This is a genomic window from Thermomonas sp. (assembly GCF_019104945.1).
Taxonomy (GTDB): domain Bacteria; phylum Pseudomonadota; class Gammaproteobacteria; order Xanthomonadales; family Xanthomonadaceae; genus Thermomonas.
Genome location: NZ_JAHRWW010000010.1, coordinates 1 through 57,671 on the forward strand (window position 1 = coordinate 1; position 57,671 = coordinate 57,671).

The window sequence follows — 57,671 nt, forward strand, 5'->3', positions numbered from 1 at the left end:
GTCGATGCCGCCACGGCCGCGGCCCTGATCCGGCACGATGACACCGTGGCGATGAGCGGCTTCACCGGCTCCGGCTATCCCAAAGCGGTGCCGCAGGCGCTGGCGGCGCAGATCGAACAGGCGCACGCACGCGGCGAGGCCTTCCAGATCAAGCTGCTGACCGGTGCCTCCACCGCCCCCGAGCTGGACGGCGCGCTGGCGCAGGCCGACGCGCTGGCGATGCGGATGCCGTTCCAGAGCGACCCGAATGCGCGCAAGCGGATCAATGCCGGCCATCTGGATTATCTGGACATCCACCTCTCGCACGTGGCCCAGCATGTCTGGTTTGGTTTCTACAACCAGATCGACACCGCGGTGGTCGAGGTCTCGGCCATTCTCGAAGACGGCAGCCTGGTGCCCACCACCTCGATCGGCAACAACAAGACCTGGCTCGACCTTGCTAAGAAGGTCATCATCGAAGTGAACCAATGGCAGTCGCCGGACATGCTGGGCATGCACGACATTTATTACGGCACCGCGCTGCCGCCGCAGCGCCTGCCGATCCCGATGACCCGTGGCGATGAGCGCATCGGCCAGACCACCCTGCGCTGCGACCCCGACAAGATCGCCGCGGTGGTGCTCACCGACGCGCCAGACCGCAACAGCCCGTTCAACCCGCCGGATGCCGATAGCACGCGGATTGCGGAACTCTTGATCGAGTTCCTGCAGCACGAAGTCGCGCGCGGCCGCCTGCCAGCCAGCCTGCTGCCGCTGCAGTCGGGCGTGGGCAATATTCCCAATGCGGTGCTGGCCGGGCTTGGCCGCAGCGGCTTCAAGGATCTGGAGGCCTATACCGAAGTCATCCAGGACGGCATGCTCGACCTGCTCAAGTCCGGCGTGCTGCGCTATGCCTCGTGCACCGGCTTTGCGCTCAGCCCGGCAGCGAACGAGGAGTTTCGCCAACACCTAGACTTCTACCGCGAGCGCATCGTGCTGCGTCCGCAGGAGATCTCCAACCATCCGGAGCTGGTGCGGCGGCTGGGCTGTATCGGCATGAACGGGATGATCGAAGCCGATCTGTACGGCAATATCAATTCCACCCATGTGATGGGCTCAAGCATTATGAATGGCATCGGCGGCAGCGGCGACTTCGCCCGCAACGGCTTCCTGTCGATCTTCCTCAGCCCGTCCACCGCCAAGGGCGGCAGCATCTCGGCGATCGTGCCGATGGTCAGCCACGTCGACCATACCGAACACGACGTGGCGGTGATCGTCACCGAGCAGGGCCTGGCCGACCTGCGCGGGCTGTCGCCCAAGCAGCGCGCGCGGCAGGTGATCGCCCGCTGCGCGCACCCGGACTACCGCGATGCGCTGCAGGAGTATTTCAAGCGCGCCTGCCGCGACAGCTACGGCAAGCACACCCCGCACCTGCTCACCGAAGCGCTGGCCTGGCACCAGCGCTGGCTGGACACCGGGACGATGCGGGGCAGTTAATTTAGAAGTTGTTGTCGCCGTCGAGCAGGCGGCCGATGCCGCCCAGCATCGAGCCTTCGCCGCGGTTCTGGCCGCCCCCCTGCGGCGCCGCCGCCAGCATGCGTCCAGCCAGACGCGAGAACGGCAGCGATTGCAGCCACACCTTACCCGGCCCGGTGAGTGTGGCTAGGAACACGCCTTCGCCACCAAAGAACATGCTCTTGAGACCCGACACGGCGCGCACATCCATGCTCACGCTGGCGTGATAGCCCACCACGCAGCCGGTATCCACATCAATCCGCTCGCCTGCCGCGAGTTCACGTTCCACCACGCAGCCACCGGCGTGGATGAAGACCCAGCCGTCGCCCTCGAGCTTCTGCATGATGAAGCCCTCGCCGCCGAACAAGCCGGTGAGAATCTTGCGCTGGAAGGCAATGCCCAGCGACACCCCACGCGCACCAGCAAGGAAGCTGTCTTTCTGGCAGATGATCTGGCCGCCGTGTTCATCCAGCTTCATTGCCAGCACCGTCCCCGGATACGGTGCCGCAAAGGCCACCTTGGCCTTGCCACTGCCGCCGTGGGTGAACACCGTGGTGAACAGACTCTCGCCGGTAATCAAGCGTTTGCCCGCACCCAGCAGCTTGCCCATCAGCCCGCCGCCCGCGCCATCTTTAGAGCCGTCGCCAAACACGGTATCCATCTGCACCGCGGCGTCTTTGAACATCAGCGCACCCGCTTCGGCAATCGCGCTTTCGCCCGGATCCAGCTCGATTTCGACGAACTGCATTTCTTGGCCCACGATACGGAAGTCGATTTCATCGGCACGACCTTTGCCCGCATTGCGCGGCGGCGGCGGCGGATTACCAGCCACCGGCTCACTTGGCGAATCGCCCGTCAGTTCAGAAATATTTCGCACCGGCAGCCAATCGCCCATGCCTTCCTTCCACGCCAGCAACGCAGAATTTTTCGCCGCTTCAAGACGCGCCGCACCTGCGTCCATCGGCCCTAAACGCGTATTGGTTGCAGAATTGTGCAAATACCACTGGCTCATGGCGAACTCCTTTCATGCGTCATTGACGGGGGAGGCAAGCATATGCGAATGATGGCCAGCCGCAAGATGTTTGGTTTTAATTTCTCACACAGCCAAATCGAGTGGAAGATCAGAAATATCTTTAAGCCGTTTGCCGTTCACCATCACCGCAAGCATGTCGGCGGCATCACTCATCCCTAACGTTTCTACCGCTTTCTGTAGCTCGTATAAAGCAAAGTGGTAGACGCAGTCGATGTCCCCCGTCCCTAGAGCAATGGAAGCCAAACGGCTCGGTGTTGGTTCTGCTGTTACAACCGCGATATGTGGCAAACGCCCTTTCCGATTGCGCACCAAATTGAGCGCTTCTGAGCGTGCGTTTTGAGCGCGATCGCTTCGGATCGTCCACTTACATGAAATGCTCGCATGCAGCAGTGGCAGCCCACCATTTTGTTTTCGCAAGCTAGCTTGCATAGCCACGTCATTATCAATCAGCCATAAAGCAGCATTGATTTCGTCGTCACTTTCGGGCTCACGTGCAACCACGATATCAGGTGTGATTGTGTAGTCGCTGCCCAGCGCCGCAGCAAGCTCAGCATCACCTTTAGCCGCACGATCCAAGGCCACCAAATGCGCGTACTGCTCGTAACGTGCGATCTCAAGCCTGTTTCTTCCAGTCACTTGATGCACATCCCACTTACCGGGGCGAAGATGCCCAAGCTTGAGAAATGTTTCTCGCACAAAATCAGCGCAGATACTTTCGAACTGATTGCCCGATGTCTGTCCCGCGATCCGTTCACCTACCGTTTCTGCTTTGAGTTGCTCTGCAATTTCTTTTGCAATCGCCTTGCTCGCCGTATTGCTACCATCGGCGTTACTTACAACACCGGTGCTACTGACCGTCAAGGTTGAATCCAATAACGATGTATGGAACGCCCTGCGTGCTGCTAAGAATGCTGAAGAGTTGATCATCAGGCCGCCTTGAAAATACGTTTTGTTGATAACGCAGCAAAGATCTGTCGAGCTACAGCTGCAGCAACCGGCGGTGGGAATGCGTTACCAATCTGGCGATAGACAGCTGTTTTTCGACCTGAAAATTGCCATGCATCAGGAAAACCCTGAATCCGTGCTGTCATGCGCGGCGTTAGGCGCGGCATACCAACAAAATCCCGCGGTGGTGCTTCATCCCACAGGCCCATCCCATCTACTCCTAACGCTGCCCATGCTCGCTTGGCACGCGTTGGCCCCAAATCCGGGCCACCATGTTTTTTTGAGCCCCCGACAAGGGTAGGTGCAATCGCATTGGCCCCCTCGCGCCAGCGATCCACCCCCCTCCAATCATTGACTTTCATCAAATCATGCAACAGATCCCCTACAGTGAGTGGCTCTGTCTTAAGTGCCTCCGGCCACGAAAAACCCGCAGCTAGCTCTTTGCGAATCCCCACAAACACTACCCGCGGACGCAGCTGGGAAACACCATAATCTGAGGCATTAAGCAGCTTCCATCCCGGTACATAGCCCATCTTTTTGAGTTGCTTCTCAACCTTGTTTCGATAGTCATCAAATACCGCATCCAGCAAGCCCCGCACATTTTCCAGCATGACGGCTTGAGGGCGGCACTCATCTACAAGACGAATTGCTTCCGGGAACAAATCACGCTCATCATTTTCTCCAAGCTGTTTGCCAGCCTTGGAAAAGGGTGGACATGGAACGCCTCCGGCCACGAGATCAATGCCTTTATATGGCCGTCCGTTGAAATGACGTAAATCACCCTCCACCACGTTCCACGCCGGGCGATTGAGGCGCAATGTGGCACACGCCGCAGCCTCTAGTTCTACCAATACAGCGTGATTGAAGCCCGCCATTTCCAAGCCAAGCCCTTGCCCACCGGCGCCAGCACACATTTCAAGCGAACTCAACATGGACAAAATTCCACACAATGGTTTTTGGATTGCATAATCAACTAATAACGCACCTACATCTCGTGCCGATATTCTAGTGTTTCCGTTCGGCCGAAGTGCATCTCCGCAGCCAACCGCCACGCCACCCCCGACACACGGCTAGCGTGGCGCATCAGCGCGGTGGTGAGAACATCGGCATTGGCGGCCAGATGCAGGCCACGGCGGGCGCGGGTGATGCCGGTGTAGAGCAATTCTCGCGACAGCACGCGGGCGTCTTGCTGCGGAAGCTGCAGATAGACTTCATCGAACTCGCTGCCCTGCGCTTTGTGCACAGTCATTGCAAATGCGGATTCATGCGCGGGCAATGCCGCCGGATGAAAGCGGCGCACGCCGTCTTCGCCACCACTAAACCAAACGCAGGGCGCGCCCGTGGCATCGGGTAGGCAGATGCCCACATCACCATTGAACAGGCCGTGGCGATAGCTGTTTTCAACAACCAAGAGCAGCCGCCCGGGGAACCATGCAGGCGCGCTGCCAAGACGCGCACCGGATAGCTTCGCTTCGATGCGTGCATTGAGATTGCGGCTACCCTGCGGGCCTTCACGCAACGCGGTAAGCAGGCGCATCCGGTTGGTTTCGCGCAGGGCTGTCCGCGGATCATCGAACGTGGCCAGCGCACGCCAATGCTCCAATAATTGCGGATACGCCAACAGCGGATCATTGGCTTCTTCGTGGAAATATACGCCCGCTAACTCATCACTGCGTAGCAGTGCCAACGCGGTAGCGCTATCACCCTGACGCACTGCTTCCGCTAGCGGTGCCAGCTGCAGTGACTCTCCCTGCCGCCAACTGTGCTGCAGCTGCACGCGATGGCCATGCAGCGGGCATGTATCGTTGCTTTCTGCGGCAAGAATGGCCGCCAGCACATCACCCGCCTCCACCGAAGGCAATTGATCGGCATCGCCAAGCAGTATCAGCTGACATCCTTCCGCCACCGCTTCGGTGAGCTTGCTCATTAATGGAAGATCGACCATCGAAGCCTCATCTACCACGATGATGTCGAACGGCAGCGGATTGCTGGCGTGATGGCGAAACTGCGGCGTATCGGGGATGACGCCCAGCAGCCGGTGCAAGGTGCTAGCGCGCTCCGGAAGCTGAGCCAATACGCTGCTATCAACCCCTTGTTCTGCCATCTGCAAAGCCGCACGCTGCAGGCTTTCTGCCATACGATCGGCAGCGCGGCCGGTGGGTGCGGCCAGTGCGATGCGCAGTGGCGCCGCTTTCGCGTGCACCGCTTGTGCGATGCGCAGCACGAGGAGCTTGGCAATCGTGGTGGTCTTGCCGGTACCGGGGCCGCCGGTAAGCAATAACAGCGTTTTGCGCAGTGCGAGCTCGGCCGCACAGGCCTGCAGATCACCGTGTTGCGCATTAGGAAAGAGCTGTGCAAATAGCCCTGCAACGGCCCCAGCCTCTTGCTCGGGCAGCGCTGAGGCCAACTGACGCAACCTCTGTGCGAGACGGTATTCGTATTCCCGATAGCGGCGCAGATAGAGCAGGCCTTTTTCCAACACCAATGGCGCGGGCAGGCTTGTGCTGTTTTCTAAGGGTGTGACGACAAGTGGCGAACTGGCCAGTTCCTGTGCCCAAGCCTGCGCGCCCGGCCAAGCGAGCGCCGCCTCAACCAGCATTTGCGGCTGCGCCAGATCAAAACCGGCGTGGCCTTGTGAAACCGCTAGTGAGGCCAGTGCCGCCGCTGCGAGCACGGCATCGGAGGCAGTGTCGTCAAGCCGTTTCAAGCTTTGCGTGAGCGCCACGTCGAGTGGGCGCAATGCGCCCTGTTGTTGCAAGCCGCGCAACAGGCTCATAGAGGTGCTCCTTCGCCTGTGCCAAACAGTGCATCAAGTGCATGAATAAGATCTGGCGCAAAGCACTGCGCGTGAATGCCGTGGCTGTTACCCGCGCCCGCGTCGATGCCGCGGCAGAACAGGTAGCGAATGCCGCCGAAGTCACGCGCGTAGTCATAGCCTTCGCCCAGCCGGAAGCACAGCCAGCGGTGCAAGGCGAGGGTGTAGATCAGTGCCTGCAGGTCATATTCACTATGCGCCATTGCGGCCTGCATCGCAGCGGCGTCATAGGCGGGGAGGCGGTTGGATTTGTAGTCGAGCACGTACCACTTACCGGCGTGGAAATAGGTGAGATCGATAAGCCCTGTCATTAGCCCTTCTAGCTGCGTGCGCAGGCCAAAGCGATCGCGTTCGCTCACTATGCCGTGGGCATGCAGCAGCTGCAGCAAGGCCTCTACGCGTGTGGGCTGCAGTGTGAATTGAAACTCGATTTCAGCACGATATTCGCCCGGCTCCAGATCACACAGACGCGTACCTTCCGGCAGTGCTGCAGTAAGGGTATGCCCTATCAGTTGCGTACATAGCGCCACGCCATCATCAATAAGTTCACTGGCATAGCCTTCGCTACGCAGTGCAGCGGTAATGACCTCGCGCTGCGCAAGCGATGGCGCATCGCCTGTATGCCATGCCTGCCAGCTGGCAAAATCCGTATTTTCGAAAGCCGCATGCAGTGCTACACCAAAGCGATTACCAGAAAAGCGTGGATCGGTCGCTGTTTCAACCTCTTGCGTGCCTTCTGTTTCGTCTCGCCCACCACTGGCCGGAACCGTAGCGACGCTACGCGATAGCGCTACGCCTCCGGTGTCGGAGCTGGCTAATTGGCTGAAGCTATATACCCACCAATCGCTACGCGGCTGGTGCGCACTATGCCGCGCAGGTGGTGGTTCGGCTTCGGCCTCCGGCGGCAGCCATGCGGCGCCGTTCTCCACAGCAGCGGTGTCGATTACGATGGCTTCGTTTTGCGCCCACCCTTTTTGCGTGCCTAATAGCCGCGCCAACGCCGTTCTTGAGTACCCGCTGAAATCACCATAAGCCAGCCACAACGCATGCCGCGCGCGGGTGAGACCCACATAAAGTAGGCGCGCATCTTCGGCCTGCTGTTGCAAAACCCATGCATCTTTAGCGGTTTCCCACTGCGCCTCAGGAATCTCAATCTTCCAATGCAGGCGACGCCCACGCGCGTGATCGTGTACTTCACAGTTCCGTTTTGGGGTAGGTGCTTTGCCACTGATCCCCACAAACGGCAAATAGACCAGTGGATATTCCAAACCTTTGCTTTTATGCAATGTCACGATTTGCACGCGATGCGCATCCGACTCTAGGCGCAGGAGTTGGGCCTCATCATCACGGTCTGCGCTGCTAATGGCTTGCTCTAACCAATCCACCAGCCCGTGTAAGCCCAGCGCGATGGACTGCGCTTCCTGCAGCGCTTCCGCCAGCTGCAGATAGTTGGAAAGGCGTCGCTCACCGTCTTGCAGGCCAAGCAGTCGCTCGCCTTGCTGCGCGCACAGCGCACCGATTAAAGCCAGTGGCCCTCCGCGCTGCAGACGCTCGCGCCAATGCATCAGCTGTTGCTGCCATGCATGCAGTGCGGCGCCTTCGGTATCGAGCGCGGCGATCGCCTGTGCATCTAGCCCCAGCAAGACACTGGCCAGCGCGCCGCGCAGGCGCATATCGTCGCCCACATTCAGCACGGCCTGTAGGAGCTGGTGCAGCTCACGCGCCTCCTGCGTTGCAAACAAACTTTGCTTGCCCGCCGCCACCGCCGCAATACCGCGTTGCGCAAGTGCTTGCTGAATCAGCAGGGCTTCGCTATGTGTGCGCACCAGCACTGCGATATCCCCAGGTCGGACAGGCCTACCTTCGATTAACGCCCGTTGTTCGCGCGCATCACGTAACACCGCATGGATCGCCTCTGCACAGGCGGCAGTGGCTTGCATGCGCGAGTCTGCTGCGTTGTAGCTTGTTGGCGCGCCATGTTTATCAACCTCCCCTGTAACCGCCTTCCACAGGGTCATCGCCGCGGCCGGTTCGCCGTTGCGCAAATAAGATGCGTCGCCACGTTTGCCGCCTGACTCTACTTCAATAAAGTTGATATCGGCATCAACAAAGGGGTTCTCTGCATGTTGATACAGCGCTGCGATCGCCTTCAGTACAGCAGGGCGCGAACGAAAGTTTTGCCGCAGCTCGGGTGCTTTATCCGCCTTTTTGGCCGCCGCAAGATAGGTCTGCACATCACCGCCGCGGAAGCTATAAATCGCTTGCTTGGGGTCACCGATAAGGAACAGTGCGGGCGCGCCGCTCGCACGGCCAAAGACGCGTTCAAAAATATCCCACTGCCGCGCATCGGTGTCTTGGAACTCATCCACCAGCGCAATGGCATATTGCTCGCGCAGGCTTCGCATCAGCGCCTCTGCTTCCGCACCACGCGTGTTGGAAAGCGCTACGGCCACCCCATCAATTAGGTCATCAAAGGTAAAGACCGTTTGCTGCTGTTTAAGCTGCGTTAGTCGCGTTCGTACCGCGTCGCGCAGGGTGTGCAGAAGGTTGGCCTGCCGCTGCGCTTGCGCAGCATCCAAGACGCTCCATGCGTGCAGATAGTTTTCTATTTCATGGGTGATGGGCGACGTTGGTACGTTGTTCTTGAACTTTGAATTCGTTCCTTTCTCCAGCGCCACTGCCGTGAGTTTGACGAGCTTTTCATGTGTGGATGTGCTGGCGGTTTCACCCTGTTGCGCAAATGCCTCTAGCCAACCGCGTAGGTCTTCTAACCAATCAAGCCTGTAGCTATTACCGTTGAGACGTTTACTCTCAACCGCTGCTTTTAGCTCGCTAAAAAACACCTCTCCATGTGCAGACCACTGCGCCTTGAGTTCTTTGGCTGCTTTTTGCAGAGCACGCTGCGCGCTTTCGCATGCCGTCTCTGCCGCTGGCGGCAACAGTGGCACCGGTGAGCAAAGCAGCCGCAGGTCTTTTGCGAGCGCATCGGGTGCATTCCACAGTTTGAGTAAATCGTCGGCTGACTCCTCGTGTTGTGCATAGGTGCGCCACAGATCTGCGGCCAGTTGTGCGTAGAGTGCGTGGGTATTGGTGAGCAGTTCGTTCGCTTCAAACCCGGCGCCGGCTTCTAGTGCGTGTTCGCGCAGAACGCGCGTGCAGAAACCGTGGATGGTGAAGATCGCGGCAAGATCGGTTTCTAGTACCGCCTGCCGCAGCCTGCGCTGCAGAGCGTCTTTGGTTTCTGTTCCTGTTTCGAGATAGGTGTCAATCACTTCCCGACACAGGCTAAGCTCGGCCGAATCATCCTCATGCGCTTTTGCCCCCATAACCGCACAAGCGAGCTGTAGGCGCTCACGAATACGCTTACGCAATTCTTGTGTCGCCGCGTCGGTAAAGGTAACGGTAAGTATTTGACCAATGCGCAGCTGCCGTTCCACCACCAGCCGTAGCACCAGCGTGGCAAGGGTGAAGGTTTTGCCGGTGCCTGCACTGGCTTCAATTAGTTGTACGCCATTAAGCGGCACATCAAGAAACGGTGGACGCTCACTCATGCGGCGTCCTCCGTGTCTTCGCGTTCTGGCAAGCTACTCGCATCGATATCAATCGCAGCGGGCTTCGCGTCTTTTACCGCGCCAAAAATCACCCCGCTAACACGCGCAAACTCGGAGGTGATTGCTACGTCGCTAAAGATATCGAGCCCGCGCAGTGCTAGCTGCAGGGCTTCGTTCTTGCCTTCCGCAAAACTCCACTCATTTCCTCGCCATTTCTTGGCGGCGGCGCTCAATCCCTTTTTAATGTCATCGCGTTGGTGGTACAACAACCAGCCGCTGTACGGTGCAAACGGCAACGGCTGCTGCAGGCCCTCTTTGCGTAGGGCAAGCAGCGCACGCAGAGCCTCTATCGCCTGTGCTTTTTCGACATAAGGCCGCGGGTGCGGGCCTGCACCCTGTTCTTTGTGGTCATGAAATTCAAAAAACGGCAGCGCGCACTCTGCGGCGCTGGCAAGCAGCCAGTCCAGCCCGTTGCGCAGTACCGATGGCCCGTTCGGCTCGCCGCAGCGCAGGCGGGCGATCCCTTGCGGATACACCTCTTTCAGCACGCCGCGCAGCTGCAGTCCGTCGATCTCTAGCTCAAGCGCCAGCGTGTCCGCCTGTGCCGCACCGCACCATGTGGCAAATGCCTTGGCATAAGGCGTGACCTTGTCAATTTCCTGCTCCAGCGCGCGCAGCCCCACCGGGCCGGAAGGCAGCATGGCGCGCGCGCGTAGTTGGCGCAGCAGCTGGTGCTGGTCTTCCCCTGCCACAAGGGCATTCAGCACATGCTTCTGCAGATCATGGTGGTCTAAACCACTACCCGTGCCTGCAAGAAGTTCGATGTCTTCACCCTCTGCGTTAATGTCACTCAACCTCAGCCCTAGGCGCTGGCGCAAAAATGCTTCGCTTGGTGATTTAAAGAAGCGCTGCAGCGTGTCGAGCGTTAGCGTGGGCTCTTCCGTTGGTGGCTGTGTAGGTAATGTGGTGTGCAGCGGCATCCACGGCGCGAGCCGTTGGCGTGCTTCTGCTTGTTGCCGCGCTGCGGCCTGCCACGCGGCGCGATAGCTGAAACGGCGTGGGTCTTGGCCATCGCCAAACATGGTTTTAGAAAACGGTTGCAGCGGGTGGGTAAGCACCATGTCTTGCGCCACGCTGCATTGATGGTAGGTATCCACGCTGGCTAATAGCTCCGACACCAAGGCCGACGGCTCGCGCACGCTGCCATCGCGCGGGTGTGCGCCTAGCCAGCTGAGATAGAACACGTCATGCGCGGATGACAGCAACTGCAGGAATAAAAAACGATCGTCGTCACGGGTGCTGCGGTCACCGATGCGGCGCTGCGTCGTGCCTAATTCTGCGGTGAGACGATTCAGCCCGGCGGCGGGGTCGCGGCGCGGAAACTCGCCATCATTCATTCCCAACAGACAAATGACGCGGAACGGCAGCAGCCGCATCGGCACCATGCGGGCAAAACTGACACCGCCGGTGAGCAGCGGCGCACGGGTGTCGGCTTCACCCAGCACGCTGGAAAAGTGCGTGCGTATAACGTCGATCGGCAACGACACGGCGACCCCCGCCTGCGCGGCCTGCTGCGCAAAATCGTCGATCAGTGTGCGCAGCCGCTCCAGCGCCCGCTGCGCAGCGGCATTACTTGGTGACTGCGGCAGCAGTGCATCGAGCAGACCAAGCAGGCGCTCGCGCCAGCGCACTGGGGTAAGTGTTTCGCGTAGTAGCTGCTCGTGGCGGGCAAGTTCGCGCAGCAAAGACAGCAGACGGTCGAGCGCGTTCAACGCGCTGCCTTCCAGCTGCGGCCAAGGCGCAACCACCGTGCCGCTTCCCATCTCAAGCGCCTCTTCGCTGCCGCTGGCCATTCCCAGCAGCAGCCGATCCAGCGCAAATTGCCAAGTAAACGCTGCATCCGCTGGCGCACCACTGCGCGCTCGGTGCGCGGCGTCCAGCCCCCAGCGAGCGCCTGCCGCATGCAGCCATGTGTGCAGCCGGGTGAAGTCGGCTTCTTCTAGGCCTGCGGCTTCGGCCAAGGCCGGGCTGGCCAGCAGGTCGAGTATTTCATTTAACCCAAAGCGCGCCACTGGTAGCGCCAGCAGGCGCAGAAACACCGCTGCTAATGGCTCGTCGTGCAATGGGCTGGCGTCGGCCAAGGCATAGGGGATGCGCATTTCCCCTTCGCTGCCACCGAATACGGCATCCAAATACGGCGCGTATTGGTCGATGTCAGGGGCCAGCACCGCGATCTCGCGTGGCTGCAGCGGTGGGTCAAAGCGCCGCCCTTCCTCCGACTGTGGATCGAGCATGGCGCGCAGGCGGTCGTGCAGCACCTGCAGTTCGCGCAGGCGGGTATGGCAGGCGTGGAACTGCAGGCTGGGATCGGTTTTGTCCACCTCCGCTCGGTGCTGTGTCGGGCTTGGGCGGCGATGAAACAGGTCGGACTGCAGCTGACGCAGCAGGCTACCCGCGAAACCATCCTGCGTTTCGGCGGGATCCGCGAAACTCTCGATTTCGCCGGATGGATGCACGACCTCATAACCGCCAAGCAGCGCCATGAAGTCCTTTCCTGCCGCGCCCCAGTCACGCAGCAGTGGGTTTTCTTCCTCCGCATCGGCGCGGCGCGTCTGTAGGTCACCCCAATAGCTGCGTGCGGGCGAGGGTAGGTAAAAATGCAGGGTGCCCACCCGCGCTTGGGTTGCCAGCACGCGCAGCACGTCGGGTGATATATTGAGTGTGGCGAATACAAAAAGCCGTTTGGGCAGCCCCTGCGGCAGTGCATCGCCCTTGGCATAGCGCGCAAGGTAGTCGCCAATGCGCTTGGCTCGATGCGAGGTGCCTGCACTGACGGCGCGCCACAAGATCGCCTGCGGGTCTTCCGGATCGGCACCGCCATCCCAGCGCAGCAGCCAGTCGCGCCGCCACGCCGAATACTTATTGAAGATATTGGCCAGCTCACCGGCCAGCGCCCAGCGCCGCACGGGGTCGCCGCCTTCAAGATAATGGGCCATCGCCGCCAGCGCCGGTTGGGCCAGCAGCGCGGTATCGCCCAAGGCTTCATAAAGCCGCCAGTGCAGCCCTTCCACCGCAAGATCATCGGCACTTTTGCCCAAATTGGCCTCAAGCGCTTGGGTGACGAATTCACCTGGGGTGAGAAATTTCAGGTTCGCCGCAACCCCGTATTTTTTCGCCAACGTCGCCTGCAGCCAGCGCCGCATCGCCACCTGCGGGATCAAAATGGTGTCCGGCTCCAGTAGTGGGCGGCCCTCAACGGGCTGGCGCAGCGCCTCAGCCAACAGCTCAGCCAGCAGATCGAGGGCGTTGGATTGGTAGAGGCGAAAGTCGGAGTGCGTGCTCATGTCCGCGTGATTGTGCCGCATGCGCGTCGCACAGGGTGAGACGCAGCATTCCACCGCACACGGTGCGCGCGTCTGCATTTTTTCTGCAGATGCGGGATAATTACTGCACCCGCGAGTTTATTCACTTCGCTGCGGTTCAGCCGGTTTTACGCATGCTTAACCTGCCTGACACTTCGTAACGCCCTATTTAAAGACTCTTGTCGATTTCCCTATGACCGCTCCTCACGCCGCCGCTGTGTGTATGTCGTCTGTCCGCATTGTTCGCAGCGGGCGCACGATTTTGCATAATTTGGATCTCACGATCCCACAAGGCAGCATGACCGCCGTGCTGGGGCCGTCGGGTACGGGTAAATCCACCCTGCTGGCCGCTATTACCGGCGAGCTGGTGCCTGCGTCTGGGCGCGTGGATGTGTTTGGGCAAACCGTGCCCACCAGCACACGCGGCCTGCTGGAGATGCGCAAGAAGCTCGGCGTGCTACTGCAGGGCAATGGCCTGCTTACCGACCTGACCGTAGCCGAAAATGTGGCGCTACCGCTGCACGCGCATTCCAAACTCAGCGCCGCCGACATTCAGGCGCGTGTACAGGCCAAATTGGCGGCGGTGGGGCTATCCGATGCGGCCGATCTGTATCCCCGCCAGCTCTCCGGCGGCATGGCCAGACGCGCAGCATTGGCGCGCGCCATTGCACTGGACCCGCCGCTGCTGCTGTGCGATGAGCCGCTCACCGGTCTTGATCCCATTGCATCGGGCGTCATCATGCGCCTGCTGCGTGAGCTGAATCAGTCGCTGGGGCTTACCTGCATCGTGGTAAGCCACCATGTGCGCGAAACCCTGCCGGTCTGCGACCAGGTGGTGGTGATCGCACAGGGCGGCATTGCGTTTGAAGGCGCGCCCACGCAGTTAGAAGCAAGCGAAGACCCACTGCTGCGCCAGTTCTTGCGCGGCGAGCCAGACGGCCCATTAGGGTTTGAAGGCCAACACGCTGCACGGAGCGCCGCATAATGCCTATCGCCGCCAATCTTCAAGCGCTGGGACGCGCCGGGCTGTTTGCCCTTTCGGTGCTGCGCTCATCCAAACCGACACTCGATTTCTTCGCCGAACTCACCAAAGAAATTTATAAAATCGGCGCGCGTTCGCTGCCGATTATCGTGGTGGGCGGTGCGTTTGTTGGCCTAGTGCTCACCTTGCAGGGCTACCGCACACTGACCACGTTCGGCGCCTCCGACGCGCTTTCCACCCTGCTTGGGTTATCGCTCTATCGCGAACTTGGCCCAGTGCTCACCGCACTCCTCTTTATTGGCCGCGCCGGTAGCTCGATCTCGGCCGAACTGGGGCTGATGCGCGCCACCGATCAGATCAAAGCGCTCGAACTGATGGCGATCGACCCCATCGCCAAGGCCGTTGCACCACGGTTTTGGGCGGCCATTGTGTGCGTACCCCTGCTCACCGGCTTCTTCTGCTCGCTGGCGATTTCAGCCAGTTGGTTTGAAGCCGTCAAAGTGCTGGGTATTGATAACGGCACGTTCTGGTCGGCCCTGCAAAACAGTGTGGATGCATGGGACGACTTCGGCGTTGCGCTTTTGAAGTCGGCGGTATTTGGCGGCACTGCGGCGCTGATCGCGGCCTATGCCGGGTTCAATGCCGAACCCACCATCGAAGGCACCTCCGTGGCCACCACCCGTGCGGTGGTGAATGCCTCACTGCTGGTGCTTATGCTGAATTTTGTGATGTCGGCTCTGCTGTTTAATTAAAGGAATTTTGCAATGGCCATTCGTGGACCCCGACTTGAATTTGCAGTGGGCGCGTTCCTGCTGCTGGCACTGGCTTCGCTGCTGGTGCTTGCGTTCGCCTCGACCAACCGCCAGTTTGGTAATGGTGGCGCAACCTATCCGCTGAAAGCCAAGTTCACGTCCTTGGGCCAGCTGCGGCTGCAGGCACCGGTGCGTATTGGTGGCGTGGCCGTCGGCCGCGTGGCCGGCATCGAACTCGATCCCAAAACATTTGATGCCGCCGTCACCCTTGATATCGACAAGCGCTACCAGCTACCCGCCGATACCAGCGCCGGAATTTTCACCAGCGGTTTGCTGGGCGAAAGCTACATTGGCCTGCAGCCCGGTGGTGACCCGGAGAACTTGAAACCCGGTGAAGAAATTGCGTTTACCCAGCCCGCCGTTGACCTGATTCAACTGGCTGGCAAATACATGTTCGGTGGCGGCACCGGCGATGCCGCCGCTTCCCCCAATCACGACTCGGCCCACCAAGAAGGTACGCCATGAAATCCCTCGCACTCTCCCTTGCGCTGGCGTTGTCTGCGCCGCTCCTGTTGACCGCTCCCGCACCGGCTGCTGCGCAGCAGGCGGCAGCCAAGCCCGGCCAGCAAGTGCTGACCAACGGCAACCGTATTTTGAGCACGCTGCAGCAGCGCCGCGCTGAGTTCCGTAAAGATCCCGCCGCACTGCGTGCGTATATCAATACCGAGCTGCGCAACAATTTCGACAGCCTCTACGCCGCGCGTTTGGTGCTTGGCGTACACGCACGCGGTGCTAGCGATGCCGACGTCAAGCTCTTTGCTGACGCCCTGATCGACAACCTGATGCAACGCTACAGCACCGCGCTGCTCGATTTCGACGGCAAACCGCAGCTGCGCTTGAAGTCGGAAATGCCGCTGCCGGGCAACCGTGGCTTCAAGGTGTCCACAGAGATCCAACGCAGCACCGGCGCACCTGTTCCGGTGGATTATCTGGTGCGCAATAACGGCGGCTGGAAAATCTTCGACGTGATGATCGAAGGCGTATCGTATGTGCAAACCTTCCGCAATCAATTCGACACGCCTCTGCGGCAGAAGTCGATCGCCCAAGTGGCGGCCGACCTGCGGAACGGCACGCAGCCCTCTGCCACCAGCAGTAAGCGCTAATTTTTTCATCTGAGACAACCGCAGAGCGCCCCATGAACCGCCTCCTTACCGCACTGCTTCTGAGCGCACTTTTGCTCAGCGTGGGCTGCGCCAGCGTGCCGCAGCAAAAGGCCGCAGCCGTGGCGCCTGCCGTTGTTGAAGCCGCCGCACCTTCCCCGCAGGTTGAAACGGAACCTGGTGCCGAACCTACGCCTGCGGCTAACGATCAGGCGCAAGCGCAAGACGAAAGTGCCATCGATGATTTCGATGCGATCTACGGCAGTAGCGGCCATGCCAGCGCCAACCAAAATGGTGATGCGTTTGCGGCACAAGATCCGTGGGAGCCGATGAACCGCAAGATCCACGCGTTCAATAACGGCATTGATCGCGCCATCGCACGCCCGGTGGCGCGTGCCTATGTCGCCGTGGTGCCCAAGCCGCTGCGACAAGGGGTAAGCAACTTTTTCGACAACCTCATCACGCCCTTGGCGTCTGCGAACCTGTTGCTACAAGGACGCCCCGGCGAGTCTGTTGAAACGCTGGGCCGTTTTTTAGTCAACTCAACGATTGGGCTTGCCGGGTTGTTTGACCCGGCCACCAAGCAGCTCAAAATGCACCGCCATAGCGCCGACCTTGGCCGCACGTTTGCCCGCTTTGGCTGGAGGCAGTCGCGCTATTTGGAACTGCCGTTCCTTGGCCCGCGTACGCTACGCGATACGCTTGGCCTAGTGGGTGATACCGCTTTCTCTCCGCTGACCTATGTCCACGATAAGCAAACCAAAACCGCGCTGTGGGGGCTGAAGATGGTGGATATGCGCGCCAGCGTGTTGCCGCTGGAGTCGATGCGTGAATCGGCCCCCGATGACTACACGATGGTGCGTGATGCGTGGCTGGCACGCCGCCATTACTTAATTGAAACCGATAGCAAGCGCGACACCGGCGGCGAAGTGCTGCCAGATTATTTGCTGGAAGAGGACGTTGAGCCAGAAAAACCAGCCCCTTCTTCAGAACCCGCCACACAGCCTTCGCCGTAACTTAGGTAGCGTCACTCCGCCGCGCTAGGTGCACTTAGCCTCTCGGCAGATTCATTGCCGGGCAGCGTTTCGACGTCGCGTAGGCTGCGTTCGATCGCACGGGTGCGCACGCCGGTCTGTTCGATCTGCTTGCTGGCTTGGTCGAGCTTGTCTTTGACCTTATCCAGCACATCGCCAAACTTACCAAACTCGGTTTTGGCTTTTTCCAGAATGCGCCAGACTTCGGCCGAGCGTTTTTCAATGGCCACCGTGCGAAACCCAACCTGCAGGCTCGTCAGCAGTGCAAGCAGGGTCGTGGGCCCAGCCACCGTAATGCGCTGCTCGCGCTGCAGTGCTTCAAATAAACCGGGGCGGCGCAGTACTTCCGCGTAGAGCCCTTCTGTGGGAAGGAATAATACGGCGAACTCGGTGGTATGCGGCGGAGCCACGTATTTGCTGCGAATGCGCTTGGCCTCATCGCGTACGCGGCGCTCCAACGCATCACCCGCAGCACGGGCTTCGTCGGCATCGGCGCGTTCTTGCGCATCGAGCAGACGTTCGTAATCTTCACGCGGGAATTTAGCGTCAATCGGCAGCCATACCACGCCATCATCGCTACTGCCGGGGAAGCGCACCGCATATTCCACGCGCTCATTGCTGCCGGGTAATGTCGCCACGTTGCTGGCGTATTGGTCGGGGGCAAATACTTGTTCCAGCAGCCCAGCCAGCTGCACTTCACCAAAAATACCACGCGACTTCACATTGGTGAGCAGCCGCTGCAGGCCGCCGACGTCGGTGGCTAGTTTGTTCATATCACCCAGCCCTTGGTGCACCTGCGCCAACATCTGGGTGACATTCCCGAAGCTTTCGGTAAGCCGGGTTTCTAATGTGGCGTGCAACTTCTCATCGACCGTGGCGCGCATCTGCTCGAGTTTTTGCGCGTTATCATCTTGCAGCGCTTTAAGCTGCTGTTCTAGCGTGTTGCGCATCTCACCAATACGCGCTTCATTGCGCTGGGTGAGTTCACGCAGCTGCGCGCCCAATGCGTCGGTTTGGCGCTGCTGCTGCTCGGCTTGTTCAAGGCGCGCTTTGCGCGCGTCTTCGCTCAATGCTTCGCGCAGTTCGTCTAGGCGCGAGTCGGTGCGTGTTGCGACGGCCTGCAGCTGCGTGCCAAAACTATCGATTCGCTGGCCTTGCTGCAAGGCGAAACTATCCAATTGACCGCGTAGCTCTTCACGGCCACCACGCTGCTCTTCGCGCAGCACGCTGCTCATACGCTCTTCGGGGCGGCGCAGCAGCAGCGCGGCGAGTACCGCGAGCACGGCCGCAAGCAATACAACAAGTAAAAGTGTTTGAAGGTCCATCGCACCAGTGTAGCGAACCGCGTCGCAAATACTGCGACTGGCTTAGCCCACCGATACTCCAAATAGCCAGCCTATCAGCGCCGTAGCCGCCTGCGCCATGCTGCCCCAGAGCAGCACACGCCACGCGCCCCTGAAGCCGCCACCGCCCGCCACGCGCTCGGCCGCATAGCCCAGCACCACCAAAAGTAGCGTGGTCACGAGCACCATTGCCATAGCCAACCCAGGCCCAGTCCAAAGCCAGCCGAGTAATACGGGGGGAAGCGCGCCTAAGGTAAAGGCCGTGGCCGACGCCAGCGCCGCTTGCACGGGGCGCGCACGCTGCAACTCACTGATGCCAACTTCATCGCGCAGATGCGCGCCGAGGTCGTCGTGGGCGGTGAGCTGCAGCGCCACTTCGCGTGCCAGCTCTGGGGTTAGACCGCGCTGCACGTAAATTTGGGTAAGCTCCTGCAGCTCAAGCTCCGGGTGATCGCGCAGCGCGCGCGTTTCAATCCGAATATCCGCATGTTCGGCGTCGGCCTGCGAGCTGACAGATACATATTCTCCCGCCGCCATTGAAAGTGCGCCCGCCGCCAACCCGGCCAGCCCGGTGAGTAGCACCGTTGCAGGTGCGGCCTGTGCGGTGGCCATGCCCAGCATAAGGCTGCCGGTTGAAATTAGGCCGTCGTTGGCTCCCAACACGGCCGCGCGCAGCCAGCCGCTGTTCTGGCTGCGGTGGGGTTCATGGTGATGGTGGTGATAATTAAGTTCCATAGTTGCCGCGCATTGTAGGCGAGCGCTCGCCTGCCTGCCTTGATCTTAGGCAGGCACCCCTGGCAACCATTTGCTTAATCGTCGTGCCAGATATCGTGCGCGTCCACCAACACGCGTAGCCGCGCTTCTTCGGCATCGGCACGCGCCGCAGCTTCTTCACCCGCGATCTGGCTGTGCTGGCGCTGCACCAAGAGCCATTCGGCCAGCGCCGTTTCGCCCAGTTCCCAGCCGCGTTTAATGCGCCGCGTGGCCGCTTCGCTTGCCGCTAAAGCCTCGCGCTGAGCCTGCCACTGCGCGGCTAAACGGGTCGCACGGGTCACCGTCAGTACCGCTTCGTGGCTAATGTCGCGGCGCATGACGGCCGCATCCCCGTGCAAGGCCGCAGCATTCGCGCTTTCTGCGGCCGCGAGCGCACTGCGATGGCGGCCGCCCAGTGGAATACTCAGAACAAGCCCCGTCACCTGCTCGGCACCGCTGCGCTCATTTAGTCTGCGCAGCCCCAGTGTTGGGTCGGCGATGCGATCTGCGCGTGCACGCGCCGCGCGCGCATCGGCCGCACGTGCATCGGCTTCCAACGCGCCAATATCATGGCTGCGCGCAATAATCCGAGCAATCCATTCATTGGCGCCACCTACCAAAATCTGCGGCTCATCGATATCCGGTGCGCGTTCTGGAATCGGCAGGCTGGGGAAGTCGCTGCGCATCGCCAGCCGCGCACTTTCCAGCGCCGCCTGCGCCGCAAGCTGGGCTGCACGTGCTTGCGCGCGCTCTACTTCCAGTAACTCTAGGTCTTTTTGTGAGGCGTCGCCTAACCCAACGCGCCGCGCGAGGTCGCGCTGCGCCGCATCCATCAAGGCTTGCTGGGCTCCTGTGCGTTGCGTCGCTTCTGCGGCGCGCAGCCATGCCATCCAGTCATCCAACAGCAGGCGTGCCGCTTGGTGGCGGGAATCGTCAAGGCGTAAATCGGCTGAATCAATTTCCGCAGCGCCTATGTCGCGGTCGAGTTTTGCTTTACCCGGTAGACGAAATGCGCGGCTCAGGGTGTATTCCGATTCGGAAAAACGCTGCCGCCCACCCATTTCATCGCTGCTGCGGCGCTGGCTGACGATATCGAGCTGAAATTCGTGTTCGCCAACACGCAGCGCGCGCGCCTTGGCTTCGGCAGCATCTGACCGCGCACGTGCTGCCACCACGTTGGGTTGGGCATCGATTGCCGCATGCACCGCCTCATGCGGCGGTAGCCAGTGCTGCGCCTGCGCGCCTGCACTTAGTAGAAGTAGGGCCAGCACAGGTTTCGCTGTTGGCTGCCAGTACTTGCTGCGGTGCTTCATACCGCCTCCTTGGTATCGATGCCATAGCGTTGAAACAAGATCGGCAGCAGCAGCAGGGTCAACGCGGTGGAGGTGATCAACCCACCAATCACCACGATGGCTAATGGCCGCTGGATTTCAGAGCCGGGGCCGCTGGCGAGCAGCAGTGGCACCAATCCAAATGCAGTAATGCTGGCGGTCATCAACACCGGCCGCACGCGCTGCAGGGCGCCGCGTCGCACAACCTCTTGAATAGATAAACCCGAATCGTGTAATTGATTGAAGCAGGTCACCAGTACCAATCCATTCAGCACCGCGATACCCAATAGGGCGATAAAGCCTACCGATGCCGGTACTGATAAATATTGGCCAGAGGCCCATAGCGCCAAGATGCCGCCCACCAGTGCAAACGGGATATTGGCCAGAATCAGCACGGCCTGCCGCAGTGAACCAAACGTCATGAACAGCACCAAGAAGATCGCGGCCAACGCCAGCGGAATGACGAGGCTCAAGCGCTGGGCGGCGCGCTGCTGGTTTTCAAACTCACCGCCCCATTGCATGGAATATCCCTGCGGTAGCTTCACCTTCCGCGCAACGGCCGCTTTGGCTTCGTCAACAAAGCCCACTAAATCACGGCCATCCACATTGGACTGCACCTTGGCGTAGCGCGAGCCTTGCTCGCGTTCCACACTCACCGGCCCGGTGCTGGCCTTCAGCGTGGCAATCGCTGCAAGCGGCACTTCTCCGCCATCGGGCAGGGCGATATGGAGCTGCTTGAAGCGCAGCTCCGACATACGAATATCATCACCGCCGCGCACCAAAATCGGTGTGCGCCGATTGGCTTCTAGCACGATCCCGGCGGGCATACCATCGATCTGCGCGCGCAGCTCGTCTTGCACATCGGCCACTGCCAGCCCGTTGCGCCCTGCGGCAATTGGATCAATGACCACCTGTAAATAATCCACACCTTCTGTGGCCTGGGTAATTACGTCCTGCGCCCCGCGAACTTTTTCTATCACCGCAGCGGTCTGCTGGGCGATCTCACCAAGCACGTTTAAGTCGGGGCCGAAAATCTTGATGGCAAGATCCCCTCGGCTGCCGGTGAGCATTTCTGAAATACGCATTTCAATAGGCTGGGTGAGGCCTGCATCGATGCCGGGAAACTCTTCCAGCACTTTGCGCAGCTCATTTGCCAGCCATTCCTTATCGGGGTTTCGCCACTGCGCTTTTGGCTTCAGCTCTAAGATCATGTCGGTTTCATTGAGCCCCATTGGGTCTAACCCCAACTCATCCGAGCCCACGCGCGACACGATATGCTCCACTTCCGGCAGCTTGTCTTTAATCGCTTTTTCAACCGCCAAATCAAGCTCCACCGAACGCTGCAGCGAGATCGCCGGCGCTTTGGCAAGCTGCACCACAAGATCGCCCTCATCCATCGTGGGCATAAAGCTTTTACCAATCCCAACATAGGCCAAGGCGCCCAGCACCAACATCACGGCGGCGGGTATGAGTGCTTTTTTAGGCGCAGCTAAAACAGCGTCCAACAGCGGGCGGTACACGCGCTCCACCTGACGCATCAGCCAAGGCTCGCGGTGCGCATGCTCCTTGAGTAGCAGCGAGGCCAGCACCGGAACGAAGGTCAGCGAAAGCAGCAGCGACGCGGCCAGTGCAAACACAATCGTGAGCGCCACTGGGGTAAATAACTTCCCTTCTAAACCTTCCAGCGTCAGCAGCGGTAAGAAGGTGAGGGCGATAATCAGCATGCCAGAGGCCACCGGTACGGCCACCTCACGCGTGGCAGCAAGCACGCGCTGTACACGCGGGAAATGGGCGCCGCTGGCACCTGGCTCAAGCCGCGTCACTGTGTTTTCTACCACCACGACAGCAGCATCAACCAACATCCCAACCGCAATCGCTAGCCCACCTAAGCTCATTAGGTTTGCGCTTTGTCCGGTTAGGCGCATGCAGAAGAACGTCAGCAGGGCAGAAATGGGCAGCATCAGCGATACCACCAGCGCGGCGCGAAGTTCACCGAGGAACAGCAACAGAAGAATGACCACAAGCAGTGTGGTTTCTAGCAGCGCGTTTTGCACGGTGGCCACGGCGCGCTCGATCAAGCTGCTGCGGTTATAAAACGGAACAATGCGCACGCCGGGTGGAAGACTATTTTTTAGTTCTGCGAGTTTGGCTTCCGCGGCATGCACCAACTTAGACGCATCGGCACCGCGCAGCGCTACGACAATCCCCTGTACCGCTTCTTCGTTTCCATCGCGGGTGACCGCGCCATAGCGTGTGAGTGCCTGCACGCGCACCGTGGCGATGTCTTTGACGCGTAGCGGCGACATGCCCGCTTTCACCACAACATTACCGATATCGTGCTCGTTCTGCAGCGCACCTTCCACGCGCACAACCAGTGCGTTTTCACCCGCGCTAATGCGGCCCGCACCATCGTTGCGATTATTGCGCTCGATCGCTTGCACTACGTCATCAAAATGCAGGCTGTTGGCAATCAATCGCGCGCGATCTGGGGCCACAACAAAGCTCTTTACTTCGCCACCAAGTGCGTTGACTTCGGCCACACCTGGCAGCGTGCGCAGCGCCGGGCGTATCGTCCAATCCAGCAAGCTGCGTTTTTCCTGCAGGCTAAGGCCGTTGCCTTCTACGGTGAACATCAGCACATCGGAAAGCGGCGTTGCAATTGGCGCAAGGCCACCATCCACGCCGCTTGGCAGATCACTCGCGACGCCCGCATAGCGTTCGGCCACCTGCTGCCGCGCCCAGTACATATCGGTGCCGTCTTTGAAATCCAGTGTGACATCGGCAATCGCATATTTTGCGGTTGAGCGCAGCATGGTGGCATTGGGCACGCCCAACAGCTCCATTTCCAGTGGCGCAACGACGCGACTTTCTACTTCTTCCGGCGTCATACCCGGCGCTTTCAAAATCATCTTCACTTGGGTGGGTGAGATGTCGGGGTAGGCGTCAATCGGCAACTGAAGATAGGCACGCACACCAGCGCCCGCCAGCACAAGTGTGGCCAGCAAAACCAGCAGCCGTTGCCGCAGGGCGAATGTAATCAAGGCGTTGAGCATGGCTTACTCCACCGGCGCCATGGTTTTCAGCAGATTGCCGCCACTCGCCGCCACCTGTGCTCCGGCCTTCAGCCCATCGCCTTGCACAATAGAAACGCGGCCGTCACCGCCTAATACTGTTACCTTCACACCGCGCCATAAATTTCCTTCGCGTACATACAGCAGGTGCTGCTCACCGTGCTGCATCACCGCCGACGCCGGTACTTGCAGCGCGCCATTTGGTGCTGCCAAATGCAGGCTCACTTCTAGCTGCTGGCCGGGCAGCAAGCCCGCATCCGGTGCTACCTGCGCACGCACACGCAGCCCCTGCGCGCCTGTGTCGGCATCGCCGCCAACGGCCACAGCCTTAGCCTGCACGCCACCGGGTAACTGTACCGTCAGCCCCGGTGTTACCGCTTCGCGCAAAGAAAGCGGTACGTTGAATTCAACGTCTAGCTCATCACCTTCTAGCAGAGTGAAGGCCGAAGCCAATGCGTCCAACGACTGCCCAGGCTTTACTGCACGATGCAGCACGCGGCCCGTCTGTGGTGCGAGCAGCTCAAACTCTCCCGGGACACCCCCGCGTGCGGGGCGCAGTTGCGCGAGCTGCGCACTGGCCTGAGCCACACTGGCACGGGCTATCGCCGCACGTGCCGCACTTTCTTGGCTACGCGACTGCGCGATCAGCCCTTCTTTGAGTAGCTGCGCATCACGGCTGGCTTGCTGCTGGGCCAGCCCTGCTTCGGCATTGGCGCGTGCCAGTTCCGCCTGCACGGCGACCGCTTCGCGGCTTTGTACACGCAGCATCGGCTGGCCTTTGCTCACGCTCTGGCCTTCATCCACCAAGACTTTAGTGACGACACCCGCATACGGCAGGGTCACCTCGGTGCTGGCTGATAGCGGCACCGTCATCAGTGCCGGCAGCCCCGTGATCGGCACAGCGTCTGCAGGTTTGGCCGCAATGGTGGTGATACCAAGGTTTTGAATCTGCGTTTGACTTAAGGTGATACGCCCCTGTGCATCGGCCTGCGGTGGCGCCTCTTCGGCCGCTTCTTGCGCCCCACCGCCACACCCTTGAAGGAGTAAACACGCGAGTAAAGCAACCAGATATAGAGAACGCATGGACGGCATCGTGTCGATAAGATGTGGTTAGTGTCCCGGCTGAAACTTTGGTAACGCTTAGGATGCGTGCGCTATACCCGCGGCAAGACGCCCAACCGCGCCTGCAGTTCACCTGCATTCAGTTCAAAGTCCACACGCAGCCCCAAGGCCTGTGCCATCGCATTGACCAAGGCCAGACCCAGCCCCGCGTGTTGCGGGCTGCCGTCGCGCTGACCGCGCCAATGGCGCTCGCCGAAGCGGGCAAGGTCGTCTTGCGAAAGTTGGCTCGCCTGATTACGCACCTCGAATACCCAGCCAGCTTCCACTTCTACTAGCCGCACACTTACTGGTGTTTGCGCATCGGCGTATTCCACCGCGTTTTGCAGCAGGTTGGCGGTAATGCGCTCTAACATCCCTGCATCGCAAATGGCCCAGGCCTCGGCTGGTAGTTGCAGCTGCAGGTGCGATAGGCCAAGCGCTACGGCCTGCTGTTTTAGCAGCGCCACAAGGTCTAAGGGATCGGCCTGCGGCAATTCCTGCCCCGACTCAAATCGCGCCAGCGCCAACAGTGCTTCAATACTGCGCTGCATACGCGCACCCGCTTGCTGCGCCTGCTGCAGGCCGTGGCGCAGCGCTTCGGTATCCCCCTGTGCCAAGGCACGCTCGCTGGCCGCATTGATTTCTGCCACCGGCGTGCGCAACTCGTGCGCGACACTGCGCGAGAACTGACGCTCGCGTTCGGCCATCGCCCAGAGCTTGCGCAGCGCGTCATAAGCGGCATTGACGAAGGGATGCAGCTCGCTGGGCGTGCTGGGCAATACGCCTTTTTCGGGCGGGTGATCGTGCGGCAAACGCTTGGCCTCGCGGCTCAAATACGCAAACGCCTGACGCAGCAGCAGCATGCACAGCAGCACGGCCGCCGCAATCGCCAGCACCAGCCCCAGCAGCAGCACCTGGTGCATTTCTTGTTCGGTAAGGTCCCAGCTTTCACGCTCGGTTGCCACGATGAGTTGCCCACCCGCAAATGCGCCCTGCGTGAGGCGCACGCGCTGGTAACGCCCGCTATGTCCATCAGGAAGACGGGTATTCCCAATGTCTGCATCACGAACCTGCGGCGGTAGGCGCAGCGGCTGCTGGCCACTATTGTGCGAGGCCACCCGCAGCGCGTCGTCTGCGCCATAGACCGCGAAGAACTCGGTATGTCCCGCAATATCCCACGCGGGCAGCACCGCTTTTCGCGGGTCGTCTTCCTCCTGCAACTGCTGCGCCAACGACGCTGCGCGCGAAGCCAGCACCTGATCAAGCTGGTGGAACATGGCCCGATCCACCAACACATCAAGCGCGATAAACACCCCCCCCAGCAGCAAGCCAAACGCCAGCACCAGCTGCCACAGTAGCCGCGTGCGTAGTGACCACGGCTTACCGCTATTCGATGACATAGCCAAAGCCGCGTCGCGTTTGAATGGGGTCTTCAGCGCCCGCTTTCGCCAGTTTGCTGCGCAGTGTGCTCAAAATGACTTCCACCACTTTGTCGGATGATTCGCTTGCACTGTCATACAAGCGATCAAAAATCGCCACCCGCGACAGCACGCGCCCGCGCTCACGCAGCAGCAATTCCAGCAACGCATATTCCTTTGGCGAAAGCTGCACATCCACACCCTGCCAGCGCGCACGGCGGGCGTGCAGATCTAGGTGCAATGCCCCTTGTACAAGCATTGCCGCACCACCCTCTTGTGGCCGCCGTGCTAGCGCACGAATGCGCGCCAGCAGCTCATCCAAGGCAAAGGGCTTTACCAAATAATCGTCGGCACCTGCATCTAATGCTTCTACGCGATCGGCTACCGTATCGCGCGCCGATAGCATCAGCACACGCGCCTTGGAACCTGTCTGACGCAACTTACGCAACACACCAAGGCCGTCTAGCCGTGGCAGCATCCAATCCAGTACCAGCACATCGTATGTGTGCGTAGAAAGGTAGTGCGTGGCCACCACGCCATCTTCGGCGTGGTCGCACACATGGCCTTCGGCCTCCAGCGTTGCGCGCAGCGTCTCGGCCAAGGTGGCGGAATCCTCCACAATCAGCAGGCGCATCGCCGAGGCCCTAACTTTAGTCCAGCACGCGGCAGAACACCGCCTTCAAATAGCGCGACTCCGGAACCTGCGCCAACCACGGGTGATCGGGGCCTGCGCCTGCTACCTTGAGTACCTGCACGGTGCGTCCCGCGTAGAACGCGGCGCGGCGTAGCATGTCGAGGAACTGCTCCTCGCTCACCAGCCCTGTGCAGCTAAACGTGGCAAACAGCCCGCCCGGCTTCACCACGCTGAGTGCCAGCTTGTTCATATCGAGATATTTCTTCAGCGCGGTGATGACCTGCTCGCGGTCACGCGTCATCTTGGCCGGATCGAGAATCACCACGTCGAATTTTTCACCGTTGATCGCTGCATCACGCAGCCACGGGAAAATATCAGCCTGAATAAAGCGCGGCTTCACGTGATTCAAATGCGCATTGCTCTTGGCGATCTCGATCACTGCTGGGTCAATATCAATGCCCACCACTTCCGCAGCGCCACGCGCCGCCGCGTACACCGCAAAGCCACCGGTATTGCAGCACAGATCAAGCACGCGCTTGCCTTCGCACTGCTGGCTCAGCCACTGCCGGTTCTCGCGCTGATCGGCAAAAAAGCCGGTCTTATGCGCCCCCGCCGGGTCGGCACGGAACTTCACTCCGTATTCGGTCACCAACGCAGGTTCGGTCCCTTGGGTGTCCTTATAGTCGAAGCTTTCCTGCTTCTGCACATGCTCATCGGCGAAGCTGTGGAAGCGGCAGCCGGGGAAGTGTTCGCGTAGCGCATCAAAAATAATGCTGCGGTGTCGCCACGCCCCGGCGCTGAAAAATTCCACCACCAGTAAGTCGTCATAGCGATCCACTACAAGGCCGCTAATGCCATCGCCCTCGCTGTGCACCACGCGCCACGCATTGCTGATCTCACCTAACTTGAGGATGTTGCGGCGCAGATGCACCGCCTCGCCAATTTTGCGCACAAACCAGTCCGCATCTACGGCGATATCGGGGTTGCGCTCCAAAATACGCAGCGCGATGCGCGAATGGCCGTTGTAGAAGCCGCGCCCCATCCACGCGCCATCGGCCCCCACCACATCCACAATGCTGCCGGGCTTGGGCCGTTGCGCGGGCTTTTCGACGAGGCGCTGGAAGATCCACGGGTGAGTGGAATTCCACGCATTCTTGAGATAAACGGTTTGCAGAGGCTCATTCATAGTAACTATTTTTTAACAGCGACGGTCATTCGTTCCGCTATTGTCGCACCAAGAAGGGGAGTAACTCCGCGTGCAGACGTCGTCATGACGGGCTAGGCTGAATATAAGCCAACGCCCCGGCGCTGCAGCAGGCCAAGTGCCTGTGGGTGAGACCTTCGCCGATCGGCGAAGCGCGCTCCCTTTCCATGCATCCCGCGTGGACGCCTCCGCCGATACTCTGGTGGAGTTTGCATGGAATCGATTGGTACACCGTTTCTTTGGCTGGTGTTTAGCGTGGTGGTTCTCGCCGCGCTGGCCGCTGATCTCGTCTTGATGCGTCACGGCGGCCCGCACAAAGTTAGCTTCAAGGAAGCGGCGTGGTGGAGCCTAGGCTGGGTTGTGCTGGCGCTCGCGTTCAACCTATGGCTGTGGTGGTATGCCAGTGCCGAGTTTGGCCGCGCCGTGGGCGACGATATCGGCATGGAGTTTTTCACCGGCTATTTGGTGGAAAAGGCGCTTGCCGTCGATAACATTTTCGTCTTCTTGATGTTGTTCAACTATTTTGCGGTGCCGGAAATGCAGCGCCAGCGTGCGCTGGTGATCGGTATCGTGGGGGCCATTGTTCTTCGCACCATTTTGATCTTTGCCGGTGCGCTGTTGCTGGCGAAGTTCCACTGGATTTTGTACGTGTTCGGCGCGTTCTTGCTGTTTACCGGCATCAAAATGTGGCGCGCCACCGGGCAAGAGCCGGACTTGGATGCCAACCCCGTCCTGCGCTGGATGACGGCACATATCCCCTTCCTGCGCCGCTACCACGGCAGCGCGCTATGGGTGGGGCAGGGATCGCGGCGCAAGTTCACGCCGCTGTTTATCGTGATCGTGATGCTCGCCATTACTGACGTTATCTTTGCGGTGGATTCGATCCCGGCAATTTTCGCCATCACCATTGATCCGTTCGTTGTACTCACTTCCAACGTGTTTGCTGTGCTTGGCCTGCGTGCGATGTTCTTCCTACTGCAGGGTATGGCCGACCGTTTCCACCTGCTGCCTTACGGGCTGGCATTGGTGCTGGTGTTCATCGGTATCAAAATGCTACTGATCGATCTCTACAAACTGCCGATCTTGGTTTCGCTAGGTACAGTGGTAGCGATCATCGGCACAACGATCGCGCTTAGCCTACTGCGCCCGCAAAAGAAGCTCGCGCAGGAATAAGCCCACGCGCGGGTGTCACCGGGCGCGCACGCTTGTATTCCAGCGTGCGCGCCCCACTTCAATACAATGACCGTCACATCACCCCGCCACATCCAACGTCAAGCCGACCGTCGTCGCCTACAGCGCGCGTTGACGGCCAGCATGGCGGGGGTGCTGTTGTTGTGGGTCTGCTTTGTCATTCAAAAAAGCATTGACTGGACACCGCTCACCGTTACGCCACGCACACTTGAAGGTTTATTGGGGCTGTTCACCGCGCCACTGCTACACGGCTCGGTGGCGCATATCGTGGCCAATACCACCTCGCTCCTGCTGCTCGGCACGCTTGCAGGCACGGCCTATCCGAAGGCGACGTTGCGCGCACTGCCGCTGCTATGGCTGGGCTCCGGCATCGGTGCTTGGCTGCTGGGTGCGGCCAACTCACACCACTTAGGTGCAAGCGGCGTCACCCACGGTCTTGGCTTTTTGCTGTTTACGCTTGGCCTATTGCGCCGCGATAAAGCCGCGCTGGCAGCGGGCATGATCGCGTTTTTGTTCTATGGCGGCATGTTGATGAGCATCTTGCCGCGTGAACCCGGTGTTTCTTGGGAATCGCACCTCGGCGGCGCGCTCGCCGGGATTGTTGCGGCGCTGCTATTTCGCCACGTCGATCCAATCCTCCCACGCAAAAAATATAGCTGGGAAATTGAAGAAGAAATGCAAGCCCAGCGCGCCGATTCCGAACGCGATACTTTCGAAACACACGCGCCGCACGACGTTCCTGTGCTGTGGCATCGGAACACGCCACCTAATGACGAACAGAGCAACGTACTGCCGTTTCGAAAGCGTGAATAACCCCCGGCACACTTGATTTTCTTGTTGCACCTTCGCCCATTTCTTAAACTATCCATCGCCTGCCATGGTGGCGGGCTTTTGAATTATGGAGATTTACATGAAAAAGTTATTACCGCTGGCTTGCGCGTTGGCATTGTCCGCCCTTTCCACCAGCGCCGTTGCTGGTGATTTTTTTGTGCGCGGCGAGGCTGGCCAAAGCGATGTGAAACTTAAGGCTACGGGTGTTGGTAGCGATAGCGACAAAGACACCGCCTATAGCCTGCGTGGTGGCTATTGGTTCAACCAAAATTTTGCTGTCGAGACAAATTACAGCCAGCTCTACAAGCAAAACCTCTATCGCGATAGCGTCAACTACCTAGACGCCAAGCTCACCACGATGGGCGTTGGCATTGTTGTGAAAGAGCATGTGACTCCAGAACCGGTGGGCTTTTTCGTGCAACTGCGCGGCGGTTTTGTGCGCAGCAAACTGGCCGTTGATACCAATCTTGGCGATGCCAGCGAAACCTCGACCAAGCCTTATTACGGCATCGGTGCGGGCTATGACTTCAGCAAAACCTTTGGCCTTAGCTTGAACTATGATCACAACCAAGACTCGGTTGATGATGTAAAAGTCACCGCCAACACCCTGTCATTGGGTGCAGAATTCCGCTTCTAATTCTGCAGCGCTACGTTTTATAGCTGCCGCCGCAAGGCGGCAGTTGCGAATGTAATAACCGGACGCCATTTGCATGACTGCTCTTCGCACCACCTTTGCTACTGCGCTTTTTTGCGTACTAACCGCTTGCGCCAGTGCGCCCGCTCCGCGCCAAGCGCCTATCGTTTCGCCTACTCCAGCGGTAACACTGCCCCCTATTAAAGTCGGGCTTGCACTCGGTGGTGGCGCCGCCAAAGGGTTTGCCCATATCGGCGTGATTAAAATGCTCGAAGCCAATGGCATCAAGCCTGTGGTGGTCTCCGGTACCAGCGCGGGCAGCGTAGTCGGTGCGCTGTATGCCAGCGGCATGGATGCTTACCAGCTACAGCAAAAAGCAGTGGCGCTGGATGAAGCAAGCATTCGCGACGTTAGCCTATTTTCTGGTGGTGTGGTCAAAGGCAAGAAGCTACAGGATTACGTTAATGCGCAGGTAGGTGAGCGCACATTCGAAAAATTAAAGAAACCATTGGCGGTTGTCGCAACGCGGTTGGAAGATGGTCAGCGCACGGTGTTTGTACGCGGCAATGTGGGGCAAGCAGTGCGCGCGTCCAGCTCCATTCCAGGGGTGTTTGAAGCGGTGAGCATTGGTAAATACCACTTTGTTGATGGTGGCGTTGTCAGCCCGGTGCCGGTGGATGCGGCGCGTGATCTGGGTGCCGACTTTGTCATCGCGGTGGATATTTCCAGCAAGCCTATCGGCAGTGCGGATACGTCCAGCATGCTTGGCAATATGAATCGCAGCATCGCGATCATGGGGCAAAAATTAGGTGCTGCCGAATTAGCACGTGCCGATATTGTGGTTCGTCCCAACGTCAACGATATTGGCGCCGCCGATTTCGCGCAAAAAAACCGCGCTATCTTAGAAGGCGAGCGTGCCGCACAAAATCTGCTGCCGACAATCAAAGCCAAGCTCGCCACATTGCAGGCGCAGCGTCTTGCCAGCGCGCAGCAGGCAGCGGCCGCCAAAGCCGCCGCCCAGCATGAAGCCGAACGCCAAGCCCGCTGCGCGAAGCAGCAGGGCTGGCTGGATAAACTGCGGCGCGATGAAGACTGCTAAAAACAGGGCTACACCTGCGGCGTGACGCCCACACCGCGGCCATAGACCAAGCGCCCGCCCATCCAGCCCGCCGCGAGCAATACTGCAAACCCCAACACACTCAGCAGCAACGCTATAGGCGTCATTGGAATAAGCTGGCTGTGGCTGGTGCGGAAGAACAAGCTGCCCGCATACAGGCACCAGCTACACAGCGCCAATGCCATATGCGACTGCGCATCCTGTTCTGCAGGGTGCCCTGCGGGCAGATTCAGAAACTCCCAAAACCCAGCGGCAGCGGCCAGTAACCCAAGCACAAGCCCCCCTACTAGCAGTGCTGCGGCAAAACTCTGCGGCGGCCATGCCGCACCTAGCCACACTGCTACATCCATGACCGTTGCCAAACTCCAGCACGCCACGGGAAAGTGCACCAGCGCCGGATGTAACGGGTGCTTCATGACACAAACACCGCCAGCAGCAGCAAGCACACACCCGTGACGGCGAGCCCGGCATGCGTCAACACCACGCGTTTGAATGCAATCTGTTTCCCGTAGTGGATCGTGGCCAAATAGAAGCCAAACCCCGCTGCTAATAACAGCACGCAAAGGGCCAGCCAAGCCAACTTGCCGCCTTCGGCATTGATGATGCCAAGAATCACCAGACTAAGGCCGCTGGCACCCAAAAGCGCATGCAGTACCGACACCAGCCATGGGGCCAACCTACCACGCAACACAAATGAGGCCAACACCAACCCTCCCAGCGCGCCGACAAATAGCACCAATAACGCATATTTCAACATGTTGCACCTCGTGTGCTTTCAATACTTTGCATCACTGCTTCCGTCATTCGTACGCAGCGTTCACCCATAAAGGCATAGGCCTCGGAAGTACACTCCCCCAACTGGGCTTGCAGCGCTTTACGCAACTGTGTACGCGCCCGATGCAAACGGGTCTTGACGGTTTCCTCGCGAATGCTGAGGGCTACAGCGGCTTCTTCCACGCTGAACCCTTCCACATCGCGCAGCACATAGACCAAGCGAAAATCCTCTGGCAGCGCATCCATTGCGCGTTCCAATAATCTGCGCAACTGTTGGCGTGCCGCCGCCTCTGCTGGGTCATCGGCTAGATTCAGGCCGGGAAATGCGATGACCTGCGCGCTCGTAGGCGGCTGTTCCATGCTGTCGATATCCACGGTTTCATGCCTCCGCCGCAGGCGGCCATAGGCTTCATTCAGCGCAATCCGCACCAACCACGTTGCAAGCGAAGCCTCGCCGCGAAAGCTGTCAATTTTTTCGAAGGCGTGTACATATGCTTGTTGCACCACATCTTCCGCTTCTGCGGGATCTAGCAGTACACCGCGCACTACGCGGAACAGGCGCTGGTTACAGCGCTGGGTAATCTGCCGAAACGCCTCGTGTTCACCCGCCTGTACGCAGGCCACTAGGGCGAGGTCGTCCAGCGCCGAATAATCACGCAAAGAGTGTTGTGAGGGCTGCAGCATCACCTACCTCCCCGTTTTTTCTTTAGTTCATTTTGGTGTTGTTTTAGTACCAGCATTTTGTGCATCTGCCTAGGGTCTCAACCTAGGCAGATGCAGCAGCGCAAAAAAGGTTCCCGATTATTGTTGGGCATTAGTGTGTGTGCGCCAGCTCCGCACGCACGCTATGCGCGGCCTCCACTAAATGCTCAAGCGCCGCGCAGGTTTCATGCCATCCGCGGGTTTTTAAGCCACAGTCCGGGTTCACCCAGATCTGACGCGTTTCCAACACTTCGCCCGCCTTGCGCAGCAGGTCTTTCATTTCACCCGCCTCAGGAATACGCGGCGAGTGAATGTCATACACGCCCGGCCCAATTTCATTGGGGTATTCAAATTTTTGGAACGCGTCGAGCAGCTGCATCCGCGAGCGCGAGGTTTCAATCGAGATCACGTCAGCATCCATCGCGGCCACCGCTTCGATGATGTCGTTGAATTCGGCATAACACATATGCGTATGAATCTGCGTATCGTTGCGCACGCCCGAAGCGGTAATCCCAAATGCCGTACCTGCCCATTGCAGGTACGCCGACCATTCGCTGCGGCGTAGCGGCAAGCCTTCGCGCAATGCCGGCTCATCGATCTGGATGATGCCAATTCCTGCGGCTTCCAAATCGGTTACCTCATCGCGCAGCGCCAATGCGATTTGCTTGCAGGTGTCTTCGCGTGATTGGTCATCGCGCACGAACGACCATTGCAGCATAGTGACCGGCCCGGTCAGCATGCCCTTCATCGGCTTGTCCGTGAGCGACTGTGCGTAACGCGACCACTCCACCGTAATGGCCTTGGGGCGCGACACGTCGCCATAGATCAGCGGCGGCTTTACGCAGCGGCTGCCGTAGCTTTGTACCCAACCATTGCTGGTGAAGGCATAGCCTGCAAGCTGTTCACCAAAATATTCCACCATGTCGTTGCGTTCAAACTCGCCGTGTACCAGCACATCGAGGCCGAGCTGCTCTTGGGTATGCACACAGCGTGCGGTTTCTTCACGCAGAAAGTGTTGATACTCCGCATTCCCAAGCTTGCCCGATTTATGCTGCGCACGCGCCTGCCGCACTTCAGACGTTTGCGGGAATGATCCAATCGTGGTGGTAGGCAAAGCGGCAGCGCAAAACGCTGTTCTTGCAGTTCGCGCCGTGCCGCATAAGGCAAACCGCGGCGCGCGGCATCGGCCGTTAGTGTGGCGATACGCTTGGCGACAGCCGCGTTGTGTACGCGCGGTGAATAGCGGCGCGTGGCCAAACGCGTGCGTGCATCGCTCAATGCATCTTCCACACCTGGCTTGCCATCCAAAGCATCCGCGAGCGTGCGTAGTTCAGACAATTTTTGCCGCGCAAATGCCAGCCACGATTTCAGCTCAGCATCGAGCTTATGTTCGTTGTTCAAATCCACAGGAACGTGGAGCAGCGAACACGACGGTGCAAGCTGCACACGCTCGCGTCCCAACTGCGCTTGTGCGTGCTTCGCCAGCACCAGCGCTTCGTCTAAATTGCTGCGCCAGATATTGCGCCCGTCCACCAAGCCCAGCGATAGCAGCTTGTCTTCGGGCAGCGCACGTAGCACCTCATTGAGCTGCGCTTTGCCGCGCACAAGGTCCACATGCAAGCCTTCCACAGGAAGCGCCGCCGCCAATGCAAGATTACCTGCAAGTGCATTGAAGTAGGTCGCCACCAGTAGATTCGGCTTTTGCTGCTTGCTCAAGAACACATAGGCTTCTTGGTACGCCTGCCGCGTGGCGGCATCCACGTCTAAAGCTAGCCAAGGCTCATCCAGCTGCACCCATTCCGCACCCGCACCTTTGAGCGTTTGCAACAATTCGGCATACGCGGGTAAGAGCTTTGCAAGCAGGGCCAGCGGATCGCTGCCATCCACCGTTTTTGCCAGCTTCAAGAAACTCACCGGCCCCAAGAGTACCGGGCGTGCCACATGCCCTTCGGCCACCGCTTCTTGATATTCATACAGCGGCTTCAAGCTGCGCAGGCGGAAGGTTTGCCCAGCGTGCAGCTCCGGCACGATGTAATGATAGTTCGTGTCAAACCACTTGGTCATTTCCAGCGCACGCAGATCCACGCCTTCGCGCTGGTAGCCACGCGCCATCGCAAAATAACCCTGCAACGCGTCTTCTTGCAGTAGCGCCTGGTAACGCTCAGGGATCGCGTCAAACAATACCGCGGTGTCCAGCACGTGGTCGTACAGCGAAAAATCATTACATGGCACCACGTCCACACCGGCCTCGCGCTGTAACGTCCAATGTTTTTTACGCAGTGTTTCCGCCTGCGTGAGAAGTTCTTCTGCATCGCTCTCATCACGCCAATAGCGTTCGAGTGCTTTTTTGAGTTCACGCTTCGCGCCGATGCGCGGGAAACCAAGATTTGCTACGACGGTCATGATCCATTCCTTATGTGATTTATTTATATCGCTTCATCAAGATAAAGCGATGAATTAAGAAACTGCATCCTGCAACCTTCCCTAATTGCTGTCAAGAACGAATGTGAATACCGATATGCCCAATACGGCGACTTCCTGCGTCATGACATAGTTTTCATGCGCGTGGCATAGGATCGTGGTGACGCCGCCGCATATCGCCTAAGGGAGCTCTTATGTCACAGCCTGCACCGCAACCTTCACCCGACTTCAGCCTAGGCGTTGCGCTGGCGGCCATTCCTGACACCGGTGTTTTAGCCGGACACGTGGGTGATGCAAGCGTTCTGCTGGCCAAAGTCAGCGGCGAAATTCACGCTGTTTCCGGCAGCTGCACCCACTATGGCGGCCCGCTGGGTGAAGGCCTGCGCGTGGGGGATGAAATCCGCTGCCCTTGGCACCACGCCTGTTTCAATCTACGCACCGGCGCCGCGGAAAAAGCCCCAGCATTTGCGCCTTTATCCTGCTGGAAGGTGGAGATCGAAGGCGAGCGTGTGTTTGTGCGTTCCGAACAACCCGCCGACAACAAGGCCACGCCCGCGCCTGCGCAAGCTCCCAAGCGCGTTGTGATCGTGGGGGGAGGCGCCGCTGCATTTGCCTGCGCGCAGCGCCTGCGCGAGCGCGGTTACGCAGGCAGCCTCACCCTGCTCAGCCATGATGACAGCGCCCCCGTGGATCGTCCGAATTTGTCGAAAGACTATCTCGCCGGTAGCGCTCCTGAAGAGTGGATGCCGCTGCAGCCGCCCGAGTTTTATGCAGAAAAGCACATCGACCTTCAGATCAATACCGAAGTTGGCGCGTTGCATCTGCAAGATAACTACGTCACCACCAAAGCGGGCAAGCGCTTCGACTACGACGCACTCGTGCTGGCCACCGGCGCAGAACCGGTGCATCTCAAGCTGCCGGGTTTTGACCTTCCTAATGTCTATACCCTGCGCAGCCTTAGCGATACCCGACGTTTGATTGCAGGAGTAAAAGACGCCAAATCCGTGGCCGTGGTGGGGGCTGGGTTTATAGGAATGGAAGCCGCTTCCGCGCTGCGTGCACGCGGTTTGGATGTGCACGTAATCGCCCCTGAAACGCTGCCACTGGCGCGCATTATCGGCACACAACTGGCCGATCACCTTGTCCAATTACACCGCAGCAATGGCGTGCACTTTCATTTGGAATGCCAGACGCAGGCGTTTGATGGCCGCACACTCACGCTTTCTAACGGCACAACGTTGAATGTCGATGCCGTTCTGGTGGGTGTGGGCGTGCGCCCGCGCACCACGCTTGCCGAACAGGCCAATCTTGCCTGCGATAACGGCATTTTGGTGAACGCGCAATTACGCACCGCATTACCCAATGTATATGCCTGCGGCGATGTGGCCCGCTATCCACACGGCGATGGTCTTGCCCGCGTCGAACACTGGGTGCATGCCGAACGCCAAGGGCAGGCCGTAGCTGGAAATCTGCTGGGCGATCAGCATACCTTCGACGACCCGCCGTTTTTTTGGACCCACCATTACGGCATCGACTTACGTTATCTCGGCCACGGTCGTGGCTGGACACGCGTGGAAGTGGAGGGCCGCCCGGCAGACAACGACTGCCTCGCTAAGTTCTACCATGACGATGCACTCGTGGCCGCCGCCGCCATCGGCCGCGATCGCGACCTGCTCGCGCTCCAGCCGCAGCTTCGTTAGTCCCCGCGCTGCCGGTCAATCTTCCGGCGGCAGCGGTAGTGCCTGCGCACGTTTCACCGTGCGCAGCACAAAGCTCGAATTCACATCGTCCACCTGCGCCTGCGCCAGCAGCTTGTCGAGTAGAAAGCGCGAAAAATGGTCGAGATCGCGCACGATGACATGCAACAGATAGTCCTTCTCACCGGTAAGCGCATAGCAAGAGGCCACTTCCTCCCAGAGGTTGACTAAACCTGCAAACTGCTCCACCAGCGCAGCATCGTGGCTCTTTAGCTGCACCCGCACAAACGCTTGCAGGCCAAGCCCCAGTCGCTCGGCGTCCACTTCCGCGCGATAGCCACTAATCACCCCCTCACGTTCCAACCGCTGCACCCGACGCAGGCAGGCCGATGCCGACAAATGCACCCGCTCGGCCAACTCGGCATTGGTCTGCCGCCCGGAGCGCTGCAGCTCGGCTAATAACATCAAGTCCACTTTATCCAGCTCGGCTACGCGCATTTCTTTCAATTATTCAAAAAATACGCACGCATATTGCATATAAACCCAATAAGAACGCAATAATGCATCCATCTTGCGTGATATTCCGCTTAGGCTTGGCAGGTTAGCTCTCTCTCTCTTAATAGTGACCGCCATGTCTGCCCAACCGCGCCGCGTTGAAAGCCAGCACACCGACCGAGGCTACGTTCCCGTGTACGCCACCGGGATTGTTGAACAACCTTGGCACAACTACAGCGCCACCGACCACGGCGTCTGGCAGCAGCTCTACCGGCGCCAGCTCGATATTTTACCCGGCCGCGCCTGCGACGCCTTCATGCACGCGCAAACCATGCTGCGCATGAACGCGCACCAGATTCCCAAATTCGAAGAACTCAACAAACCACTGGGTGATACCACCGGCTGGCAGGTCATCGCCGTGGAAGGCTTATTGCCCGAGCTGGACTTTTTCACTCACCTTGCCAACCGCCGCTTCCCGGTAAGCTGGTGGATCCGCCGCCCCGACCAAATCGACTACATCGCCGAACCCGACCTGTTCCACGACCTCTTCGGCCACGTGCCGCTGCTGATGGACCCCATGTTTGCCAATTACATGGAAGCCTACGGCAAAGGCGGCGTCAAAGCCCACGCCTACGGCCAAGAAGCGCTGATGTTCCTAGCGCGCCTGTACTGGTACACCGTGGAATTTGGTCTCATTCGCCAAGCCAACGGGCTGCGCATTTATGGCGCGGGCATCGTCAGTTCAAAAGGCGAGTCTATCTATAGCTTGGAAAGTGCCGCGCCCAACCGCATCGGCTTTGATCTTGAACGCGTGATGCGCACGCGCTACCGGATCGACAGCTACCAAAAAACCTATTTCGTCATCGATAGTTTTGAAGAATTGATCGACGCCACCCGTCCCGACTTCGCACCGATCTATGCGCGCTTGCAGGAGCAACCGCTGTACGCCGCCGGTGACGTGCTCGATGCGGATCGCGTGCTCCACCAAGGCAGCGGCGAGGGGTGGTCACACGATGGCGACGTTTAGCGCAAGTCTCGTCGCCATTGCGAAGGAGCCGTTGAACAGCTTCCTCACAGTCTACGAGAATAGTGCAACCACATCACTTCCCATAAAAGTGCGTCACAAAAGGCTTGCGGAAGTTCTGATGACAGGCGAGACAGCTTTGCTGCGTTTTAGCAAAAGCATTGATGGTGGCCTGCCCATCGCCACGCTTCGCAGCTTCACCCATTTCTGTTGCAGCGCGATGCACTTGTTCGTCAAAACCTCGAAACTTGTCTGCATTAGAACCTAGCCACGGCAAAATACGCATTTTTTCCGACATCGGTGGTTGCTGGTGGCTTGCAATTTTTGGGGCCAATGCAGCCACCTCGGCCCAATCTTCCTTCGAAATTGCCCCAGCAACCGACTGCATATCGCGGTTTAATTGCGTCATCACCGTTTTGAGGTACATTGGTTTTTGGGTGTTGGCCCCTGTTGTTGCTTGCGCATATGCAGTAGTCGAAACCGCAAGAGACAGCAAAGCTACAGTTGCCCATACAGGATTAATAAAAAAACGCATAACACCCTCCGAATTAAAGCTCGATACTGAGCGCGATAGAACCAAAAGCGTGGCTACCAACTTGCTGTTCAAATTCTCGCGTGCGCCAAACGCGCATTACGGCAAGTCGCATGCCGTGACCAGCAACCAACCATTGGCTACTGATCCCAGCTGCTGCTTGGGCTACCCAAGGGCGACGCTGTACGCGGTGGCTGTTGCGAAATGCATTGCCATCCAATGAAAAATCCCATGCAACGCTTTTGGCTTCGAGGTTGAGAAACAGGTGCGCACCGGGTTTGGGCGCATGAGCCGAGCGAGGCTGCCGCACGCGCAAGTCAGCAAGATTCGACGGCGGCCTATTTTCGCCCCCTGCCCGAATGGGATAGCTGCCGAAGTCATTTGGGATGTTCCATCCTGTACGAAATTCGACGCCCACATTTGCTGCTATTTCAATATTGCCAAAGCGCAACGCATAACTGCCAATCACATCACTGCCCCAACCGGAGCGAACTGCACCTTCAGAATACGGCTTATATTTGCGCTCCATCGCCATTTGAAACGCCGGTTCGTTTTTTAGCTGATTGCCCCACCCTTGGAAGCGCTCAATACCTCGCACACGATGCACAAAATTCTGTGCTTGTTCTGCAAGCGATAGCGACCCAATCACGCCTAAGGTCATCTCACGTATGTCAAGAAGCTCGTACTGCGATGCCTTTGGGTGTACGCGACGGTTCCATGCCAACCCAAAATAAAGCAACCCCGCATAGGGGCGGTCGTCGGTTATCAAATCGGTGCGGACTTTATCTTTAGGTGTAAACATCGACTGCCCAGCACGCAAAACCAAATTTTGTAACTCCGATTCTTCGCTCGAACTCTGCAAAAAACTAGGGTCAACCCAGCCAATAAAACGCGTATAAAGCGCTACCACACGCGGCAGACAATCTGTGCGTAATGCGCCTTGCAGGTCTTGCGACACGGCTGTAACCGCAACGCCATTGGTATAGTTCTGATCTGTTCCGCTAAATAAATCATTTTCTAAGCGCAATGTGCCGCCGCGTAACTGCAACACCTGCTCAGGCAAACAAGCGCCATCTGAACTTGAGCGCTCTTGGCCTTGCGCCAATACTGGAAAAAAACTAAGCCAACCCAGCGCAAGAGACGCAGCCAACGCACGTAAAAAACCACACACTTGTGTTACCTCACACCCGTTACCACAGGCACAAGCGTTGTATCTTCGTCAACTTCAACCGACTGTTTAGATATTAATTCCTGTCCCTCCCAGCCCCCGCCAAGCGCCTTGAACAACGCCACTAAATCCGTTGAAGCAGTTGTATAAGCCCGCACATAAGCAGACTCGGCATCATAAAGCTCACGCTCTTGAACGAGCAGTTCTGTTAGCGCACTGTCACCTGCAGCAAAACGTACCTTGGCCCTAGAGTGGCGACTACGTGCGGCATCACGCGCAGTAGCGCGAAGGGCCAGTGTATCTAAACCAAACCGATAGTCACTTAACGCCCGCTCCGCATCAGCTAACGAGGCTAAAACAGCTTTTTCATATCCAAGTGCAGCCTGTTGTTCTCGCGCCTCACTGGCATGAATTTCTGCGCGCACACGTCCTCCATCGAAGAGACGCCACGAAACCACGGGTTTGACCAGAAACGATCGGCTGGCTGAATTTAGCAAGCTGTCGAATTCAAGTGATTGGAATCCGGCACCTGCAGAAATAGATAATTTTGGGAACAGCTCCGCCATTGCAATACCGATTTCCGCCGTTCTTGCGGCCAACCGACGTTCTGCTGCAATCACGTCAGGACGACGACGCAAAATATCGGCGCGCTCCCCCACTGGAATGGGGCTAAGCCGGGCCTCATGTAATGGCGTCTGCGTATTAAATAACGCCAGACCGGTCTCTGGGTTTGCCCCAAGCAACACCGCAATACTCAGTGCTGACGCACGCATACGCGCCTGTAGTGCTGGCAATCCAGCTGTAGCCGCAGAGAGTTGAACACGCGCAGCATCTACATCTGCCATGGCCACATCGCCTACTGCATAACGACGTTGTGTTAGCGCATACGATTTCTGCAGCGTGGCAACCGAGGCCTCTAACACCGTCAGCTCGCGCTGCGCACCACGCATGCTGAAATAGCTACGCGCCACTTCCGCAGCGATACTCATGCGAATACCGTCGGCATCAGCTTGGGTGGCCTGAATACTGGCTTCTGCACTTTCAACTGCACGCCGCGTTCGACCAAATAGATCCAATTCCCACGCAGCATCAAACCCTGCTTCATAAATGGTTTGTTGACGCTCAACACCGGGAATATTGCGAATTGGAAGAGGCCCGTTTTCACTTTGTTCGTGCCGCGTGGTCCCAGCGCTTACACCGACCGTTGGCATTGCGCCAGAAGATGCACGATCGCGCTGTGCACGCGCCTCTTGAATACGGGCCATCGCCTGACGAATATCCAAATTATCCGCCATTGCCTGAGTCACCAATTGCGATAACACAGGATCACCCAGCGACTGCCACCACTTGCTCAAATTCTGAGGCGACTGCGCAGATACCGTCGGCTGAGCCCAGCCATCACCAATATTTACCGACGGCGGTCGGCTGTAATTTGGGCCAACGCTCATGCAGGCAGTGAGTAGCACACCGCTGATAGCCAATACGATTGGCCGAAGACACGGGACGGGAAATGCGATAGATGAAGTCATTGCAAACGTCCTCGAACAAAAATGGTGGCGATCGAAAGAGAACACAACGCGATCAAAGCCAACGGCCACAGACTGGAAAAAATATCGGTTAAAGGCATTGCCTTCAAAAAACTACCTTCAACAATGACAAGAAAGTGCGTAAGAGGAATGACTTGCGCAAACCATTGCAATACAACAGGCATGTTCTCTACCGGCGTAGCGAACCCAGACATCAATACCGCAGGTACACCAATAGCAAACGCGCCTAAAATAGCCTGTTGCTGAGTCATACTGACCGCAGACAGCATCAGGCCAATGCCTACCACAGAGAGAATAAAAAGCACCAAACTCAATAATAAAAGAATGAAAGAGCCCGCAAACGGAATACCGAAAATACCCACCGCCGCCGCCACCATCGAAAGCCCCAGCACCGTCCCGATAACCAGAGCGGGCAAGGATTTGGAAACGATGATTTCCGGCGTTGACGTCGGTGATACAAGAAGCTGATCAAATGTGCCCATTTCTCGCTCGCGCGCAATGGAAAGCGAGGTGATGAGCAGCGCACTGAAGAGCGCCAAAATACCGGTGAGCCCAGGCACAATAAACCAACGATAGGTTAGATTTGGGTTGAACCAGTGACGCACCACGACGGGCGACCCCGGCTGTACCTCTGGCGTGACTTCCGCCCCGATGTCCGACGCGATCGCCGTCAGATAGGAAACCGTGATCTGGCCGGAATTGCTGCGCCTCCCATCCACTACCACCTGCACTTTTCCACCACCGCCGGAGGCAATAGTGCGTGAGAAATCCACAGGAATGTCTAGCGCAGCAATCACCTGTCCCTTGTCGATTAGCGCATGCAGTTGGCGCGCGTTGTCCACACGCACGACGCGATGGATGAAATGCGCGCTATCGAGCCGCTGTACCAACTCATACGACCATCGTCCAGCGTCCTGGTTATATACCGCCACATCTACGTTACGTACTTCAAGTGTTGCAGCAAATGCAAATACCAATAGCTGCAAAATAGGAGGCACAAAAACTACCATCCGGCTTCGTGGGTCACGTAAGACACTCAACACTTCTTTGATGAACTGCGCTCGTAGTCGCGTGTATAAAAACAGGCCCGATAGTTTATGCATCTCAGGCCTCCAAATTTTTACGTGTTGCGCGCTTGGCGAGCATGAAAAATACTGCCCCTATCGCAAACATCGCCAACAGGTTCGGAACAAACACCGCCCACACATCTCCTGCGAGAAATACGGTTTTTAGTGAATCCACGAAATAACGCGCCGGAATCAACCACGTCAATAGACGAATCGGCGCCGGCATTGCATCAATTTCAAACAAGAAACCGGAGAGCATAAACGCAGGAAGAAACCCTGAAAACAGCGCAATTTGTGCGGCTAGAAATTGATTTCTAGCCAATGATGAGATCAATAACCCCTGCCCTAATGCGGGAATCATGAATACTGCTGAAAGCAGCAACAGCGATGCCATTGAACCGCGTAGCGGCACATCGAACACAAGCACCGCCAAGACCGATGCACCTAAGGTTGCAGCCATTCCTAACACGAAGTACGGCAAGAGCTTTCCTATTAAAATCTCAGCCACTGATGCGGGCGTGGATAGCATCGCCTCCATCGTGCCACGCTCCCATTCCCTCGCCACTACAAGTGCGGTAAGCATTGTGCCGATGATGGTCATCACGATAGCAATTGCACCAGGCACCAATGCACGCCTGCTTTCAAGCTCCGGGTTGAACCAATAGCGAGGTTCTAGCACTACGACTTGTGCTGGCGTAGCCACATCTAAGTTATTGCGCCAAGTAAGCACCACACCTTTGGCATAGTTCTCTACATAGTTGGCCGTATTCGGATATGAACCATCGGTCACAACCTGTACCAGTGGTGCATCACCAGGCCGTGCCATGCGTTGCTCAAAATCCTGCGGAATTACAACGTAGCCACGTAGCGCGCCCGAGACCAACTTTTCGGATACATCCCGGCGATCATGCACAAATTTCGCGTCTAAATACTTTGTGCTCGCAAACGCAGCTGACAATTCCTGTGCGGATGCAGAGTCCGATTCTACAACCACGCCGATCCGTATATTCTTTGCGTCCAATGAAACAGCATACGCAAACAGCAATAGCAGCACTATAGGAAGCACAAAGGCAATCAACAACGTGGATGGATCACGTAATGCTTGCAGGCTCTCCTTATAAACCAATGCTATGAGCCGCTTTCGGTCCACAATCACGTGCTTCATACAGCAGCATCCCGAGCCTGTCTTGCTGTCTCAACGAGATAAATAAAAGCATCTTCCATTGTTGGGTCTGGCCGTTCAGACGTTGCGGCCATGCGCTTTAGTGCGTCCGGTGTATCCAAAGCAATCAATTGCGAATGCGATAACATTGCCACGCGGTCGCAGTATTCGGCTTCATCCATAAAATGAGTGGTCACCATAATGGTGACACCCTTGCGCGAGAGCCCGTTGATGTGCGTCCAAAACTCTCTCCGCGTCAGTGGGTCAACTCCGGATGTTGGTTCATCTAAAAACATCACCGGTGGGCGATGCATCAATGCACAGGCTAGTGCCAGTCGCTGTTTGTGTCCTAATGGCAAAGCATCGGGCGCTGAAGATAGCCAGCTTGCAAGGTCAAATGTTTCAATCATTTCTTTGATACGTTGCTTGCGAATCTCGCCTTCCAGCTCATACACACCTGCTGCAAATTCCAAATTCTGACGAACAGAAAGCAAGCCATATAAGGAAAATTTTTGTGCCATGTAGCCCAACTGTTTTTTTGCCGCGCCCGTTGCTGTGCGCAAATCATGCCCAACCACATGCGCTTCACCAGAAGTCGGTTTTAACAGGCCACACAGCATTTTGAACGTCGTCGATTTACCTGCACCATTTGGCCCTAGCAGGCCGAAAATTTCGCCTCTCTTTACTTCAAAGCTCACGTTATCTGTAGCAGTAAACTCACCAAATTTTTTGGTTAGCTTATGGCAAGAAACTGCAACATCTTTCTGCAACACGACCTCTGGCATTCGCTCAGCCAATGCCGACGTGCCACCAGGGCCGCCGCCTAAGAGATCAATAAAAGCATCTTCAAAGCGTGCTGGCACGGCGAATAATGACACTCCTGTTTGCGCGGCAAGTACTTTGACTTCTTCTACTTCAGCACCTTTACGAAGCACAAGGCGTACACCCGCCCCTTGAATAACGCCATCGCTCACGCTGGAAAAATCAAGCGCACGCGTCAACACTTCACGGCGCTGCTTACCGACATTTTCTAGTCTAAAACTACGCCCTTCCAACTGTGCAGTAAGTACTTGTGGCGGGCCTTCGTATAACAGCTGACCATTATTCAGTAGCAACACACTTTCACAGCGCTCAGCTTCATCTAAGTAAGCAGTGGACCAAACCACGGCCATGCCTTCGTCGGTAAGCGCTTGCACCATGCGCCATAAATCTTGGCGGCTTACTGGGTCCACGCCTACACCTGGTTCGTCTAGCAGCAACACCTTCGGACGCGCCATCAGCGCGCAAGCCAAGCCTAATTTTTGCTTCATTCCGCCTGAGAGCTTGCCTGCCAAACGCCTTGTAAATGGACCCAGTTTGGTGAATTCCAGCAGCTCTTCAAATAACGCACCATTTTGAGCTGCATTCATACCGCGCAACTGCGCGTATAGCCGCATATTTTCCATTACAGACAGATCTTCATATAAGCCAAACCGTTGTGGCATATAGCCACTGGCCGCATGCACCGCATCGTTGTCGCGCACAACATCAAACCCTGCAAGGGTTACTTGTCCGTTATTGGGCACCATCAAACCTGCCAAAATGCGCATCAAGGTCGTTTTTCCTGCCCCATCTGGTCCCACGAGACCAGTGAGGCGCCCATACGCAATTTGTGCGGTTAAACTGCGCAGCGCTTGCACGCCGCCAAAATTTTTACTGACATCGTCTATGACAACCGCAGGCTCAACGCAGGCAAGGGAGTGCATCACGCTACTCCCCCGCGACCACTTGGATCGTAACCGGCATGCCCTGCCGTAGTGATGCATCAGCTTGGTCTAACACAATACGCAAGCGATACACGAGGTCGGTACGCAGGTCGGTGGTTTCTACCGTTTTTGGCGTAAATTCTGCGCGCGGCGAGATAAAACCAATTTTGCCTAAATGCTGCTTGGTTGAAGCATCGCTCGTTACAATTACGCGCGTACCAGGTGCTATGCGCCCTAAATCACGCTCGCCGACATAGGCCCGCACATAAACCGGCGTATTTAAGCTCAAGCTATACACCGCACTTTGACTTGTGATCATGCTACCTGGCTCACGGACACGCGCCAGAATAGTTCCCGCACTTGGTGCGTTCAGCGTTGTATCAGCAAGCGCTGTAGCCGCCTGTTCGCGGCTGGCTTGCGCCGCTGCCAAACGCGCTTGCGCCGCCACAATATCTTCCTTGCGATACCCTTCATTTGCTTGTGAAAGCGCTGCTTGTGCCGCTTTTACACCTGCAGCAGTTTGATCACGCAATGTTTTTGCAGCATCAACCACGCGCTGACTACTAGCGCCCGATTCAATTAAGCTGTTTTGTCGCTGGAAATTACGTTCTGCATCCAATGCGAGCGCTTGCGCTTGCTTCAACGCTTCGCTTGCCTGTGCCACCTCTTGCGGCCGTAGCCCCTGCTGCAACTTGCTAAGTTCTGCTTGCGCCACCCGCACAGACGCATCCGCTGCCACCAAGGCATCCTTGAACGTTCTGTCATCTAGCTTGGCAATTGGCTGCCCCGTTGTTACCACGTCTCCCTCGTCCACCGACATTTCCAGCAACCGCCCGGGCTGTCTAAACGCCAACTGCACTTCGCGAATATCCACATTGCCATACAGCGTGAGCGCTGTATCTGAGTAGCCTGCCTGCTTGATACCAAGCCATGCCACCACCGCTACTACGATTGCAGCGACCACAATCACAATGTGTTTTGAGTTCATGCGCTTGCTCCAATCCCGCGGCGATAGATAGCAAAAACGCCCGGCGCATCTTTCCGAATCCGCTCGGCATCTCCAATCAACAGCGACTGCATCACTAGGCCTTGTATCGCACCAATAAATGACACCGTTGCCGCATCGATGTCCAAACTTGGATCTAACTCGCCACTTGTTTTGCCTGCTTCAAACAGAGCTCTAAGACGAATCCCATAGCTCTTTACCAACGTACTCACCATTTTCTTCGTCATGGTCTCGCCAGGACGCTGTAATTCACCGAACATCATTCTTGGCACACCGGGATGGTCAGCCACGAACCAGATATGCGCCATAAACACCGCCTCCAACGCCATGACAGGCGAAGCGCAGCTCTCTGAGGCGGCATAGACCTTGGCCAATAAGCGCTCTGACACCCACTGCATAACTGATTCGAGGATGGCGTCTTTACTTGGAAAGTGACGGAACAGCGCACCCTGCGTCAGCCCCATACGCTCGGCGATCGCCGCCGTGGTGATATCACTTGGATTCTTCTCAGCAGCCAAACTTACAACCGTCTCGACAGTGGCTGCACGCCGTTCTTCAGCAGGCAAGTACCTCGGTGACTCATTCATAAAACACTCAAAGTAAGTAATCAATTACTATCTTACTTAAAAATTTTTAGAGTGCAACCCTTCTTAGGGAAGCTCTAAACCGACATTCCCCACTTTTGAGTAGCTCGTCGATCCGGAGTCCAGTCTCTCGGCCCAACGAAATTGGACGTAAAGAAGCGCTTCTCTGAAGAGCAGATCATCGGCTTCCTGCGCGAGGTCGACACCGGCATGGCGATCAATGACCTATGCCGTCAATACGGCTTCAGCGAAGTCCCGTACTACCTGTGGCGCAACAACTTCGGCGACAATGGCGCATCTTCCGGCTTCAGGTGATCTACCCATGTCGAACCCGAACATCTCTCTCACCCGCTTTCTCATTGAAGAACAGCGCGAAGGGCGCATCAATCCCGAGCTGCGCCTGCTTATTGAAGTTGTGGCCCGCGCCTGTAAGCGCATTTCCATTGCCGTAGGCAAGGGCGCGCTAGGCGGCGTGCTGGGCGATGCCGGTGAAAACGGGCAGGCCAGCATCAACGTGCAGGGCGAAGCGCAAAAGAAGCTCGACGTGCTCAGCAACGAAATTCTTCTGGAAGCCAACGCTTGGGGCGGGCACCTTGCTGGGCTTGCTTCGGAAGAAATGGACCATTCGCAGCGCATCCCCGACAAATATCCGCGCGGCAACTACTTGCTGATGTTCGACCCCTTGGATGGCAGCTCCAATATCGACGTCAATATCTCGGTGGGCACCATCTTCTCTGTGCTGCGCTGCCCGGAAGGCATCACCGAACCCTCCGACGAACACTTTCTACAGCCTGGCACTGCGCAAGTCGCTGCAGGCTATTGCACCTATGGGCCCAGCACCATGCTGGTGCTTACCGTCGGCCATGGCACCCACGCCTTCACTCTCGATCGCGAAGTGGGCAGTTTTGTGCTGACCACGCTGGGCATGCAAATCCCAGAAGAAACCAAGGAATTTGCCGTCAATATGTCCAACCAGCGCTTCTGGGAAGCGCCGATGCAGGCCTATGTCGGTGACCTTCTCGCCGGGAAAGAAGGCTCGCGCGGCAAAGACTTCAATATGCGCTGGGTGGCCAGCATGGTGGCCGACGTCCACCGCATCCTCACCCGTGGCGGTATTTTCAGCTACCCACTAGACAGCAAATGCGCCCCCAAGGGCGGCAAGTTGCGCCTGATGTACGAGGCCAACCCCATGAGCTTTCTGGTGGAACAAGCCGGCGGCGCGGCCAGCACCGGGCGTCAGCGTATGCTGGACGTGCAGCCCAGCGGCCTGCATATGCGGGTTCCCGTGTTTTTAGGCTCGAAGGCGGAAGTGGAAGCCGCCGTGCGCTACCATCAAGCGCATGATCAAGCCAACGCGTGATCTTGCTACAGAACGCATCCTGCGCTCACCATTCCACCCGGTGATTCGGCCTTTGCTCTTTTTAAGGGCAGAATGACGGCTTATGCACCTCATTCAGCAACTCTGGCCACAATTCGCCTTCGGGATCATCCTGATCGGTGGGCTATACCTTTTTATCAGCGAAAGGCTGCGGATCGACGTGTCCGCCATTTTGGTATTGGCCGCGCTGGTGCTTACTGGCCTGCTTGACGCCAACCAAGCGCTGTCGGGTTTTTCCAGTGAACCGGCCATTATCGTCGCCTCGGTCTTCGTCATTTCCGGCGCACTAGGTGCCACCGGTATTAGCGAGCGTCTCGGCGCGCTGGTGGAACGCGCCTCCGGCAATGCCGAATGGCGCACGATCGCCGTGGTGATGCCGCTGGTGGCGCTGCTTTCCGCATTCACCCATCATGTGATGGTCACCGCGATGATGCTGCCGTTGCTGCTGCGTCATGCGCGCAACCGCCATCTGCCCGCTTCGCGTCTGCTCATGCCGATGTCGCTGGCGGCCTCTCTCGGCACCACCTTAACCCTGATCAGCGCCCCCGCCTTTCTGCTGGCCAACGATATGCTGCAGCGTAGCGGTGATGATGGGCTGGGTATTTTTTCCATTACCCCGATTGGTGTGGCGCTGGTGTTTGTCGGCACCGCCTATATGCTGCTGACGCGCTGGCTGCTGCCCAAACGCAGCGGCGAGCAAAACGACGACGATTACCTGCGCCTCGACCGTTACCGTACCGAACTGGTTGTGGTGAAAGAAGGCCACTGGTGCACGCGCCCGCTGGGCGATCTGCAGAAAGTGCTGGGCCAGCGCTTCCGCCTGATCGGCTGGCTGCGCGACGGACAACGCCGCGACGACCTCGGCGCCAGCAGCCCCCTCTTGGCGGGTGACGTACTCTTAGTCGAAGCCGCCGCCGACGAACTGCTGTCCCTGCACGACGATACCGGCCTAGATCTCAACGCCATTTCGCGCTTTGGCAACTGCGCCGAAGGCGAGGGCAAAGCGCAGCTGGTGCAAGCCGTGGTGGCGCCAGGTTCAGAATTTATCGGCCACAGCATTCGAGAACTCGACTTCGCCCGCCGCTTTCATACCGTGATCGCCGGGCTCTGGCGGCGCGGCGAACAAATGGCCGACCGCCTCTCCGACGCGCGCCTGCGCGAAGGCGACCTACTGGTGCTCTGGGGGCAGCCCACGCGCTTTGCCGAACTCGCCAGCCACCACGGCTTCCTGATGCTGGTACCGTTCTCCGGGCAGGCCAAGCGCCGCCTCCGCGCACCGCTGGCGCTCGCCATTTTAGGCGCCACCATTTTGGCCGCGGTCACCGAATGGCTGCCACCGCAGCTGGCCTTCCTGTTCGGCGCCTGCGCGCTGGTGGCTACCCGCTGCATCGACGTGGAACAGGCCTACCGCAGCATCGACACACGCATCTTCGTGATGATCGCCGGGGTCATTCCGCTGGGCATCGCCATGGAACAAACCGGCACAGCGGCCCTGCTTGCACAGGGGCTTTCCCACCTCATCGCCCACTGGCCGCCGCTGGCTATTCTGTTGGTGATGTTCTCGCTCGCCGCGCTGCTCACCCAGGTGATGAGCGACGCCGCCACCACCGCCTTGCTTGGCCCCATTTCCATCGCCACCGCACAAGTGCTTGGCCTACCGCCCGCGCCCTTCGTCGTGTGCACGGCGCTGGGGGCCGTGGTCGCCTTTCTCACCCCCATTGGCCACCACGGCAATCTGCTTATTCTGAAACCCGGCCAATACAATTTTGGCGATTTTCTGCGCATCGGCCTGCCGCTCACCGCTTTAGCCGCTTTCGTGAGCGCATGGATGGCGCGTTGGTTGTGGATGGGTGGCCCGTTGCTGCCGCATATCGGCTAAATTCACACCATGCTCGAAACGCTGCAGCACCTCTGGCACACCCTGTTAGCGCTGCCGCACGCACGTGCCTGGCTCACCGCCGCATGGGTTCTCTATTTTCTTGGTCTTGGTAGCTGGATCCTGCTGCAAAAACGCGAGCCTGTGGCCACTTTGAGCTGGCTCATCAGCTTGGCCGCGCTGCCGTATCTGGGCTTTTTCATCTACTACATCTTTGGCCCGCAGCGGCTCACCCGCCAGCGCCTGCGGCGACGGCGTACGCGGCTTGCCTTACCGCCAAGCGAGCACGACGCAAGCACCCAAGAACTACGCACCCTCGCGCAATCCACCACCGGCTACGCCCCCACCACGGCCTGCGACGTGCGCCTGCTGGTGGACGGTTGCAGCAAATACCCCGCACTGCTGGAGGCCATTGCCAGCGCCCGCCACCACGTCCACTTGGAGTACTACATCCTCGAGCCCGACCATACCGGGCGGTCCATTCGGGACGCCCTCATCGAACGCGCCAGCGCCGGGATTGCGGTGCGTTTACTGATCGACGCGGTTGGCTCCAAGCGTGCCCGCCGCACGTTTTTCAAGCCGCTTATTGACGCCGGAGGCGAAGTGGCTTGGTTTCACCCACCCAAGCTCTGGTTGCCTTGGCGCAGACCTTTGGTGAACCTGCGCACCCACCGCAAGATCGCGGTCATCGACGGCCGCGTTGGGTTTATTGGCGGCATCAACCTGACCGACGAAGAAGATCCAAGACGTCGCACCGACGCCTACCGCGACCTTCACCTACGTATTGAAGGCGACGCCGTTCGCAAACTGCAAGATCTCTTTATTGACGACTGGGCCTACGCCACTGGTGGCCGCAATTTCATCAACGAAATCGCCTGCGTCATGCCGCGTTCCTGCCCCGGCGGCGTCCATGTGCAACTGCTCACCTCCGGCCCCGATTCGCCTTGGGAAGCCATCCACCGCCTCCACGTCAGCGCCATTCACGATGCCAAACGCCGCGTTTGGCTCGCCACGCCCTATTTTGTTCCCGGTGAAGCGGCGCTGATGGCGCTCACCTCGGCAGCACTCGGCGGGCTCGATGTGCGCTTATTGGTACCCAAGCGCAGCGATAGCCTGCTTGTCACCCTGTGTGTGCGCTCGTTTTACGACGACCTCATCAGTGCCGGCGTCAAAGTCTATGAATACGGCCCGCGCATGCTGCACACCAAGGCCTTACTTGTAGACGATCAGCTCGCCATCGTTGGCAGCGCCAATTTCGACTACCGCAGCTTTCGGCTCAATTTTGAAGCTTCGCTCCTATTGAACTCGGCGCGTGTTGCCGAGCAGCTCTCAGACCTGCTTACTGGTGAGTTTCAGCACGCCCAGCAAGTTTCTGCGCAGCGCCCCAAACCACTTCTTGCCGTGCGCCTCCCCGAAGCCTTTGCGCGCCTGTTTGCGCCGCTGCTTTGACCGTACACTGCGCCTAGTTTCCACGGACATTTGCGCATGCATTGGCTTTTTCTTCTTTTTTCCATCGCCGCGATGGCGTTTGCCATGCTCACCACGTCCACCGGCCTACTCGCGGCCTGTCTGCTCGCCGCATTTGTCTTCTTCCTCGTCTGGGTCTATGCGATGTACCGCGCGCGTTTTCCCGAAACCCCGCGCGACATCACCACCGCCATCGACCTTTCCGAACTGCGCCGCCTGCGTGAGCAGGCACAGGCGCGCAAACAAGCTCAAGCAGAGGATGACCCCCAACCATGACTGTTCTTAGCGTTAACCTCAACAAAATCGCGGTGCTGCGCAACTCGCGCGGCGGCGATGAACCCTCGGTGCTCCGCGCTGGCATCACCTGCTTGGACGCCGGTGCCCATGGCCTTACCGTGCACCCACGCCCGGATGCGCGGCATATCCGCCACGACGACGTGCTCACCCTTGGCCAGCTCTGCCGCGAACGTAACGTAGAATTCAATGTGGAAGGCAACCCGTTTGCCCCACCTCGCCCTGGCTATCTTGGGCTATTGGCTCTGTGCGAACGCGTGCGGCCTGCGCAGGTGACCCTTGTGCCCGATGGTGACGGTCAACTCACCTCCGACCACGGGTTTAATTTTGCCCGCGATGGCCGCCAGCTTGCGCCTTTAATCGCACAGTTCAAAGCACTCGGCGCACGCGTCAGCGTGTTTGTGGATGTGGGCGACACCGACGTTGCCACCGCCGCGGCGCTCGGTGCCGATCGCGTGGAGCTTTACACCGGCCCCTACGCCGAAGCCTTTGCATCAGGCCACCCTGAAGCTGCCCTAGCTGCGGCCGCTGATACCGCGCGCCGCGCCCAGCAGGCCGGGCTCGAGGTCAATGCCGGGCATGATCTCAACCAAGCCAATCTCCCCAGTTTTCTTGCCAACGTGCCGCAAGTACAAGAGGTGTCGATTGGCCATGCGCTGATCGGTGAAGCGCTGTACGACGGCCTCGTGGCTACCGTGCGCGCCTATCGCCGCATTGTCGAAGCATCTTGAAGCCACTGATTTCTTGAGGCAAAAAAACGCCGCCCATTGGGCGGCGTTTCGTCATCCACGACGCGCTCCGCAAACCGGAGCAGTCAATGTTTACTTCTGTACAAAGCCAATCTTGTACATGTCGGCATTCTTGGCCGCAGCCAAAACCTTTGCCAACACGCCGTATTCAGCGGCTTCATTCGTGTCAATTTGCAGTTCCGGCTGGTTGGTCGGGTCCTGTGCCACGGTTTCTACCATCTGACGTTCCAACTGGCTGACGTCCACCAAGGTGTTGTTCCAATACACCTCACCGGATGCGGCGATGCGCAGTTCGATGGGCTTGGGTGGTTCCTTGGGGTTATCCGGCTTTTTGTCGGTCTTTTGTGGCAGGTCCACGTCCACCGGCACCGATTGGATCGGCATGGTGACCATGAAGATGATCAGCAATACCAACATCACGTCCACGAGGGGCGTTACGTTGATTTCGGCCATCGCGCTCTGGCTTGCAGCCATTGTTCGTTCTCCTTACTGGCCTTTCTTGGGCGGCGTGGTCACAAAACCGACCTTTGCCATACCCTGCATCTGCGCGATCTTTACCACATCGTTGATAAGACGATACTGCGTGGTCTTATCAGCGCGGATCTGAACCGGCGGCTGCGGCATCTTCTGGGCTTCCACCGACAGGCGACTTTCGATCGCCTGCTTGGTGGACGGTTCATCATTCAGGAAGTAATCGCCGTTCTCGGTCACCGAGATGGTGATCGGTGGAACTGCTTGTTTGGTTTCTTCCTTCTTGATGACCTGAGCTTCAGGCAGCTGCACCTTGACCTTGTGGTTCATCAGCGGCGTGGTGATCATGAAGATGATCAGCAGCACCAACATCACGTCTACCAGCGGCGTGACGTTGATTTCGGCCATTGGGCCGCCTTCTTGTTTACCAACACTTGCACCCATGGTCAGGGGCCTCCGTCAGTTCCAGTGCGCTACGATCAACGACCCGTCTCGCCAACACGCGAACCGGTAGCGAAGAAATCGTGCAGGTCGTGGGCGAAGGTGTCGAACTGGTTGTTGGTGATGCGGTTGAAGCGCACGAAGGCGTTGTACGCCAGCAGCGCCGGGATCGCGGCGAACAGACCGATCGCGGTCATGATCAGCGCTTCACCCACCGGACCGGCCACGGCCGAGATGGAGGCGTCGCCCGAAGAACCGATCTTGATCAGGGCGTGGTAGATGCCCCACACGGTACCCAGCAGACCGACGAACGGTGCAGCCGAACCCACGGTGGCGAGCACGGTCAAGCCGTCTTCCAGGCCCAGCGATTCGCGGGTCACGGCCTGACGCAGGGCGCGATCAACGAATTCCGAACGGTTCAGCGATTCGGCCAGCTTGGAACCGTCATTGCGCTGGTGGTGCGCGGCGGCTTGGGCGGCGTCCAGCGCGATCTTGGAGAACGGCTCGGACTTCGGCTGTTCTTCCATGAAGCGGATGGCGTCTTGGGCATTAGTGGTTTCCCAGAACGTGCTAACCACGCGATCGGCACGGCCGCGCAGACGCATGTTCTTTAGGAAGTTGATGATGATCCAGTACCAAGACATCAGCGACATAATGGCAAGTGTCACGAAGACTACCCAGCCTACCGCGTCGAAGTTTTGGATCAGATGGTCAAAGCCCATCGCCTGCAGCGCGGCGGCATTGTTGCCCCCGGCAGCGGCAGGAGCGGCAGCAGTCGTTTCTTGCAACATACCCTATACCTTTGGATGTCGTGGATGGAGGTGGTTCAAATTTACAGCGAACGTGGGATACAGCAGGTGGAGCACTAACAATTACATCTTGAACTCAACCGGGACGCGTACGCGGCTGGCCACTTTCTGACCATTGCGAACTTCCGGGTTGAAGCGCCACTTGCGTGCAGCCTGCATAGCAGAGCGATCCAAGTTGCGGTTACCGCTGGACTTCTCCACTTCAACATCCAGCACGCCGCCACTGGCGTCGATGCTAACGATCAAAATGGTGGTGCCCTGAATACCGCGACGCATTTCTTCCGGCGGATACTTCGGCGGGTTCATGCCACGCGATGATGGATCCACGCTGGAGCCGATGTCCGGGGTTGCGGACGGCGGCGGCGGTGGCGACGGCGGCGGAGCAACGGTATCGACAGCACGCGCTTGATCCAGCACAACCGGCGGATCTTCCGGCGGCGGCGGCAGCACGGTCTTCACCGTTGGCGGCGCCAAGGTTTTGATCGGCGGCGGCGGCTTGTCCGTCGGCGGCGGCGGTGGTGGCGGCGGCGGTGGCGGTGGCGGTGGCTCGATAAAGGTCACGCTCACCACGTCCTGCTTCTCAACGTCTTGAGCAGGAGGTGAGATTGGGGCCAACAGCAGCAACAGGGCTGCCGCGTGAAGCGCGATGGCGAAGCTAATGCCGGCAATGCGAGGCCAGTTCAATTCTTCGCTATCGCGGCTATCTTTCTTCTCGATGTAGGCGAGATCTTCCGTCATGCGCACGGCTCTTGTGTGGGGGGCTCTGGTGGTTCACACCAGAGTTAATTCGGTAGCGATTTTTACATCGCCGGAACTGTCAAGTTTATATCAAATGCTGCGACTTGTTCCAAGTCTTTGCGCTGATATAAGCAAAAAAATGTGCTGAATTTCTCAACGTGACAGGATGAGTTTGGCGTCCGCCGGTTTTTTCACACCCTTTTCGAGTGCTTTTTTCGCGGCGTCCTTGGCCTGCGCTTTCTTGCCATCCATATCGAGCACCTTGGCAAGATTGAGATAGCCTTCGCCGTCGTCCATCATCGGCGCAGCGCGCTGATAAAGGGCAATGGCTTGTGCCAGCTTGTCTTCAAAATAGGCGTTTTGTGCAAGCACTTGCAAGTCGCGGCCTAAATCTGGGCCGGGCTTCAAGATGCCCTTGGCTTCGCCGTCTTCGATGACCTTTTGTGCATCAGCCCAGCGCTCGGCATTCATGTAGCCGACGTAGAGCGAGCGCAGTTCGCGCTGCTCGGTCAGCATGCCGCGCTTGTAAGCGTCTTCCATCAGCACATTGGCTTCGGGGAATTTATCCGCCGATTGCAGCGCCGACACCGCATTCATCAGCATGCGCTTGTCGCTTGGATTTTTTTCAAACAGCGACTTGTACACCTCGGCCGCTTCGACATTGCGGTTAAGGCTAGAGAGCAGCGCGCCGCGAATGGCGATGTGATCCGGCTTATCGGACTTCGTTTCGGCGAGGAAACGGTCCAATACCTTCATCGATTCTTCGTACTTCTCTTCTTGGTACAAGATGATGGCCAAGTTCAACATAGTCGAATAATGGCCATCGTTGTCCAGCCCATCGGCGGCCACCGCTTTGGCGAAGTAGTCGGCGGCTTTGTTCTGGTCGTCGAGATTGGACGCGGCATTACCCGCCATGGAATAGGCGATGGACTTGTCGTAGGCGTTCGCCGCCGCATTGGCGCCAATTTCATCGGCGGCCACGGTGACGCCTGCCCAGTCATCCTTTTCGTACTTTTCCTGCATGGCTTGCAGCTGCTTGATCAGCTTCTGCGAGGCCTTGGTTTCCGGCGACTTGCGGCTGGCATTGGGATACAGCGGCGGTTTGGCCGCTTCTTCCTTCTTGTTCTTGCTTTGCGAGCGATCGCGGCGGCTGCCCGCCGATTGCGGGTCCGCATGCGCCATAGGTGCCACGAGCGCCACGCCAAGAACCATGGCCAAGGCAGTAACGAGAGGACGGCGAAGTTGCAGGTACATGGTGTTCACCTCAATGGCGGGAGCCGCACTATATCGCAAGCGGGCAATATGGGGAACGTATCAGAGTGTACGGGCTTTTACCCATGCCAAATGTCGTGGTTCAACGGCACTTCGGCGTATGGCCCGCTTTGCGTGCGGCCTGCATCACCGGAAGCAAGCCTTGCGCACGCGCCTGCAGCTCGCGTAGGCGTGATTGCGGGTCTGGATGGGTGGAAAGCCACTGCGGCGGCCGGTTGGCATCCGCAGCGGCCATATTGCGCCACAGCGCGACGGCGCCTTCCGGGTTAAATCCCGCTTTGGCCATCAGCTGCTGCCCCACCACATCCGCCTCGCTTTCTTGGGTGCGGGAATTGGGCAGGAGGAAGGTGCCTTGCAGCAGTGCGCCGCCCAACTGCTGCGTGGTTTGCGTGGCGGCATCCCCATAGCGCGCGCCCACCAACGCCCCAGCAAGCCCCAGCCCGGTTTGCGCGGCGAGCTGCCGTGTAATGCGTTCGTCGTGATGGCGCGAGACCACGTG

The 57,671-nt window shown here is 58.4% G+C and carries 49 protein-coding genes and 2 pseudogenes (1 of these 51 running past the window's edge); 18 read left to right on the forward strand and 33 right to left on the reverse strand.

Annotated elements, in window-relative coordinates; genetic code table 11:
* Positions 1–1,473: acetyl-CoA hydrolase/transferase family protein (locus KUL77_RS02370; RefSeq protein WP_297143109.1), on the forward strand; the 1,473-nt coding region annotated here is incomplete at its 5' end.
* 1 nt (position 1,474) lies between these two features.
* Here the strand turns inward: KUL77_RS02370 and KUL77_RS02375 are convergent.
* From KUL77_RS02375 to recC, 6 genes are all read right to left on the reverse strand, one after another.
* Positions 1,475–2,503: an AIM24 family protein gene (locus KUL77_RS02375; RefSeq protein WP_297143112.1), complete on the reverse strand. Its 1,029-nt coding sequence runs from the start codon at positions 2,501–2,503 to the stop codon at positions 1,475–1,477.
* 84 nt (positions 2,504–2,587) lie between these two features.
* Positions 2,588–3,451 carry an NgoMIV family type II restriction endonuclease gene (locus KUL77_RS02380; protein WP_297143115.1) on the reverse strand — a complete coding sequence of 288 codons (864 nt, stop codon included), beginning with the start codon at positions 3,449–3,451 and terminating at the stop codon, positions 2,588–2,590.
* A complete protein-coding gene (locus tag KUL77_RS02385; protein ID WP_297143117.1) occupies positions 3,451–4,401 on the reverse strand; it encodes a DNA cytosine methyltransferase in 951 nt (316 codons plus the stop codon). The genes KUL77_RS02380 and KUL77_RS02385 overlap by 1 nt, the downstream gene beginning before the upstream one ends.
* A gap of 53 nt (positions 4,402–4,454) precedes the next feature.
* The gene (gene recD / locus KUL77_RS02390; protein ID WP_297143120.1) at positions 4,455–6,245 is read right to left on the reverse strand and encodes an exodeoxyribonuclease V subunit alpha; all 1,791 of its coding nucleotides are present in this window, start codon (positions 6,243–6,245) and stop codon (positions 4,455–4,457) included.
* Positions 6,242–9,835 carry an exodeoxyribonuclease V subunit beta gene (recB, locus tag KUL77_RS02395; RefSeq protein ID WP_297143122.1) on the reverse strand — a complete coding sequence of 1,198 codons (3,594 nt, stop codon included), beginning with the start codon at positions 9,833–9,835 and terminating at the stop codon, positions 6,242–6,244. Before recB ends, recD begins: the two co-directional genes overlap by 4 nt.
* Positions 9,832–13,179: an exodeoxyribonuclease V subunit gamma gene (gene recC, locus KUL77_RS02400; protein WP_297143124.1), complete on the reverse strand. Its 3,348-nt coding sequence runs from the start codon at positions 13,177–13,179 to the stop codon at positions 9,832–9,834. Before recC ends, recB begins: the two co-directional genes overlap by 4 nt.
* 211 nt (positions 13,180–13,390) lie before the next feature.
* Here recC and KUL77_RS02405 point away from each other — a divergent pair, with 211 nt between their 5' ends.
* From KUL77_RS02405 to KUL77_RS02425, 5 genes are read left to right on the forward strand one after another with little or no spacing between them, the layout of a single operon-like run.
* Positions 13,391–14,182: an ATP-binding cassette domain-containing protein gene (locus KUL77_RS02405; protein WP_297143127.1), complete on the forward strand. Its 792-nt coding sequence runs from the start codon at positions 13,391–13,393 to the stop codon at positions 14,180–14,182.
* Positions 14,182–14,931, forward strand: a complete 750-nt coding sequence (locus KUL77_RS02410) for an MlaE family lipid ABC transporter permease subunit (protein ID WP_297143131.1) — start codon at positions 14,182–14,184, stop codon at positions 14,929–14,931. The genes KUL77_RS02405 and KUL77_RS02410 overlap by 1 nt, the downstream gene beginning before the upstream one ends.
* Positions 14,932–14,943: 12 nt before the next feature.
* On the forward strand, positions 14,944–15,456 hold the full coding sequence (gene mlaD / locus KUL77_RS02415; RefSeq protein ID WP_297143134.1) for an outer membrane lipid asymmetry maintenance protein MlaD: 513 nt from the start codon (positions 14,944–14,946) through the stop codon (positions 15,454–15,456).
* Positions 15,453–16,094, forward strand: coding sequence for an ABC transporter substrate-binding protein (locus KUL77_RS02420; protein ID WP_297143136.1), 642 nt, complete (start codon positions 15,453–15,455; stop codon positions 16,092–16,094). The genes mlaD and KUL77_RS02420 overlap by 4 nt, the downstream gene beginning before the upstream one ends.
* Positions 16,095–16,126: 32 nt before the next feature.
* Positions 16,127–17,107, forward strand: a complete 981-nt coding sequence (locus tag KUL77_RS02425; RefSeq protein WP_297143138.1) for a VacJ family lipoprotein — start codon at positions 16,127–16,129, stop codon at positions 17,105–17,107.
* 11 nt (positions 17,108–17,118) lie between these two features.
* Here KUL77_RS02425 and rmuC read toward each other — a convergent pair whose 3' ends face one another.
* The 8 genes from rmuC to KUL77_RS02465 form a co-directional block, all read right to left on the reverse strand.
* On the reverse strand, positions 17,119–18,450 hold the full coding sequence (gene rmuC / locus KUL77_RS02430) for a DNA recombination protein RmuC (protein ID WP_297143141.1): 1,332 nt from the start codon (positions 18,448–18,450) through the stop codon (positions 17,119–17,121).
* A 42-nt stretch (positions 18,451–18,492) separates the two neighbouring features.
* The gene (locus KUL77_RS02435) at positions 18,493–19,203 is read right to left on the reverse strand and encodes a VIT family protein (RefSeq protein ID WP_297143144.1); all 711 of its coding nucleotides are present in this window, start codon (positions 19,201–19,203) and stop codon (positions 18,493–18,495) included.
* A gap of 74 nt (positions 19,204–19,277) precedes the next feature.
* The gene (locus tag KUL77_RS02440) at positions 19,278–20,534 is read right to left on the reverse strand and encodes a TolC family protein (RefSeq protein WP_297143147.1); all 1,257 of its coding nucleotides are present in this window, start codon (positions 20,532–20,534) and stop codon (positions 19,278–19,280) included.
* Entirely contained in the window at positions 20,531–23,605 is a 3,075-nt protein-coding gene (locus KUL77_RS02445; RefSeq protein WP_297143150.1) for a CusA/CzcA family heavy metal efflux RND transporter, read from the reverse strand. The genes KUL77_RS02440 and KUL77_RS02445 overlap by 4 nt, the downstream gene beginning before the upstream one ends.
* A gap of 3 nt (positions 23,606–23,608) precedes the next feature.
* Entirely contained in the window at positions 23,609–24,706 is a 1,098-nt protein-coding gene (locus KUL77_RS02450) for an efflux RND transporter periplasmic adaptor subunit (protein WP_297143154.1), read from the reverse strand.
* 71 nt (positions 24,707–24,777) lie between these two features.
* Positions 24,778–26,124, reverse strand: coding sequence for an ATP-binding protein (locus tag KUL77_RS02455; protein WP_297143156.1), 1,347 nt, complete (start codon positions 26,122–26,124; stop codon positions 24,778–24,780).
* Positions 26,111–26,776: a response regulator transcription factor gene (locus KUL77_RS02460; protein ID WP_297143158.1), complete on the reverse strand. Its 666-nt coding sequence runs from the start codon at positions 26,774–26,776 to the stop codon at positions 26,111–26,113. Before KUL77_RS02460 ends, KUL77_RS02455 begins: the two co-directional genes overlap by 14 nt.
* A gap of 16 nt (positions 26,777–26,792) precedes the next feature.
* Complete coding sequence (locus KUL77_RS02465) at positions 26,793–27,962, reverse strand: class I SAM-dependent rRNA methyltransferase (protein WP_297143161.1); 1,170 nt, start codon at positions 27,960–27,962, stop codon at positions 26,793–26,795.
* Positions 27,963–28,193: 231 nt separating this feature from the next.
* On the opposite strand from KUL77_RS02465, the gene KUL77_RS02470 reads away from it, so the two are divergent.
* The 4 genes and pseudogenes from KUL77_RS02470 to KUL77_RS02485 form a co-directional block, all read left to right on the forward strand.
* Complete coding sequence (locus KUL77_RS02470; protein WP_297143164.1) at positions 28,194–29,153, forward strand: TerC family protein; 960 nt, start codon at positions 28,194–28,196, stop codon at positions 29,151–29,153.
* Positions 29,154–29,219: 66 nt separating this feature from the next.
* Complete coding sequence (locus tag KUL77_RS02475; protein ID WP_297143168.1) at positions 29,220–29,984, forward strand: rhomboid family intramembrane serine protease; 765 nt, start codon at positions 29,220–29,222, stop codon at positions 29,982–29,984.
* Between the two features lie 97 nt (positions 29,985–30,081).
* Positions 30,082–30,639 carry a porin family protein gene (locus tag KUL77_RS02480; protein WP_297143169.1) on the forward strand — a complete coding sequence of 186 codons (558 nt, stop codon included), beginning with the start codon at positions 30,082–30,084 and terminating at the stop codon, positions 30,637–30,639.
* Positions 30,640–30,832: 193 nt separating this feature from the next.
* Positions 30,833–31,735, forward strand: a pseudogene (locus KUL77_RS02485) (patatin-like phospholipase family protein); the annotation flags it as partial.
* Positions 31,736–31,743: 8 nt separating this feature from the next.
* On the opposite strand, the gene KUL77_RS02490 reads toward KUL77_RS02485, so the two are convergent.
* The 4 genes and pseudogenes from KUL77_RS02490 to metE form a co-directional block, all read right to left on the reverse strand.
* Complete coding sequence (locus tag KUL77_RS02490) at positions 31,744–32,169, reverse strand: DUF2231 domain-containing protein (RefSeq protein WP_297143173.1); 426 nt, start codon at positions 32,167–32,169, stop codon at positions 31,744–31,746.
* A complete protein-coding gene (locus KUL77_RS02495) occupies positions 32,166–32,510 on the reverse strand; it encodes a hypothetical protein (protein ID WP_297143175.1) in 345 nt (114 codons plus the stop codon). The genes KUL77_RS02490 and KUL77_RS02495 overlap by 4 nt, the downstream gene beginning before the upstream one ends.
* Positions 32,504–33,211 carry an RNA polymerase sigma factor gene (locus KUL77_RS02500; protein ID WP_297143178.1) on the reverse strand — a complete coding sequence of 236 codons (708 nt, stop codon included), beginning with the start codon at positions 33,209–33,211 and terminating at the stop codon, positions 32,504–32,506. The genes KUL77_RS02495 and KUL77_RS02500 overlap by 7 nt, the downstream gene beginning before the upstream one ends.
* A 130-nt stretch (positions 33,212–33,341) precedes the next feature.
* Positions 33,342–35,632, reverse strand: a pseudogene (metE, locus tag KUL77_RS02505) (5-methyltetrahydropteroyltriglutamate--homocysteine S-methyltransferase).
* 212 nt (positions 35,633–35,844) lie between these two features.
* On the opposite strand from metE, the gene KUL77_RS02510 reads away from it, so the two are divergent.
* The gene (locus tag KUL77_RS02510; protein WP_297143181.1) at positions 35,845–37,350 is read left to right on the forward strand and encodes an FAD-dependent oxidoreductase; all 1,506 of its coding nucleotides are present in this window, start codon (positions 35,845–35,847) and stop codon (positions 37,348–37,350) included.
* Between the two features lie 15 nt (positions 37,351–37,365).
* Here KUL77_RS02510 and KUL77_RS02515 read toward each other — a convergent pair whose 3' ends face one another.
* Positions 37,366–37,845: an Lrp/AsnC family transcriptional regulator gene (locus KUL77_RS02515; RefSeq protein ID WP_297143182.1), complete on the reverse strand. Its 480-nt coding sequence runs from the start codon at positions 37,843–37,845 to the stop codon at positions 37,366–37,368.
* Positions 37,846–37,978: 133 nt separating this feature from the next.
* Here KUL77_RS02515 and phhA point away from each other — a divergent pair, with 133 nt between their 5' ends.
* Positions 37,979–38,869: a phenylalanine 4-monooxygenase gene (gene phhA, locus KUL77_RS02520; protein ID WP_297143184.1), complete on the forward strand. Its 891-nt coding sequence runs from the start codon at positions 37,979–37,981 to the stop codon at positions 38,867–38,869.
* 73 nt (positions 38,870–38,942) lie between these two features.
* On the opposite strand, the gene KUL77_RS02525 is transcribed toward phhA, so the two are convergent.
* From KUL77_RS02525 to KUL77_RS02560, 8 genes are read right to left on the reverse strand one after another with little or no spacing between them, the layout of a single operon-like run.
* The gene (locus KUL77_RS02525; protein WP_297143188.1) at positions 38,943–39,401 is read right to left on the reverse strand and encodes a cytochrome c; all 459 of its coding nucleotides are present in this window, start codon (positions 39,399–39,401) and stop codon (positions 38,943–38,945) included.
* 13 nt (positions 39,402–39,414) lie between these two features.
* Positions 39,415–40,548, reverse strand: a complete 1,134-nt coding sequence (locus KUL77_RS02530; RefSeq protein WP_297143191.1) for a lipid A deacylase LpxR family protein — start codon at positions 40,546–40,548, stop codon at positions 39,415–39,417.
* A 26-nt stretch (positions 40,549–40,574) separates the two neighbouring features.
* Complete coding sequence (locus KUL77_RS02535; RefSeq protein WP_297143321.1) at positions 40,575–42,095, reverse strand: TolC family protein; 1,521 nt, start codon at positions 42,093–42,095, stop codon at positions 40,575–40,577.
* Positions 42,092–43,216 carry an ABC transporter permease gene (locus tag KUL77_RS02540; protein ID WP_297143194.1) on the reverse strand — a complete coding sequence of 375 codons (1,125 nt, stop codon included), beginning with the start codon at positions 43,214–43,216 and terminating at the stop codon, positions 42,092–42,094. The genes KUL77_RS02535 and KUL77_RS02540 overlap by 4 nt, the downstream gene beginning before the upstream one ends.
* Position 43,217: 1 nt before the next feature.
* Positions 43,218–44,345: an ABC transporter permease gene (locus KUL77_RS02545; protein WP_297143197.1), complete on the reverse strand. Its 1,128-nt coding sequence runs from the start codon at positions 44,343–44,345 to the stop codon at positions 43,218–43,220.
* A complete protein-coding gene (locus KUL77_RS02550) occupies positions 44,342–46,087 on the reverse strand; it encodes an ATP-binding cassette domain-containing protein (RefSeq protein ID WP_297143200.1) in 1,746 nt (581 codons plus the stop codon). Before KUL77_RS02550 ends, KUL77_RS02545 begins: the two co-directional genes overlap by 4 nt.
* A gap of 4 nt (positions 46,088–46,091) precedes the next feature.
* Positions 46,092–47,075, reverse strand: a complete 984-nt coding sequence (gene hlyD, locus KUL77_RS02555; RefSeq protein WP_297143203.1) for a secretion protein HlyD — start codon at positions 47,073–47,075, stop codon at positions 46,092–46,094.
* A complete protein-coding gene (locus tag KUL77_RS02560) occupies positions 47,072–47,680 on the reverse strand; it encodes a TetR/AcrR family transcriptional regulator (RefSeq protein WP_297143206.1) in 609 nt (202 codons plus the stop codon). Before KUL77_RS02560 ends, hlyD begins: the two co-directional genes overlap by 4 nt.
* A 141-nt stretch (positions 47,681–47,821) precedes the next feature.
* Here KUL77_RS02560 and KUL77_RS02565 point away from each other — a divergent pair, with 141 nt between their 5' ends.
* From KUL77_RS02565 to KUL77_RS02590, 6 genes are all read left to right on the forward strand, one after another.
* Positions 47,822–47,992 (forward strand): transposase, encoded by a 171-nt coding sequence (locus KUL77_RS02565; RefSeq protein WP_343231527.1) that lies wholly within the window; start codon positions 47,822–47,824, stop codon positions 47,990–47,992.
* Between the two features lie 7 nt (positions 47,993–47,999).
* Entirely contained in the window at positions 48,000–49,037 is a 1,038-nt protein-coding gene (locus tag KUL77_RS02570) for a class 1 fructose-bisphosphatase (RefSeq protein ID WP_297143209.1), read from the forward strand.
* 82 nt (positions 49,038–49,119) lie between these two features.
* Positions 49,120–50,934: an SLC13 family permease gene (locus tag KUL77_RS02575; protein ID WP_297143211.1), complete on the forward strand. Its 1,815-nt coding sequence runs from the start codon at positions 49,120–49,122 to the stop codon at positions 50,932–50,934.
* Positions 50,935–50,943: 9 nt separating this feature from the next.
* On the forward strand, positions 50,944–52,380 hold the full coding sequence (cls, locus tag KUL77_RS02580; protein WP_297143215.1) for a cardiolipin synthase: 1,437 nt from the start codon (positions 50,944–50,946) through the stop codon (positions 52,378–52,380).
* A gap of 36 nt (positions 52,381–52,416) precedes the next feature.
* Positions 52,417–52,674, forward strand: a complete 258-nt coding sequence (locus tag KUL77_RS02585) for a hypothetical protein (protein ID WP_297143217.1) — start codon at positions 52,417–52,419, stop codon at positions 52,672–52,674.
* Entirely contained in the window at positions 52,671–53,423 is a 753-nt protein-coding gene (locus tag KUL77_RS02590; protein ID WP_297143219.1) for a pyridoxine 5'-phosphate synthase, read from the forward strand. Before KUL77_RS02585 ends, KUL77_RS02590 begins: the two co-directional genes overlap by 4 nt.
* 90 nt (positions 53,424–53,513) lie before the next feature.
* On the opposite strand, the gene KUL77_RS02595 is transcribed toward KUL77_RS02590, so the two are convergent.
* From KUL77_RS02595 to KUL77_RS02620, 6 genes are all read right to left on the reverse strand, one after another.
* On the reverse strand, positions 53,514–53,894 hold the full coding sequence (locus tag KUL77_RS02595) for a biopolymer transporter ExbD (RefSeq protein ID WP_297143325.1): 381 nt from the start codon (positions 53,892–53,894) through the stop codon (positions 53,514–53,516).
* Positions 53,895–53,927: 33 nt separating this feature from the next.
* Complete coding sequence (locus KUL77_RS02600; protein ID WP_297143222.1) at positions 53,928–54,320, reverse strand: biopolymer transporter ExbD; 393 nt, start codon at positions 54,318–54,320, stop codon at positions 53,928–53,930.
* Between the two features lie 71 nt (positions 54,321–54,391).
* Positions 54,392–55,144 carry a MotA/TolQ/ExbB proton channel family protein gene (locus tag KUL77_RS02605; RefSeq protein WP_297143224.1) on the reverse strand — a complete coding sequence of 251 codons (753 nt, stop codon included), beginning with the start codon at positions 55,142–55,144 and terminating at the stop codon, positions 54,392–54,394.
* An 81-nt stretch (positions 55,145–55,225) separates the two neighbouring features.
* Positions 55,226–55,900 carry an energy transducer TonB gene (locus KUL77_RS02610; RefSeq protein ID WP_297143227.1) on the reverse strand — a complete coding sequence of 225 codons (675 nt, stop codon included), beginning with the start codon at positions 55,898–55,900 and terminating at the stop codon, positions 55,226–55,228.
* A 153-nt stretch (positions 55,901–56,053) separates the two neighbouring features.
* Positions 56,054–57,154, reverse strand: a complete 1,101-nt coding sequence (locus tag KUL77_RS02615; RefSeq protein WP_297143230.1) for a hypothetical protein — start codon at positions 57,152–57,154, stop codon at positions 56,054–56,056.
* A 100-nt stretch (positions 57,155–57,254) separates the two neighbouring features.
* Positions 57,255–57,671, reverse strand: the 3' portion of a protein-coding gene (locus KUL77_RS02620) for a M48 family metallopeptidase (RefSeq protein WP_297143328.1). Its footprint extends 396 nt past the window's final position; only the last 417 of its 813 coding nucleotides appear in the window; its start codon lies off the right edge, out of view; it ends in the stop codon at positions 57,255–57,257.

Bases quoted from the DNA above. Each gene is read 5' to 3' on its own strand.
- KUL77_RS02560 (WP_297143206.1), bottom strand. From the start codon at position 47,680: ATGAATGAGTCACCGAGGTACTTGCCTGCTGAAGAACGGCGTGCAGCC.
- recB (WP_297143122.1), bottom strand. From the start codon at position 9,835: ATGAGTGAGCGTCCACCGTTTCTTGATGTGCCGCTTAATGGCGTACAA.
- KUL77_RS02535 (WP_297143321.1), bottom strand. From the start codon at position 42,095: ATGACTTCATCTATCGCATTTCCCGTCCCGTGTCTTCGGCCAATCGTA.
- KUL77_RS02590 (WP_297143219.1), top strand. From the start codon at position 52,671: ATGACTGTTCTTAGCGTTAACCTCAACAAAATCGCGGTGCTGCGCAAC.
- KUL77_RS02525 (WP_297143188.1), bottom strand. From the start codon at position 39,401: ATGCGTTTTTTTATTAATCCTGTATGGGCAACTGTAGCTTTGCTGTCT.
- KUL77_RS02380 (WP_297143115.1), bottom strand. From the start codon at position 3,451: ATGATCAACTCTTCAGCATTCTTAGCAGCACGCAGGGCGTTCCATACA.
- KUL77_RS02410 (WP_297143131.1), top strand. From the start codon at position 14,182: ATGCCTATCGCCGCCAATCTTCAAGCGCTGGGACGCGCCGGGCTGTTT.
- KUL77_RS02495 (WP_297143175.1), bottom strand. From the start codon at position 32,510: ATGTTGAAATATGCGTTATTGGTGCTATTTGTCGGCGCGCTGGGAGGG.
- KUL77_RS02615 (WP_297143230.1), bottom strand. From the start codon at position 57,154: ATGTACCTGCAACTTCGCCGTCCTCTCGTTACTGCCTTGGCCATGGTT.
- KUL77_RS02425 (WP_297143138.1), top strand. From the start codon at position 16,127: ATGAACCGCCTCCTTACCGCACTGCTTCTGAGCGCACTTTTGCTCAGC.
- KUL77_RS02550 (WP_297143200.1), bottom strand. From the start codon at position 46,087: ATGCACTCCCTTGCCTGCGTTGAGCCTGCGGTTGTCATAGACGATGTC.
- KUL77_RS02595 (WP_297143325.1), bottom strand. From the start codon at position 53,894: ATGGCCGAAATCAACGTAACGCCCCTCGTGGACGTGATGTTGGTATTG.
- KUL77_RS02420 (WP_297143136.1), top strand. From the start codon at position 15,453: ATGAAATCCCTCGCACTCTCCCTTGCGCTGGCGTTGTCTGCGCCGCTC.
- recC (WP_297143124.1), bottom strand. From the start codon at position 13,179: ATGAGCACGCACTCCGACTTTCGCCTCTACCAATCCAACGCCCTCGAT.
- KUL77_RS02475 (WP_297143168.1), top strand. From the start codon at position 29,220: ATGACCGTCACATCACCCCGCCACATCCAACGTCAAGCCGACCGTCGT.
- KUL77_RS02455 (WP_297143156.1), bottom strand. From the start codon at position 26,124: ATGTCATCGAATAGCGGTAAGCCGTGGTCACTACGCACGCGGCTACTG.
- KUL77_RS02445 (WP_297143150.1), bottom strand. From the start codon at position 23,605: ATGCTCAACGCCTTGATTACATTCGCCCTGCGGCAACGGCTGCTGGTT.
- KUL77_RS02570 (WP_297143209.1), top strand. From the start codon at position 48,000: ATGTCGAACCCGAACATCTCTCTCACCCGCTTTCTCATTGAAGAACAG.
- KUL77_RS02510 (WP_297143181.1), top strand. From the start codon at position 35,845: ATGTCACAGCCTGCACCGCAACCTTCACCCGACTTCAGCCTAGGCGTT.
- cls (WP_297143215.1), top strand. From the start codon at position 50,944: ATGCTCGAAACGCTGCAGCACCTCTGGCACACCCTGTTAGCGCTGCCG.
- mlaD (WP_297143134.1), top strand. From the start codon at position 14,944: ATGGCCATTCGTGGACCCCGACTTGAATTTGCAGTGGGCGCGTTCCTG.
- KUL77_RS02600 (WP_297143222.1), bottom strand. From the start codon at position 54,320: ATGGCCGAAATCAACGTCACGCCGCTGGTAGACGTGATGTTGGTGCTG.
- KUL77_RS02460 (WP_297143158.1), bottom strand. From the start codon at position 26,776: ATGCGCCTGCTGATTGTGGAGGATTCCGCCACCTTGGCCGAGACGCTG.
- KUL77_RS02405 (WP_297143127.1), top strand. From the start codon at position 13,391: ATGACCGCTCCTCACGCCGCCGCTGTGTGTATGTCGTCTGTCCGCATT.
- KUL77_RS02610 (WP_297143227.1), bottom strand. From the start codon at position 55,900: ATGACGGAAGATCTCGCCTACATCGAGAAGAAAGATAGCCGCGATAGC.
- KUL77_RS02480 (WP_297143169.1), top strand. From the start codon at position 30,082: ATGAAAAAGTTATTACCGCTGGCTTGCGCGTTGGCATTGTCCGCCCTT.
- KUL77_RS02435 (WP_297143144.1), bottom strand. From the start codon at position 19,203: ATGGAACTTAATTATCACCACCATCACCATGAACCCCACCGCAGCCAG.
- KUL77_RS02500 (WP_297143178.1), bottom strand. From the start codon at position 33,211: ATGCTGCAGCCCTCACAACACTCTTTGCGTGATTATTCGGCGCTGGAC.
- rmuC (WP_297143141.1), bottom strand. From the start codon at position 18,450: ATGGACCTTCAAACACTTTTACTTGTTGTATTGCTTGCGGCCGTGCTC.
- KUL77_RS02515 (WP_297143182.1), bottom strand. From the start codon at position 37,845: ATGCGCGTAGCCGAGCTGGATAAAGTGGACTTGATGTTATTAGCCGAG.
- KUL77_RS02545 (WP_297143197.1), bottom strand. From the start codon at position 44,345: ATGAAGCACGTGATTGTGGACCGAAAGCGGCTCATAGCATTGGTTTAT.
- KUL77_RS02375 (WP_297143112.1), bottom strand. From the start codon at position 2,503: ATGAGCCAGTGGTATTTGCACAATTCTGCAACCAATACGCGTTTAGGG.
- phhA (WP_297143184.1), top strand. From the start codon at position 37,979: ATGTCTGCCCAACCGCGCCGCGTTGAAAGCCAGCACACCGACCGAGGC.
- KUL77_RS02575 (WP_297143211.1), top strand. From the start codon at position 49,120: ATGCACCTCATTCAGCAACTCTGGCCACAATTCGCCTTCGGGATCATC.
- hlyD (WP_297143203.1), bottom strand. From the start codon at position 47,075: ATGAACTCAAAACACATTGTGATTGTGGTCGCTGCAATCGTAGTAGCG.
- KUL77_RS02605 (WP_297143224.1), bottom strand. From the start codon at position 55,144: ATGTTGCAAGAAACGACTGCTGCCGCTCCTGCCGCTGCCGGGGGCAAC.
- KUL77_RS02385 (WP_297143117.1), bottom strand. From the start codon at position 4,401: ATGTTGAGTTCGCTTGAAATGTGTGCTGGCGCCGGTGGGCAAGGGCTT.
- KUL77_RS02470 (WP_297143164.1), top strand. From the start codon at position 28,194: ATGGAATCGATTGGTACACCGTTTCTTTGGCTGGTGTTTAGCGTGGTG.
- recD (WP_297143120.1), bottom strand. From the start codon at position 6,245: ATGAGCCTGTTGCGCGGCTTGCAACAACAGGGCGCATTGCGCCCACTC.
- KUL77_RS02465 (WP_297143161.1), bottom strand. From the start codon at position 27,962: ATGAATGAGCCTCTGCAAACCGTTTATCTCAAGAATGCGTGGAATTCC.
- KUL77_RS02450 (WP_297143154.1), bottom strand. From the start codon at position 24,706: ATGCGTTCTCTATATCTGGTTGCTTTACTCGCGTGTTTACTCCTTCAA.
- KUL77_RS02585 (WP_297143217.1), top strand. From the start codon at position 52,417: ATGCATTGGCTTTTTCTTCTTTTTTCCATCGCCGCGATGGCGTTTGCC.
- KUL77_RS02540 (WP_297143194.1), bottom strand. From the start codon at position 43,216: ATGCATAAACTATCGGGCCTGTTTTTATACACGCGACTACGAGCGCAG.
- KUL77_RS02440 (WP_297143147.1), bottom strand. From the start codon at position 20,534: ATGAAGCACCGCAGCAAGTACTGGCAGCCAACAGCGAAACCTGTGCTG.
- KUL77_RS02490 (WP_297143173.1), bottom strand. From the start codon at position 32,169: ATGAAGCACCCGTTACATCCGGCGCTGGTGCACTTTCCCGTGGCGTGC.